At 71.5% G+C, this 57671-nt stretch carries 49 protein-coding genes, 1 tRNA gene and 1 pseudogene; 18 read left to right on the forward strand and 33 right to left on the reverse strand.

Annotation, left to right across the window (positions count from 1 at the left end):
* Positions 1-96: 96 nt before the first annotated feature.
* The 7 genes from AC07DA_RS24125 to AC07DA_RS24155 form a co-directional block, all read right to left on the reverse strand.
* A complete protein-coding gene (locus AC07DA_RS24125; protein WP_479130274.1) occupies positions 97-390 on the reverse strand; it encodes a hypothetical protein in 294 nt (97 codons plus the stop codon).
* Positions 391-474: 84 nt separating this feature from the next.
* Entirely contained in the window at positions 475-1653 is a 1179-nt protein-coding gene (locus AC07DA_RS24130) for a helix-turn-helix transcriptional regulator (RefSeq protein WP_479130275.1), read from the reverse strand.
* A gap of 14 nt (positions 1654-1667) precedes the next feature.
* Positions 1668-2645, reverse strand: a complete 978-nt coding sequence (locus AC07DA_RS24135) for a helix-turn-helix transcriptional regulator (protein ID WP_479130276.1) — start codon at positions 2643-2645, stop codon at positions 1668-1670.
* A gap of 127 nt (positions 2646-2772) precedes the next feature.
* A complete protein-coding gene (locus tag AC07DA_RS24140; protein WP_019754140.1) occupies positions 2773-3144 on the reverse strand; it encodes an FKBP-type peptidyl-prolyl cis-trans isomerase in 372 nt (123 codons plus the stop codon).
* 61 nt (positions 3145-3205) lie between these two features.
* Positions 3206-4207, reverse strand: a complete 1002-nt coding sequence (locus AC07DA_RS24145) for an FKBP-type peptidyl-prolyl cis-trans isomerase (RefSeq protein ID WP_479130277.1) — start codon at positions 4205-4207, stop codon at positions 3206-3208.
* A gap of 131 nt (positions 4208-4338) precedes the next feature.
* Complete coding sequence (gene pafA / locus AC07DA_RS24150) at positions 4339-5700, reverse strand: Pup--protein ligase (RefSeq protein ID WP_479130278.1); 1362 nt, start codon at positions 5698-5700, stop codon at positions 4339-4341.
* Positions 5701-5709: 9 nt separating this feature from the next.
* On the reverse strand, positions 5710-6969 hold the full coding sequence (locus AC07DA_RS24155; protein ID WP_479130279.1) for an MFS transporter: 1260 nt from the start codon (positions 6967-6969) through the stop codon (positions 5710-5712).
* Positions 6970-7056: 87 nt separating this feature from the next.
* Between AC07DA_RS24155 and AC07DA_RS24160 the strand changes: the two genes are divergently transcribed.
* Complete coding sequence (locus tag AC07DA_RS24160) at positions 7057-8067, forward strand: LacI family DNA-binding transcriptional regulator (protein WP_479130280.1); 1011 nt, start codon at positions 7057-7059, stop codon at positions 8065-8067.
* Positions 8068-8370: 303 nt separating this feature from the next.
* Here the strand turns inward: AC07DA_RS24160 and prcA are convergent, their stop codons facing one another.
* The 5 genes from prcA to arc form a co-directional block, all read right to left on the reverse strand.
* Complete coding sequence (gene prcA, locus AC07DA_RS24165) at positions 8371-9114, reverse strand: proteasome subunit alpha (protein WP_479130281.1); 744 nt, start codon at positions 9112-9114, stop codon at positions 8371-8373.
* 68 nt (positions 9115-9182) lie between these two features.
* A complete protein-coding gene (gene prcB, locus AC07DA_RS24170) occupies positions 9183-10028 on the reverse strand; it encodes a proteasome subunit beta (RefSeq protein ID WP_479130282.1) in 846 nt (281 codons plus the stop codon).
* A 337-nt stretch (positions 10029-10365) separates the two neighbouring features.
* The gene (locus tag AC07DA_RS24175) at positions 10366-10584 is read right to left on the reverse strand and encodes a ubiquitin-like protein Pup (protein ID WP_019757212.1); all 219 of its coding nucleotides are present in this window, start codon (positions 10582-10584) and stop codon (positions 10366-10368) included.
* 178 nt (positions 10585-10762) lie between these two features.
* Positions 10763-12274 (reverse strand): depupylase/deamidase Dop, encoded by a 1512-nt coding sequence (dop, locus tag AC07DA_RS24180; protein WP_479130283.1) that lies wholly within the window; start codon positions 12272-12274, stop codon positions 10763-10765.
* 234 nt (positions 12275-12508) lie between these two features.
* On the reverse strand, positions 12509-14275 hold the full coding sequence (arc, locus tag AC07DA_RS24185; protein ID WP_114251065.1) for a proteasome ATPase: 1767 nt from the start codon (positions 14273-14275) through the stop codon (positions 12509-12511).
* A 246-nt stretch (positions 14276-14521) separates the two neighbouring features.
* Between arc and AC07DA_RS24190 the strand changes: the two genes are divergently transcribed.
* Positions 14522-14827 carry a ferredoxin gene (locus AC07DA_RS24190; RefSeq protein WP_479130284.1) on the forward strand — a complete coding sequence of 102 codons (306 nt, stop codon included), beginning with the start codon at positions 14522-14524 and terminating at the stop codon, positions 14825-14827.
* A gap of 60 nt (positions 14828-14887) precedes the next feature.
* On the opposite strand, the gene AC07DA_RS24195 is transcribed toward AC07DA_RS24190, so the two are convergent.
* The 3 genes from AC07DA_RS24195 to AC07DA_RS24205 form a co-directional block, all read right to left on the reverse strand.
* Positions 14888-15466, reverse strand: a complete 579-nt coding sequence (locus AC07DA_RS24195) for a hypothetical protein (RefSeq protein WP_479130285.1) — start codon at positions 15464-15466, stop codon at positions 14888-14890.
* 321 nt (positions 15467-15787) lie between these two features.
* On the reverse strand, positions 15788-16690 hold the full coding sequence (locus AC07DA_RS24200; RefSeq protein WP_479130286.1) for a tRNA (adenine-N1)-methyltransferase: 903 nt from the start codon (positions 16688-16690) through the stop codon (positions 15788-15790).
* Between the two features lie 61 nt (positions 16691-16751).
* Entirely contained in the window at positions 16752-18467 is a 1716-nt protein-coding gene (locus AC07DA_RS24205) for a site-2 protease family protein (protein WP_479130287.1), read from the reverse strand.
* A gap of 724 nt (positions 18468-19191) precedes the next feature.
* On the opposite strand from AC07DA_RS24205, the gene AC07DA_RS24210 reads away from it, so the two are divergent.
* Together AC07DA_RS24210 and AC07DA_RS24215 are read left to right on the forward strand one after the other, a co-directional pair.
* Positions 19192-20202, forward strand: coding sequence for a RecB family exonuclease (locus AC07DA_RS24210; RefSeq protein WP_479130288.1), 1011 nt, complete (start codon positions 19192-19194; stop codon positions 20200-20202).
* A 54-nt stretch (positions 20203-20256) separates the two neighbouring features.
* Positions 20257-20928, forward strand: coding sequence for a response regulator (locus AC07DA_RS24215; RefSeq protein WP_030606450.1), 672 nt, complete (start codon positions 20257-20259; stop codon positions 20926-20928).
* An 80-nt stretch (positions 20929-21008) separates the two neighbouring features.
* Here the strand turns inward: AC07DA_RS24215 and AC07DA_RS24220 are convergent, their stop codons facing one another.
* The 4 genes from AC07DA_RS24220 to metH all read right to left on the reverse strand — a co-directional run bounded on the left by AC07DA_RS24220 (position 21009) and on the right by metH (position 29103).
* Entirely contained in the window at positions 21009-22592 is a 1584-nt protein-coding gene (locus AC07DA_RS24220) for an ABC transporter substrate-binding protein (protein ID WP_479130289.1), read from the reverse strand.
* A 108-nt stretch (positions 22593-22700) separates the two neighbouring features.
* The gene (locus tag AC07DA_RS24225) at positions 22701-24305 is read right to left on the reverse strand and encodes an ABC transporter substrate-binding protein (protein WP_479130290.1); all 1605 of its coding nucleotides are present in this window, start codon (positions 24303-24305) and stop codon (positions 22701-22703) included.
* 409 nt (positions 24306-24714) lie between these two features.
* Positions 24715-25416: an HAD family hydrolase gene (locus AC07DA_RS24230; protein ID WP_479130291.1), complete on the reverse strand. Its 702-nt coding sequence runs from the start codon at positions 25414-25416 to the stop codon at positions 24715-24717.
* A 171-nt stretch (positions 25417-25587) separates the two neighbouring features.
* Entirely contained in the window at positions 25588-29103 is a 3516-nt protein-coding gene (gene metH / locus AC07DA_RS24235; RefSeq protein WP_479130293.1) for a methionine synthase, read from the reverse strand.
* Between the two features lie 318 nt (positions 29104-29421).
* Here metH and AC07DA_RS24240 point away from each other — a divergent pair, with 318 nt between their 5' ends.
* The 5 genes from AC07DA_RS24240 (at position 29422) to AC07DA_RS24260 (ending at position 35788) form a co-directional block, all read left to right on the forward strand.
* Positions 29422-30186, forward strand: a complete 765-nt coding sequence (locus AC07DA_RS24240) for an IclR family transcriptional regulator (protein WP_479130294.1) — start codon at positions 29422-29424, stop codon at positions 30184-30186.
* A gap of 273 nt (positions 30187-30459) precedes the next feature.
* On the forward strand, positions 30460-31254 hold the full coding sequence (locus AC07DA_RS24245) for an MIP/aquaporin family protein (RefSeq protein WP_479130295.1): 795 nt from the start codon (positions 30460-30462) through the stop codon (positions 31252-31254).
* Positions 31255-31334: 80 nt separating this feature from the next.
* Entirely contained in the window at positions 31335-32873 is a 1539-nt protein-coding gene (glpK, locus tag AC07DA_RS24250) for a glycerol kinase GlpK (protein WP_479130296.1), read from the forward strand.
* Between the two features lie 7 nt (positions 32874-32880).
* Positions 32881-34497: a glycerol-3-phosphate dehydrogenase/oxidase gene (locus AC07DA_RS24255; RefSeq protein ID WP_479130297.1), complete on the forward strand. Its 1617-nt coding sequence runs from the start codon at positions 32881-32883 to the stop codon at positions 34495-34497.
* 307 nt (positions 34498-34804) lie between these two features.
* Positions 34805-35788, forward strand: coding sequence for a PAC2 family protein (locus tag AC07DA_RS24260; protein WP_479130298.1), 984 nt, complete (start codon positions 34805-34807; stop codon positions 35786-35788).
* Between the two features lie 67 nt (positions 35789-35855).
* Here AC07DA_RS24260 and mshC read toward each other — a convergent pair whose 3' ends face one another.
* The 4 genes from mshC to AC07DA_RS24280 all read right to left on the reverse strand — a co-directional run bounded on the left by mshC (position 35856) and on the right by AC07DA_RS24280 (position 39329).
* Positions 35856-37085, reverse strand: coding sequence for a cysteine--1-D-myo-inosityl 2-amino-2-deoxy-alpha-D-glucopyranoside ligase (gene mshC, locus AC07DA_RS24265; RefSeq protein WP_479130299.1), 1230 nt, complete (start codon positions 37083-37085; stop codon positions 35856-35858).
* 94 nt (positions 37086-37179) lie between these two features.
* Positions 37180-38010, reverse strand: a complete 831-nt coding sequence (locus AC07DA_RS24270; RefSeq protein WP_479130300.1) for an SCO1664 family protein — start codon at positions 38008-38010, stop codon at positions 37180-37182.
* Positions 37974-38564 carry a DUF3090 domain-containing protein gene (locus tag AC07DA_RS24275; RefSeq protein WP_311684082.1) on the reverse strand — a complete coding sequence of 197 codons (591 nt, stop codon included), beginning with the start codon at positions 38562-38564 and terminating at the stop codon, positions 37974-37976. Before AC07DA_RS24275 ends, AC07DA_RS24270 begins: the two co-directional genes overlap by 37 nt.
* 78 nt (positions 38565-38642) lie before the next feature.
* Positions 38643-39329, reverse strand: a complete 687-nt coding sequence (locus AC07DA_RS24280; RefSeq protein ID WP_479130301.1) for a histidine phosphatase family protein — start codon at positions 39327-39329, stop codon at positions 38643-38645.
* 61 nt (positions 39330-39390) lie between these two features.
* On the opposite strand from AC07DA_RS24280, the gene AC07DA_RS24285 reads away from it, so the two are divergent.
* Positions 39391-40386, forward strand: coding sequence for a magnesium and cobalt transport protein CorA (locus AC07DA_RS24285; protein ID WP_479130302.1), 996 nt, complete (start codon positions 39391-39393; stop codon positions 40384-40386).
* 12 nt (positions 40387-40398) lie between these two features.
* Here AC07DA_RS24285 and AC07DA_RS24290 read toward each other — a convergent pair whose 3' ends face one another.
* Together AC07DA_RS24290 and AC07DA_RS24295 are read right to left on the reverse strand one after the other, a co-directional pair.
* A complete protein-coding gene (locus AC07DA_RS24290; protein ID WP_479130303.1) occupies positions 40399-41187 on the reverse strand; it encodes a ferritin-like domain-containing protein in 789 nt (262 codons plus the stop codon).
* 257 nt (positions 41188-41444) lie between these two features.
* On the reverse strand, positions 41445-42500 hold the full coding sequence (locus tag AC07DA_RS24295) for an LLM class F420-dependent oxidoreductase (RefSeq protein ID WP_479130304.1): 1056 nt from the start codon (positions 42498-42500) through the stop codon (positions 41445-41447).
* Positions 42501-42709: 209 nt separating this feature from the next.
* Between AC07DA_RS24295 and AC07DA_RS24300 the strand changes: the two are divergent.
* The 3 genes and pseudogenes from AC07DA_RS24300 to AC07DA_RS24310 all read left to right on the forward strand — a co-directional run.
* Positions 42710-43810, forward strand: a pseudogene (locus AC07DA_RS24300) (pectate lyase family protein); the annotation flags it as partial.
* 112 nt (positions 43811-43922) lie between these two features.
* Positions 43923-44909, forward strand: coding sequence for an aldo/keto reductase (locus tag AC07DA_RS24305; RefSeq protein WP_479130305.1), 987 nt, complete (start codon positions 43923-43925; stop codon positions 44907-44909).
* Entirely contained in the window at positions 44906-47227 is a 2322-nt protein-coding gene (locus tag AC07DA_RS24310) for a helix-hairpin-helix domain-containing protein (RefSeq protein ID WP_479130306.1), read from the forward strand. The genes AC07DA_RS24305 and AC07DA_RS24310 overlap by 4 nt, the downstream gene beginning before the upstream one ends.
* Positions 47228-47287: 60 nt before the next feature.
* On the opposite strand, the gene AC07DA_RS24315 is transcribed toward AC07DA_RS24310, so the two are convergent.
* Positions 47288-47998, reverse strand: a complete 711-nt coding sequence (locus AC07DA_RS24315; protein ID WP_479130307.1) for a hypothetical protein — start codon at positions 47996-47998, stop codon at positions 47288-47290.
* Between the two features lie 47 nt (positions 47999-48045).
* Here AC07DA_RS24315 and AC07DA_RS24320 point away from each other — a divergent pair, with 47 nt between their 5' ends.
* A complete protein-coding gene (locus tag AC07DA_RS24320; RefSeq protein ID WP_094055315.1) occupies positions 48046-48234 on the forward strand; it encodes a DUF5703 family protein in 189 nt (62 codons plus the stop codon).
* Positions 48235-48326: 92 nt separating this feature from the next.
* Here AC07DA_RS24320 and AC07DA_RS24325 read toward each other — a convergent pair whose 3' ends face one another.
* The 3 genes from AC07DA_RS24325 to AC07DA_RS24335 form a co-directional block, all read right to left on the reverse strand.
* Positions 48327-49241 (reverse strand): chaplin, encoded by a 915-nt coding sequence (locus AC07DA_RS24325; protein WP_479130308.1) that lies wholly within the window; start codon positions 49239-49241, stop codon positions 48327-48329.
* Between the two features lie 130 nt (positions 49242-49371).
* Positions 49372-49605: a chaplin ChpH gene (chpH, locus tag AC07DA_RS24330; RefSeq protein ID WP_010988036.1), complete on the reverse strand. Its 234-nt coding sequence runs from the start codon at positions 49603-49605 to the stop codon at positions 49372-49374.
* A 147-nt stretch (positions 49606-49752) separates the two neighbouring features.
* A complete protein-coding gene (locus AC07DA_RS24335) occupies positions 49753-51078 on the reverse strand; it encodes a M20/M25/M40 family metallo-hydrolase (protein ID WP_479130309.1) in 1326 nt (441 codons plus the stop codon).
* A gap of 196 nt (positions 51079-51274) precedes the next feature.
* Between AC07DA_RS24335 and AC07DA_RS24340 the strand changes: the two genes are divergently transcribed.
* Positions 51275-51359, forward strand: a tRNA-Leu gene (locus tag AC07DA_RS24340).
* A gap of 62 nt (positions 51360-51421) precedes the next feature.
* Complete coding sequence (locus tag AC07DA_RS24345; RefSeq protein ID WP_479130310.1) at positions 51422-51796, forward strand: YchJ family protein; 375 nt, start codon at positions 51422-51424, stop codon at positions 51794-51796.
* A gap of 44 nt (positions 51797-51840) precedes the next feature.
* On the opposite strand, the gene AC07DA_RS24350 is transcribed toward AC07DA_RS24345, so the two are convergent.
* Entirely contained in the window at positions 51841-52542 is a 702-nt protein-coding gene (locus AC07DA_RS24350) for a FadR/GntR family transcriptional regulator (RefSeq protein ID WP_479130311.1), read from the reverse strand.
* Positions 52543-52679: 137 nt separating this feature from the next.
* Here AC07DA_RS24350 and AC07DA_RS24355 point away from each other — a divergent pair, with 137 nt between their 5' ends.
* Positions 52680-53198, forward strand: coding sequence for a gluconokinase (locus AC07DA_RS24355; protein WP_479130312.1), 519 nt, complete (start codon positions 52680-52682; stop codon positions 53196-53198).
* Positions 53199-53257: 59 nt separating this feature from the next.
* Positions 53258-54655 carry a GntT/GntP/DsdX family permease gene (locus AC07DA_RS24360; RefSeq protein ID WP_479130313.1) on the forward strand — a complete coding sequence of 466 codons (1398 nt, stop codon included), beginning with the start codon at positions 53258-53260 and terminating at the stop codon, positions 54653-54655.
* A gap of 24 nt (positions 54656-54679) precedes the next feature.
* Here AC07DA_RS24360 and AC07DA_RS24365 read toward each other — a convergent pair whose 3' ends face one another.
* The 3 genes from AC07DA_RS24365 to AC07DA_RS24375 form a co-directional block, all read right to left on the reverse strand.
* The gene (locus AC07DA_RS24365; protein WP_479130314.1) at positions 54680-55303 is read right to left on the reverse strand and encodes a cytochrome b/b6 domain-containing protein; all 624 of its coding nucleotides are present in this window, start codon (positions 55301-55303) and stop codon (positions 54680-54682) included.
* The gene (locus AC07DA_RS24370) at positions 55287-56036 is read right to left on the reverse strand and encodes a molybdopterin-dependent oxidoreductase (RefSeq protein ID WP_479130315.1); all 750 of its coding nucleotides are present in this window, start codon (positions 56034-56036) and stop codon (positions 55287-55289) included. The genes AC07DA_RS24365 and AC07DA_RS24370 overlap by 17 nt, the downstream gene beginning before the upstream one ends.
* 87 nt (positions 56037-56123) lie before the next feature.
* Positions 56124-57659, reverse strand: a complete 1536-nt coding sequence (locus AC07DA_RS24375; RefSeq protein WP_479130317.1) for an APC family permease — start codon at positions 57657-57659, stop codon at positions 56124-56126.
* Positions 57660-57671 lie beyond the last annotated feature (12 nt).

Here is a 57671-nt window from a genome sequence, read left to right on the forward strand (position 1 = left end):
CGACTGGCTGGACTGATACAACTACCACCGACCCCACACCGGCATCAGCGGCCACACCCCAGCCAGCCGCGTCACCAACCTGTCCGGACAGCACATCTAGGCGGTGGAGTGCAGCCGCAGCGTCCGCACACCGCCGCCGGTGAGCAGCTCCACGATCCGCTCCCCCGCGGGCTTGCGGACGGACGCGCCGCACTCCGGGCAGGTGAAGGAGTAGAACGTCGTACGGCTCGTGGCGCCGATGGCCAGGCGCAGGGCGCTCGCGGTGAGCTCGAAGCGCTCCCGGCAGTCCGGGCAGCCCGCGCGGAACACCACCGGGGACACGCTTCTCATCCCGGCGAACGCGGACTCCACCGTCATGCCCCGCGCACCGGACGTCGCCGACTCGGTCACAGCCCTCGCTCCTCTTCCTGGGGTCGTTCGCTCCGGAGCCGCGGAACAGCCTCGGCCGGCTGCCCGGGGGGTGGGCGCGTCGGCTCACCCGCGTCCGCCGCCCGGCCCGTCCGGGACCGCCCGCACGGCCCGCGCCGCCGACGGCCCGGACGGCTCGGGGACGCCCGCGGTCCCGGCGGGGACCGCCGCTGCGCCCGTCCCGCCCGCGTCGACCGCGCCGGCCGTCGCGGTGGCGTCCATCGCGTCGGCCGCTCCGGCGGGGCCCGCCGCGTCGACCGCCTCGATGCCGTCGTAAGCCGCCAGCGCCTCGCGCGCCGCCTGCCGGGCGCTGTCGGCCAGTTCCGGCGGGGAGACGATCCGGCCGTCCCGTCCGAGCCGCAGCGCCAGGCGGCGCAGCGACGCCGGGTCGGGCGTGCGCAGAGTGATACGCAGCCCGCCGTCCGGCAGCTCATCCGCACTGTCGTGCGGGTAGTACTCGGCGACCCACCGGCCGCCGGGCCCGACCTCGATGACGACCTCCGGGTCCTCGGCCGCGGGCTGCACCAGCGCCTCGGACAGGTCGCGCAGTTCGATCTCGGGCGGCGCCGAGGGCTCGTCCAGGATCCTGATCTCGGCGACGCGGTCCAGCCGGAACGTCCGGCGCGCCTCGGAGCGGCGGCACCAGGCCTCGACGTACGTGTGCCCGACGCTGACCAGGCGGATGGGGTCGATCTCCCGCTCGGTGACCTCGTCCCGCGCGGGCGAGTAGTAGCGGATCCACAGCCGGCGGCGCTCGGCGATGGCCCGGTCGACGTCGGCGAAGACGCCGCCCTCGGACTCGAAGGTCACCGACAGGCGCGAGCTGGCGCCCGCGGCCTCGCCGGCCGCGGTCTCCACCTTGGCCGTCGCCCGCAGCAGGGCCTGCCGGTCGCTCTCGCGCAGCCCCGGCAGGGTGGACACGGCCCGGGCGGCGACGAGCAGCGCGGTGGCCTCGTCGGCGGCGAGTCTGAGCGGCTCGGCGGCCTCCGCCGCGAGCGCGGCCGGGTTGTGCCACCAGATGCGCTCGCCGTCGGTGTCGATGTCGAGGAGGTCACCGCCGCGGAAGCTCGTGCCGCACATGGGCAGCACGTCGAGGTCGGAGACCAGCTCGTCCTCGGTGATCCCGAAGGCGCGCGCGACGTCCTCGACCCGGGCCCCGGGGCGCTCCCGGAGATACGTCACCAGCGAGAGCATCCGCCGGGTCTGGTCGATGGCGTTCACGGGCCTGACCGGTTTGCCTGCCACTGTCGTGCTCCCCCTCAGCCCTTGGCCACGGCCCGCAGCCGGTCCACCACGTCGGCCCGCAGCTCGGCGGGCTCCAGGACGATCACGTCCGGCCCGAACTCCACCAGCCAGGCGTCAAGGCCGTGGCCGTACGGAATCTCCAACTCGTCCCAGCCGTCGCCGAGTTCCCGCACGGAGGTGGCCTTCGCCCGAAGGGGGTACCCGGCGCCCGAGCGCAGCCGGATCCGGGCCGAGCGGTCGGCGATCTCCCCGGCCCAGCCCGCGACGGTCTCCCGGACCGTGACGACGTCCGGCACGGGGGCGGTGTACCGGCCGCCGCGGGAGCGGACCTTGCCGGTGATCCGGGACAGCCGGAAGACCCGCTCGGCACCGCGGTCGCGGTCCCAGCCCGCCAGGTACCAGTGGCCCCGCCAGCACTCCAGCGCCCACGGCTCGACGTGCCGCTGCTCGGGGTGGGCGGCCGTGGCCTTGCGGTAGTCGAAGACCACCGGCCGGCGGTCCCGGCAGGCCAGCATCAGCGGCTCGAACGCGGCCTCGTGGACGGGGATCCGGGGCTCCAGCGCGCCGTGCGACCCGTACGGGTCGACGTCCTCCGGGAGCCCGGCCGCGCGCAGTTTCTGCAGGGCGCCGCTGGCCGCGCCGGCGAGCCGGGCCTGCTGCCACACCTTGGCGGCCAGGCCCAGCGCGGCGGCTTCCTCGGCGTCCAGCGTGATGGGCGGCAGGCGGTTGCTGTCGCGGCGGGCCAGGTAGCCGATGTCGCCGTCGAGGCTCTCGACGGTCTCGATGACCAGTCCGAGTTCGCGCAGGTCGTCCTTGTCGCGCTCGAACATGCGGTTGAAGGAGTCGTCGTTGCCGCTCGGGCCGTTGCCCGGTCCGAAGGCCTCGACGTAGGCCTCGATGGAGTCACGCAGCTCGCGCTTGCTGAGCGGCCGCCGTGTCCCGAGCAGACACAGTGCCAGGTTCATCAGCCGCTCGGCCTTGGCAATGGCCATCGACGCGCTTCGCCTCCCTATGGTGCTTACGAGCGATGACCGTACCGCCACAGGGTGGTACGGCAAAAGCCGAGGGCCCATGCCGGACAGGCATGGGCCCCAGGTGATCGAGTCTGTCGGACCGTGATCAGACCCCGAGCAGGTCGACCACGAAGATCAGCGTCTCGCCGGGCTTGATCGCCGGGGTCGGGCTCTGGTTGCCGTAGGCGAGGTGGGCGGGGATGGTCAGCTGGCGGCGGCCGCCGACCTTCATGCCCTGCACGCCCTGGTCCCAGCCCTTGATGACCCGGCCGCCGCCCAGCGGGAAGCGGAACGGGGTGCCGCGGTTCCAGCTGGCGTCGAACTCCTCGCCCGTGCTGAAGGCGACACCGACGTAGTGCACGGTGACGGTCTGGCCGGCCTGCGCGACCGGGCCGTCACCCTCCCAGATGTCCTTGATCTCGAGGTCCGCCGGGGGCTCGCCGCCCGGGAAGTCGATCTCGGGCTTGTCGATGCTCACGTCTTTGGCTCCTGCTTGTCTGCGAAAAGGCGAACACGCACAGTCTTACATCCCGCGCGCCTCACAGCTTCGCGAGGATGTCCACCGAGAAGACCAGCGTGGAGTCCTTCTTGATGCCGCTGCCCTGCGGCGGGTTGTCGCCGTAGCCCAGCTCCGGCGGGATGACGATGAGGACCCGGCTGCCGACCTTCTTGCCGGTCAGGCCCTGCGCCCAGCCCTTGACGACCTGCTGCAACGAGAACGACACCAGCTGCTTGTTGGCGTAGGAGGAGTCGAACTCCTTGCCGCCGTCCCACAGCACGCCCTTGTACTGCACCAGCACGCTGTTCTCGGCGGCGACCTCCTCGCCGTCGCCCTCCAGGACGTACTCCGCGACGAGCTTCTTGGGGGCGGTCGCCTTGGGCACCTCGATGGAGGGGGCCTTGCCGTCGGTGTTGGTGCCGACCTTGGGCAGGTCCGCGTCGTCCTGCGGGACCTTCTCGCCCTTGGCGGAGCTGGTGGCGTTGAACGCGTCCTGGATGTCGACGACGAAGACCAGCGTGTCGGTGCCCTTGATGCCCGCCTGGGCGTTGCCCTGCGTGCCGTAGCCCCAGGTGGGCGGGACGGCCATCTCGACGCGGCTGCCGGCCTTCTTGCCGGCCAGCGCGTACCGCCAGCCGTCGATGATCTGACCCTGGGTGAGCTGGATGGCCAGGCGGGCCTTGCGGTCGTAGGAGTTGTCGAAGACCTTGGCGGAGTTCCAGATCTGTCCCAGGTAGTTCGCCACGACGAAGTCGTTCTCCGCGACGGTCTTGCCGCCGCCCGCGATGAGGGTCTTCACCGCGAGGTCCTTGGAGGGCTCGCCGCTGCCCTTCGCGACCGTGGGCTTCTCGTCGAACCTGGTCCCGGCCGTGACCGCGGGCAGCGGGCCGTCGACGATCTTCGGCGACGGCGCGGCGGACGGGCCGGACGCCGAGGGCGACGGGCTGTCGCTGGCCTTGCTCGAGTCGGACTTGTCGTCGCCGCACGCGGCGAGCGTGGCCAGACCTGCGGGCACGGTGAGAAGAAGTGAGCGTCGGCGCACTGTGGGGGCCTCGTAATCGGTTGATCTCGTGGATGGAGTGCGCGCAACTCTACGGCGTGAGCAGGGCGCCGCACTGGTAACGTACGGCGCCCGTGTGGCGTTCCGGCGATTTTCCGCGCCGGTGCGACGGCTCACATTCCGGCGATCAGCTTCTCCACGCGGTCGTCCACCGACCGGAACGGGTCCTTGCACAACACGGTGCGCTGCGCCTGGTCGTTGAGCTTCAGGTGCACCCAGTCGACCGTGAAGTCGCGGCGCTGTTCCTGGGCGCGCCGGATGAAGTCGCCGCGCAGCCGCGCGCGCGTGGTCTGCGGCGGGACGGACTTGCCCTCGAAGATCTTCAGGTCGTTGCAGACGCGGGCCGCCTGCCCCTTCTTCTCCAGCAGGTAGTACAGGCCACGACGGCGGTGGATGTCGTGGTAGGCGAGGTCTATCTGCGCGACCCGCGGGTGCGACATCGTCATGTTGTGCTTGGCCCGGTACCGCTCGATGAGCTGGTACTTCATGACCCAGTCGATCTCGGTGCCGATGCGGTCGAGGTCCTCGCTCTCGATCGCGTCCAGCGTGCGGCCCCACAGCTCCAGGACCCGCTCGACCGTGCCCGTGCGGATGCCGCGGCGCTCGCAGAAGTCCAGCGCCTTCTCGTAGTACTCGCGCTGCACCTCCAGGGCGGAGGCCTCGCGCCCGCTGGCCAGGCGGACCTTGCGGCGGCCGGTGATGTCGTGGCTGACCTCGCGGATGGCCCGGATGGGGTTCTCCAGGGTGAGGTCGCGCATCACCGTGCCGGCCTCGATCATGCGCAGCACCAGGTCGGTGGCGCCGACCTTGAGCAGGTTGGTGGTCTCGGACATGTTCGAGTCGCCCACGATGACGTGCAGGCGGCGGTAGCGCTCGGCGTCCGCGTGCGGCTCGTCGCGGGTGTTGATGATCGGCCGGGAACGGGTCGTCGCCGAGGAGACGCCCTCCCAGATGTGCTCGGCCCGCTGGCTGACGCAGTACACGGCTCCGCGCGGCGTCTGCAGCACCTTGCCGGCGCCGCACAGCAGCTGCCGTGTGACCAGGAACGGGATCAGAATGTCCGCGAGACGCGAGAACTCCCCGTGCCGCGCCACGAGATAGTTCTCGTGGCAGCCGTAGGAGTTGCCCGCCGAGTCGGTGTTGTTCTTGAAGAGGTAGACGTCGCCCGCGATTCCCTCCTCGTGCAGGCGTCGTTCGGCGTCCACCAGGAGTCCTTCGAGAATGCGCTCGCCGGCTTTGTCGTGGGTGACCAGTTCGATCACGTTGTCACATTCGGGTGTGGCGTATTCCGGATGCGATCCCACGTCGAGATAGAGGCGGGCGCCGTTTCGCAGAAAGACATTGCTGCTGCGGCCCCATGACACGACACGGCGGAAGAGGTACCGCGCCACCTCGTCAGGAGACAGGCGGCGCTGTCCCCTGAACGTGCACGTGACGCCGTACTCGTTCTCCAGCCCGAAAATGCGGCGGTCCATGAGGGAACATTACGCCCGATCCCCTGAACTGAAACGGGGTTCGACAGCACGGTTTGGATCATTTTCCGAACCGGCCGCAACGACCGCTCCCCGGCCGGGAGCTGCGACTACCCGTCCTGTGGCGGCCAAAACCAGCAGGGACACGCCACCCGCGACGGCCGGCACGGCGAAACCCCACTGCGCCCCGCCCGTCTCCACGACCGGCCCCGCGACGCCCGTTCCGACCGAGTGGCCCACGGTGAACGTGGTCACCAGCCAGGAGAACGCCTCGGTGACCGTGCCGCGCGGGGCGTGCCGGTCGACTAGGACGAACGCGCAGGCGATGGCGGGGGCGAGGAAGACCCCGGCGAGCGCGGTCAGCGCCACCATCGGCACCGCGTCCGGCATCAGCGTCAGCGGCAGGTAACACACCACCAGGAGCGCCACGAGCACCCGCAGTCGCCGTGCGGGCTCGCCGACCCACTGCCGGGCCCCGTACACGGCGCCGCCGACCAGCGCCCCGAACCCCAGGGCCGCCATCATCCAGCCGTACACGGCGTCACCGCCGTGCGCGTCGGCGTACGGCACCGAGGCGACCGTGATGGACCCCAGCGCCATCCCGATGAACAGGAACGCCGCCAGCAGGGCCAGCAGCCCGGCGGAGCGCAGCGCGCCGAGCCAGTGGGCCTCGCGCGGCGCCGACCGCCAGGCCCGCGAGGGCGCCGAGACGACGACGGACAGCGCTCCCAGCACGCCCACGACGTTCACTACGAGCAGGGCGGCCTGCGCCGACCACAGGGACACGCAGAGCGTCACCAGCAGCGGCCCGACGGTGAACATCACCTCCTGGGCCACGGCGTCCATGGCGTAGGCCGTGTGCACCTGGTCCTCCCGGCGCAGCACGGACGGCCACAGTGCCCGCAGACCGCCCTCCAGGGGCGGCGTGAAGAGCCCGGCGGCGGCGACCGCGAGGTACGCGAGCGGGAGCGACCCGATGCCGCAGAAGGCGAAGGCGGCCATCGCCAGCGCCGACAGCACGGCGGCGGGCAGCTGCACCCGCGGCTGCCCGCGCAGGTCCACGAGCCGGCCCAGCACGGGCTGCCCGACGGCGTTGGCGACGCCGTACACCGCCGCCAGGGCACCGGCCAGGCTGTACGTGCCGCCCTCCGCCCGGACGAACAGCACGATCGCGATGGCGCCCGTGGCGTTGGGCAGCCGGCCGACCAGCGTGCCGGCGAGCAGGCGGGCGGCGTGCCGCGCCCGAAGGATCTCCAGGTATCCCGTGGCCATGTCCCCGCCCTAGGTTTTACGTATAACGTCGGCTTCCATACGTACCATGTCCGCTGTTCACGAGTCCAGACGAAGGAGCGGCCCGCCGTGGCACGAGGCAGCACCCGCCCCACGAGCCGGGACGTCGCCCAGGCCGCCGGCGTCTCCCAGGCGGCCGTCTCCCTGGTCCTCGGCGACAAGTGGCGCGGCCGGGTCTCACAGGCCACGGCCGAACGCGTCCGCGAGGCCGCCCGGGACCTCGGCTACCGCCCGAACCTGGCCGCCCGCAACCTGCGCCTGGGCCGCACCCGCACGGTCCTGCTGGTCGTCCCGGCCCTCACCACGGAGTTCTTCGCGGGCGTCTACACGGGCGCGGCCCGGGTCGCCGCCGAACACGGCTTCGGCGTGGTCCTCTACCCCTCCCCCGAGGGCATCGGCCCCGCCCGCGACCCGTTCGCCTCCGCGCAGGCGGCCCTGGACGGCGTCCTAGCCTCCTCCATGGCCGCGGACGCGCTGACCGCGATCCGCGGCGAGGCACTCCCCCTGGTGATGCTGGACAGCGACCCGGCGGGCAGCCTGGGCGCGGCGACGGTCAACCTGGACATCGCCGACGGCGTCCGCCAGGTCGCCGAGCACCTGCTGTCCCTGGGCCACCGCCGCTTCCTCCACCTGGCGGCGGACGTACCGTCCTGGACCTTCGAGGTACGGGCCCGGGAACTGGCCTCCCGCCTGGCCGGCGTGCCGGGCACCTCGGTCGCCACGGCCCGCTCCCCGATCTCCATCGCGGGCGCGGTGCCGGCGGCGCAGGCCGCTCTGTCGGCTCCCGGACCTCGCCCCACGGCCGTGGTCTGCGACGACGACCTCTTGGCCGCGGGCGTCTACAAGGCCGCCCGCCGCCTGGACCTGCGCGTCCCCGACGACCTGTCGGTCACGGGCCTGGACGACCTGGCCCTGGCCACGGCGATCGACCCGGAGCTGACGACGGTCCGCCTGGACGCGGAGCTGTTCGGGGAACGGGGCATGCGGGCCCTGCTGGCCGTCCTGGAGGGCCGCGAGCCCGAGAGCGGGGACATCCCGGTACGGCTGGTCACCCGGGGCTCCACGGCCCCGCCGCGTTAGCCGTACCCGGCGTCGCGGCGGAGGCCCGCCACATCCGCTATCCGCTGGGCGAGCCACCACGCTCCCGCGGCCGCCGACGCACGGCAGGGGCCGTGCCGGGGGGTGTCCGCCCGCAGCGGTTGGCGCGTCAACGGACAGTCAGTCGGCGTCCAACCCCATCGCGCCGTTCCGAGGACGGACACCCCCCGGCGCGGCCCCGACCCACCCCCCACCGTCAGGCGCAAGCACGCGCGCCCCCACACGCCCGCGCCCCGGCCACAACGTGACCGGGGCGCCGATGCCGTGCGCAACTGTCGGGTACGACTACTCGGTGTCCTTCGACGCCGTCTCGGAGCCACCCGCCCCGGCCGCCTCCTCCAGCAACCGGGACAGCTGGCGCCCGCTGATCCGCTTGAACTTGCGCTTCTGCGGCCGCGTCCGGTCCAGCACCGCCACCTCCAGCCGCTCCGCGGGAATCTCCCGCTCGCTGCCGTTGGTGTCGCGCGACAGCGACTGCACCGCCAGCTTCAGCGCCTCCGCCAGCGTCATGCCGTCCCGGTGGCGCTGGTCCAGGTAGCTGCTGATCTGCTCCGCGTTGCCGCCCACCGCGACCGAGCCGTGCTCGTCCACGATGGACCCGTCGTGCGGCAGTCGGTAGATCTGGTCGCCGTCGGGCGTCTCCCCGACCTCGGCGACCACCAGCTCCACCTCGTACGGCTTCTCCGCCGCGCTGGAGAAGATCGTGCCCAGCGTCTGCGCGTACACGTTCGCCAGGCCCCGGGCCGTCACGTCGTCCCGGTCGTAGGTGTAACCCCGCAGGTCGGCGTAGCGCACACCGCCGATCCGCAGGTTCTCGTACTCGTTGTACTTGCCGGCGGCCGCGAAGCCGATCCGGTCGTAGATCTCGCTGAACTTGTGCAGCGCGCGGGACGGGTTCTCACCGACGAACACGATGCCGTCGGCGTACTGCAGCACGACCAGGCTGCGACCACGGGCGATGCCCTTGCGGGCGTATTCCGCCCGGTCGGCCATCGCCTGCTGGGGTGAGACATAGAACGGCGTCGACACCGGTTATCCGTCCCTCTCTTCAGGATTCCGTCGGTTCACTGGACCACCTCGTCACGACAGCCCGCCGCTCACAGCAGCGCGGCCCGCGGACCGTCCGGCTGCTCCAGCCGCCGCTCCAGGATCGAGCGCGCGATCCGCGACGCCTCGTCCTCGGAGAGCCGGCGGAAGCCGTCCTCGGTGATCACGGTGACGATGGGATAGATCCGGCGGGCGACGTCGGGACCGCCGGTCGCCGAGTCGTCGTCTGCCGCGTCGTAGAGCGCCTGGACGACGAGCGTGGTGGCCTCGTCCTCGCTCAGGTCCTCCCGGTAGAGCTTCTTCATCGCGCCGCGCGCGAAGATCGAGCCGGAACCGGTGGCCGCGTAGCCGTGTTCCTCGGAGCGCCCGCCCGTGACGTCGTAGGAGAAGATGCGGCCCTTCTCCCGGTCCACGTCGTACCCGGCGAACAGCGGGACGACGGCCAGTCCCTGCATGGCCATGCCCAGGTTGGAGCGGATCATCGTCGAGAGGCGGTTCGCCTTGCCCTCCAGGGACAGCTGCGCGCCCTCGACCTTCTCGAAGTGCTCCAGCTCCAGCTGGAACAGCTTCACCATCTCCACGGCCAGGCCCGCCGTCCCGGCGATGCCCACCGCCGAGTACTCGTCGGCGGGGAACACCTTCTCGATGTCCCGCTGCGCGATGACGTTGCCCATGGTGGCCCGCCGGTCACCGGCGAGCACGACGCCGCCGGGGAACGTCACGGCGACGATCGTCGTGCCGTGCGGCGCCTCGATCACACCCTGGGTCGGCGGCAGTTGCCGGTTGCCCGGCAGCATCTCCGGCTGGTGCTCGGACAGGAAGTCCATGAAGGAGGAAGAGCCTGGCGTCAGGAAGGCAGCTGGTAGACGCCCGGTGCTACGAGTGTTGGCTTCCACGCGATTCCTTCCACGTATGCGACAGCCCGCCCTGTGACGTCGGGCCGATCCTTGGAACAACCCCGGTCCGGTTGCGACCGGGGGCACGGTATGCCACGGACCCTACCCGTCCTGCGGCGGTGATCCACATGCCCGGCGACCCCAACTCCGCCGGAGCGATGCCGCACTTGCCCACCAGGCCCGGACGACGGGCCGGCGGGGTCCGGACGCCCTTGGACGCCCGGAGCGCCGCACACGGGGACAGCGCGTCACGCCCTGTCCCGCGCGCAGCGCTCCGCGCTCCGCCCGTCCGTCACCCGCGCACCCCGTTCACCTTCGGAATGAAGGCACAGGCGCCTTACTGGCCACCCTTTTGCACGAAGGACCGCACGAAGTCCTCGGCGTTCTCCTCGAGGACGTCGTCGATCTCGTCGAGGACCGAGTCCACGTCGTCGCTCAGCTTCTCCTGACGCTCCTTGAGGTCCTCGGAAGCCTGCGTCTCCGCCGCCTGCTCCTCGACCTCCTCGGTGGACCGGGTGGCCTTCTGCTGTCCGCCGCCGGTGTCCTTGGTCGCCATATCCCTCACCCCGCTCGGTTCGCCCGACACAGTTGCTCGGTCAAGATCAGACCCTACTCGCCGGGCCCGACCGTGGCCCCGCAGTTGCTCCAACGTACGGGGACCACCTCGATGATTCCCGGACCAGGGATTTTCCACCCTGTCCGGCGGGCCCCAACCGAGTACCCACTGATCGCGGTCATCCTCCCGAAAGCACCCTGACCAGGTCTTCCGCGGTGCGGCAGCGGTCCAGGAGCTCCTTGACGTGATTACGCGTTCCGCGAAGCGGTTCCAGGGTTGGGACGCGCTGCAGCGAGTCCCGCCCCGGCAGATCGAAGATCACCGAGTCCCAGGAGGCCGCCGCGACGTCGTCCGCGTACTGCTCCAGGCAGCGCCCGCGGAAGTACGCCCGGGTGTCCTCCGGCGGCGCCGTACGGGCCCGCTCGACGTCCTCCTCGGTCAGCAGCCGCTTCATGCGCCCCCGGGCCACCAGACGGTTGTACAGGCCCTTGTCGGGCCGTACGTCGGCGTACTGGAGGTCGACCAGGTGCAGCCGGGCCGCGTCCCAGTCGAGGCTGTCCCGGCGCCGGTAGCCCTCCATGAGCTCCCGCTTGGCGACCCAGTCCAGCTCGCCGGCCAGGCTCATCGGGTCGTGCTCCAGACGGGTGAGGGTGTCCTCCCAGCGGGACAGGACGTCCTTGGTCTGCTCGTCGGCGTCCGCCCCGAACCGCTCCTCCACGTACTTGCGCGCCAGCTCGTAGTACTCCATCTGCAGCTGGACCGCCGTGAGCGTACGGCCGCTGCGCAGCGTGACCAGGCGCTTCAGGGACGGGTCGTGCGAGACCTGGTGGAGGGTGCGCACGGGCTGGTCGACGGCCAGGTCGACGGCGATGAAGCCGTCCTCGATCATCGACAGCACCAGCGCGGTCGTGCCCAGCTTGAGGTAGGTCGAGATCTCCGACAGGTTCGCGTCGCCGATGATCACGTGCAGGCGCCGGTACTTCTCGGCGTCCGCGTGCGGCTCGTCGCGGGTGTTGATGATCGGGCGCTTGAGCGTCGTCTCCAGGCCGACCTCGACCTCGAAGTAGTCGGCCCGCTGGCTCAGCTGGAAACCGTGTTCGTGCCCGTCCTGGCCGATGCCGACGCGGCCCGCTCCGGCGAAGACCTGACGGGAGACGAAGAACGGCGTCAGGTGGCGCACGATGTCCGAGAAGGGGGTCTCCCGCTTCATCAGGTAGTTCTCGTGCGTGCCGTAGGACGCGCCCTTGTTGTCGGTGTTGTTCTTGTACAGGTGGATCGGCTGGGCACCGGGGAGCTGCGCGGCCCGTTCCGCGGCCTCGGCCATGATCCGCTCGCCGGCCTTGTCCCACAGCACGGCGTCCCGGGGATTGGTCACCTCGGGGGCGCTGTACTCGGGGTGCGCGTGGTCGACGTAGAGCCGCGCGCCGTTGGTGAGGATCACGTTGGCCAGGCCGATGTCCTCGTCCGTGAGCTGGCTGGAGTCGGCGGCCTCGCGGGCGAGGTCGAAGCCTCGCGCGTCCCGCAGCGGGTTCTCCTCCTCGAAGTCCCAGCGGGCCCGGCGGGCCCGGTGCATCGCCGCCGCGTAGGCGTTCACGATCTGGGACGAGGTGAGCATGGCATTGGCGTTGGGGTGGCCGGGGACGGAGATCCCGTACTCCGTCTCGATGCCCATTACTCGCCGTACGGTCATGCGGCCCTCCTTGCCCGGCGGCACCCTCGGTCGTGGGCGCCACTCAGATACCGCTGGCGCTCGGTTGCGTGTGCGGTGCCCGTCCCCGCACTGCGCGACTCGGCGGTACGCAAGAGCCTAGAACGCCTTTGCGCTGGTGGGGAGATCATTTGCGTCATTGCGTTGCTCCAGCCGTGGCCTGAAAAACAGTCGGCTGCGGGTACCCGCGACGGGCACCCGCAGCCGCCCTGCCTTTTACAGGTACTGACCGGTGTTCGCCACCGTGTCGATGGAGCGTCCGGTGTCCGCGCCCTGCTTTCCGGTGATGAGCGTACGGATGTACACGATCCGCTCGCCCTTCTTTCCGGAGATGCGGGCCCAGTCGTCGGGGTTGGTGGTGTTCGGCAGGTCCTCGTTCTCCTTGAACTCGTCCACGCAGGCCTGGAGGAGGTGGGAGACGCGGAGGCCCTTCTGGTTCTTCTCGAGGAAGTCCTTGATCGCCATCTTCTTGGCGCGGCCCACGATGTTCTCGATCATGGCGCCGGAATTGAAGTCCTTGAAGTACAGGACCTCCTTGTCGCCATTGGCGTAGGTGACCTCCAGGAAGCGGTTCTCCTCGGATTCGGCGTACATGTGCTCGACGGCCGTCTGGATCATGTTCTGGACCGTGGCGCCCTTGTCGCCGCCGTGCTCGCCGAGGTCGTCGGCGTGCAGCGGGAGGCGCTCGGTGAGGTACTTGCCGAAGATGTCCTTGGCCGCCTCGGCGTCCGGACGCTCGATCTTGATCTTCACGTCCAGCCGGCCGGGGCGCAGGATGGCGGGGTCGATCATGTCCTCGCGGTTGGAGGCGCCGATCACGACCACGTTCTGCAGGCCCTCCACACCGTCGATCTCGGCGAGCAGCTGCGGGACGATGGTGTTCTCCACGTCCGAGCTGACACCGGAGCCACGGGTGCGGAAGAGGGACTCCATCTCGTCGAAGAAGACGATGACGGGCGTGCCCTCGCTGGCCTTCTCACGGGCCCGCTGGAAGACGAGGCGGATCTGCCGCTCCGTCTCACCGACGTACTTGTTCAGCAGCTCGGGGCCCTTGATGTTCAGGAAGAAGCTCTTGCCGGCGGCCTGGCCGGTCACCTCGGCGACCTTCTTGGCCAGCGAGTTGGCCACGGCCTTGGCGATCAGGGTCTTACCGCATCCAGGGGGTCCGTACAGCAGCACACCCTTGGGCGGCCGCAGTTCGTGCTCCTTGAACAGGTCCGGGTAGAGGTAGGGGAGCTCGACGGCGTCCCGGATGGCCTCGATCTGGCCGCCGAGACCACCGATCTGCTCGTAGCCGATGTCGGGGACCTCTTCGAGGACGAGCTCCTCGACCTCGCTCTTGGGGACGACCTCGTAGACGTAGCCGGAGCGGGGCTCCAGGAGCAGGGCGTCGCCGGGGCGGATGGTGACGTCCAGCAGCGGCTCGGCGAGCCGCACCACCCGCTCCTCGTCGGTGTGCCCGAGCACCAGGGCCCGCTCACCGTCCTCGAGGATCTCCTTGAGGGTGACGATGTCACCCACGCGCTCGAACTCCATGGCCTCGACCACGTTGAGCGCTTCGTTGAGCATGACTTCCTGGCCGCGCCGGAGCTCCTCGAGCTCGACGCTGGGGCTGACGTTCACCCTGAGCTTGCGGCCGCCGGTGAAGATGTCGGCGGTGCCGTCCTCGTTCGCCGTCAGGAAGACGCCGAAGCCGGCCGGCGGCTGCGCGAGCCGGTCGACCTCCTCCTTGAGGGCCACGATCTGGTCCCGGGCCTCACGGAGCGTGTTCGCCAGTCGCTCGTTCTGCGCGGACACGCCGGCCAGATTGGTCTGCAGCTCGACGATCCGCTCTTCGAGAATCCTCGTGTGTCGCGGAGAGTCGGCGAGCTTGCGTCGCAGGACGGCGATCTCCTGCTCAAGGTAGGCGATCTGCCCGGCCGGGTCGTCGGACCCGCGTCCCGGGCGGATGCCGCGGTTCATGTCGTCGTCGTGGGCTGCCACGGTCCTCACCTCCTCCAAGGGGAGCTGGACGCTTCCAGACCCTACCTGGGCGGGTGTCGATTGAAACCCCTAGATCACAAAGACGGTCGGGGTGTGTCCGATCTTCACCCTTGCGCTCTCCCTCACGCCAGGGGAATACCCAGCGAACATGATTGGAACCCAGCCTCGGGTACCGTCGAAGCGTTCAACACCCGTCAGAGCTGGCCGGATTCCCGGCACGGCTCGACGCATGAAACGGCAGGAGACATGAGCGTGCAGCAGGAGGCCGGGGTCGAGGGCGAGGCGCTGGAGGTGTGGATCGACCAGGACCTGTGTACCGGCGACGGCATCTGCGCCCAGTACGCGCCGGAGGTGTTCGAGCTGGACATCGACGGTCTGGCCTATGTGAAGAGCGCCGACGACGAGTTGCTCCAGGACAAGGGGGCGACAACGCCCGTTCCCCTGCCGCTTCTCACCGACGTGATCGACTCGGCCAAGGAGTGTCCGGGCGAGTGCATCCACGTACGACGGGTTTCGGACAGGACCGAAGTCTACGGACCGGACGCGGAGTGACCAGTTCTCCACGTTCCGTCACTACTGTCTGATATCTCACACACCGGTGCCACACGGGCTTCACACGCTGCGCGCGCCGGCCGGTGTCGAGCGGACGAACGTGCCGTCCTGCCAACGCCATTTCACGTCGCTCTTCTCGTCGGGACAGCAACGCGGCACGTCCGGGGACGAGTAGCCGAGGAGGGTGGCCGTCACCGCGCCCGCGCGGACGGCGAAGTCGCCGACGGTGGTGCCGTCCTCGGGGTCGAGCAGGGTGGCCACCACGCGCGGCTTGCCGTCGGCGCCGCCCCGGGTGAGGACGTACACGCCGTCGGGCGGGGTGCCCATCGGGGAGTCGCAGTGGACCACGGCCACCGTCTCGGGGTTGCCGTCGCCGTCGAGGTCTCCGGACGCCTTCTTCTCCGCCACGGCCTGCACGGGGCCGCAGTCGAGGGGGAACTCCACCGAGGCCGGGTCGGGCGCGGCCAGGGGCGCCGGGGTGCGCGGGGCCTCGGAGGCGCCGGACTGGGCGGCCGTCGCCGCGCCGGGCTGGAGGACCGAGGAGAGGGCCACCACTGCGGCGAGCGCCGTGGCGGTGGCGAGCCAGTGGATGGGGCGGGTGTGGGTGTGGGCGAGCTCCGGGACGGCGGAAGGCTGCACTAGGAGTGTCTCCTGAGGGCTGTACCGGTGGGGTGGCCAAGATGGTGCCACACGTCACACCGCGACGGAACGGCGGGGTGTAGGTCGGTCGCAGGCGGGAAGTCAGAAGGGTTGCGCCACTGGGCGCCCGGTCACCGAGCCGGTGCCTGCGCGGGCCGCTGCGGCCGCGTGAGGCGGCCGCCGGGTGCGGCGCGGCAGGTCAACGGCGTCACGCCCGGGTTCACCCCGGGCGGCAACGGAAAGGCGCCGGGGCGCAGTTCCCGGTGCGGGGTCCGGAACTGCGCCCCGGCGCCCGTGCGTTGGACGCGGTGACGGGCCGTCTCAGCGGGCGGTGCCGCCGTCGGCGTTGGGTCCCGCGTAGTCCTCGCCGTAGGCGCCCTTGGCGGGGCGGCGGCGGCGCATGGGCGGCTCGACACCGTCGGCGAGGCGGCGGGCGGTGAGCAGGAAGCCGGTGTGGCCGATCATCCGGTGGTCCGGGCGGACGGCCAGGCCCTCGATGTGCCAGTTGCGGATCATCGTCTCCCAGGAGGTCGGCTCGTTGAAGCAGCCGAGCTCGCGGATGGACTCCACGGTCCGCGCGAGCTGGGTGGTGGTCGCGACGTAGCAGCAGAGGATGCCACCGGGCACGAGCGCCTTGGAGACGGCCTCCAGGCACTCCCAGGGGGCGAGCATGTCGAGGATGACGCGGTCGACGTCGGCGTCGGACAGGTTGTCCTGGAGGTCGCCGACGGTGAGCTGCCAGGCGGGGTGCGGGCCGCCGAAGTAGCGCTCGACGTTCGCCTGGGCGATCTCGGCGAAGTCGGCGCGGCGCTCGTAGCTGTGCAGCATGCCCTGGTCGCCGATGGCGCGCAGCAGGAAGCTGCTGAGCGAGCCCGAGCCGACGCCGGCCTCGACGACGCGCGCGCCGGGGAAGATGTCGGCGAAGGCGAGGATCTGCCCCGCGTCCTTCGGGTAGACGACGGCTGCCCCGCGGGGCATGGACAGGACGTAGTCGGGGAGCAGGGGGCGCAGCGCGAGGTAGGCGACGTTCCCCGTGGTGCGGACAACGCTGCCCTCGGGAGCGCCGATCAGTTCGTCGTGCGGGAAGGAACCCTTGTGGGTGTGGAAGTTCTTCCCGGCCTCGAGCGTGAACGTGTAGTGGCGGCCCTTGGGGTCGGTCAGCTGAACCTGGTCCCCGACCTTGAAGGGCCCGCGCCTGCGGGCGGCACCGGTCGGTTCGGACATGTGACCAGCCTACCGGCCCCGGGGAGGGCCTCCGACCACCCCGGCGGTCACCGGGCGGCCGCTAGGAGGGCCTGGCCATCGCCTTGACGAAGGCGCGCTCCACGTCGGCCGCCGACAGCACGCCGTAGATCTCGCCGGTCTCCTCCACCACCAGGTACTCGGTGGCGGGGGTGGCGCGCAGGGCGTCGAGGAGTTCCTCGCCGGACAGCTCGGCCGAGACGCGCATGCCGTCCGTGAGTTCCTGGGCGAGGCCGCTGACGGCGACCCAGGGGCGGCGGTGTTCCGGTACGCCGACGATGGCGGCCTCGCGGACGAGGGAGAGGGGCCGGCCGTCGGCGTCGACGACGACCAGGGCGCGGGCTCCCGCGGCGTTGGCGCGGCGCAGCGCCTCGGAGAGCGGGGTGTCGCCCTCGACGGGGACCGCGCGGCGGGTGAGCGTGCGGGCGCGCAGCTCGGGCAGGTGCTCGCGCAGGCGGGCCATGCGCAGGCTGTTGCCGGCGCCGGTCCAGATGATCGCGGCGAGGATGGCGGCGAGCAGCGCGTCCAGGACGGTGTCCATGCCGACGTTGTCCACGGCGTCGGAGCCGAGGGCGCCGGACTGGGTGAGCAGCGGCAGGCCGATGAGGACGGAGACGGCGAGGGCCCGGCCGACCCAGGCGGCGGCGACGGTGCCGCTCATGGGTTTGCCGGTGAGCTTCCAGACGACCGCGCGGAGCATGCGGCCGCCGTCCAGGGGCAGGCCGGGCAGCAGGTTGAACGCGGCGACGATCAGGTTGGAGATCATCAGGCCGGCCAGCAGCACGCCGGGGACGGTGCCCGGGTCCACGGTCTGCAGGGCGGCGTAGAAGAGGCCGGCCAGGACGAGGGAGAGCAGCGGGCCGACGAAGGCCAGCACGAACTCGCGGCCGGGGGTCTCGGCCTCCTTCTCGATCTCGGAGACGCCGCCGAAGAACTGGAGCTGGATGCGGCGGACCGGGAGCTTGAAGCGGAGGGCGGCGACCGTGTGGGCCAGTTCGTGGACCAGCACGGAGGCGTAGAAGGCCACGGCGAAGAAGAGTGAGACCAGGTAGCGGGCGGCACCGAGCTCGGGCAGCACGCGCTCCAGCTGGCCGCCGAACACCCAGGTGATGAGGGCGGCGACCAGGAACCAGCTGGGCGCGACGTACACGGGCACCCCGAAGGGCCGCCCCATGAGCAGCCCGCCCCTAGGCTCCGGTCGCTGGGGGGCGGGGCCCTTGCCGTCGGCGGAGTGCGCGAGGGGGCGAGGGCCGGGGGTGGGAGGGGTGTCGGGTGCGGCCGGGGTTCCGGGGCCGCGGTCCGACGGCGGCCCTGGGGCTGTGGCGGGTGGCTCCGGGCGGTGGCCGGACGGGGCCGGGGCCTGCTGACGAGGATCCGCCCCGGGCCGCTCGGCGGCGGACGCGGCGTGCGGACGCTCGGCCTCCGGCCGGGTGTTGGTGGCACCGGCCTGACGCGGGTCGGCCTCCGGCCCGGTGGTCGCGGAGCCGGTGCGGGGGTCGCCGGCGTAGGCGCGGTCCGGGTGGGCGTCCCCGTCGGGCTGACCGCCACCGTCTGCGGTGCGCCTTCCGCCGGGAGAGCGGCTGCCGTCGCGCTGCGCTTCGGCCTCGCCGTAGGCAGGAGTGGAGGAGGAGGAGCCGTGGGCTGCGGCGCCGGTGGGCTCCGGAGAACCCGCCGTCGCGGCATCCGTCCCAGTCGGGCCGGAGTCCGGGGAGTCCGGAGCGTCCGCCGCGGCCGAGCCCGCGTCCGAAGCGCTCGACATCGAGGCATCCGCCACAGCCCGGCCGGGCTCCGCACCCACCGCCGTCGAGTCATTCGCCCCGGACGAGCCGGGCTGCGAAACGCCCGCGACCGGGGCACCCGCCGCCGCGGAACCCGCATCCGTAGCACTCGACATCGAAGCATCCGCCACAGCCCGGCCGGGCTCCGCACCCGCCACCGCCGGGCCATCCGCCTCATGCGAGCCGGCGTCGGCAGCACTCGCCGTCCGGGCATCCTTCACGAGCGAGCCCGCATCCGGAGCGCTCGCCGTCGGGGCATCCCCCACGGGCGAGCCCGCGTCCTGTGCGCTCGTCGTTGAGGCATCCGGCTCGGCCGTACCGGGTTCCGGGGTGGCCGGTTCGGGGGGCGGGGTGGTCGTCGGGACCGAGGCCCCGGGGTCGGGGCGCAGGTGACGTTCCTCGGTGGGGCGTGCGTCGGCGGAGGCCGGACCGGTGGGCCGGGCCGGGGGCCCGGCGTGGTGCTCGGCCGACTCGTCGTTACCGGACCGCGGCTGCCCGCGCCCGCCGCTCTCCTCCACCGGTGTCCCCTCGTTCGAAGCGTCTCCCGTGCCTGACGGACGGGAGGGTCTCGAGTTGATGGTATGCGTCCGCCGAGGCGCGTTCCGCCCCGGCACCCCTGTGTTCTCCGTACATCGACGTCCCCTCCCGGCTTCCCCCACGAACGCGCTTGGGTCACTGTCAGTGCTGGGCCGTATGGTCTGGTGCATGGAGACGAGCAGCGAGGGCGCGGTACGGCCCGGCAGCGGGCCTGCCCCGGCGGCGGAGGACACGGCCGTCCAGGCGGTGGCGGAGGCGGCGGCGGAGACGGCCGCCGTGAGCGACCTCGTGACGGGGCCCGCCGCCATAGCGCCCGCCTCGCTGTCCCCCTCGCGCGCGAGTGACTTCATGCAGTGCCCGCTGCTGTACCGCTTCCGGGTCATCGACCGGCTCCCGGAGAAGCCCAGCGAGGCGGCCACCCGCGGCACGCTGGTGCACGCGGTTCTGGAGCGTCTCTTCGACGCCCCGGCGGCGGAGCGTACGGCGCCCCGGGCGAAGTCGCTGATCCCCGGCCAGTGGGACCGGCTGCGGGAGACCCGGCCGGAGGTCGGGGAGCTGTTCGCCGACGACCCCGAGGGCGAGCGGCTGGCACGCTGGCTGGGCGAGGCGGAGCGGCTCGTCGAGCGCTGGTTCACCCTGGAGGACCCCAGCCGGCTGGAGCCGGCCGAGCGGGAGCTCTTCGTCGAAGCGGAGCTGGACTCGGGGCTGCGCCTGCGCGGCATCATCGACCGGGTCGACGTGGCTCCCACCGGCGAGGTCCGGATCGTCGACTACAAGACGGGCAAGGCCCCCCGGCCCGAGTACGCCGAGGGCGCCCTGTTCCAGATGAAGTTCTACGCCCTGGTCGTCTGGCGGCTGAAGAACGTGGTGCCGCGCCGGCTGCAGCTGGTGTACCTCGGCAGCGGCGAGGTGCTGACGTACGACCCGGTCCTCTCCGATCTGGAGCGGGTCGAGCGCAAGCTGCTTGCGCTGTGGGAGGCGATCCGGCTGGCGACGGAGACGGGTGACTGGCGGCCCCGCCCGACGAAGCTGTGCGGCTGGTGCGACCACCAGGCCCACTGCCCGGAGTTCGGCGGCACTCCCCCGCCGTACCCGCTGCCGGTGCGGGCGGCGGACAGCGGCGGTCATCCGGGGCCCGCCCCCCGGTCGGGCGTGGTCGCCGCCGGTGAGGGCGGCTGAGTCCGGCGGGCCCGCGCAGGGCAGAATGGGGCCGGACTAGCGAAGGAGACTCACGTGGCCATCCGCGTCCTATTGGTCGACGACCAGCCGCTGCTGCGTACGGGCTTCCGGATGATCCTGGAGGCCGAGCAGGACCTCGCGGTCGTCGGCGAGGCCGGGGACGGCCTCCAGGCGCTCGACCAGGTCCGGGCCCTGCAGCCCGACGTGGTGCTGATGGACATCCGCATGCCGCGCATGGACGGTGTGGAGGCGACCCGGCAGATCACCGGCCCCGGGCGCGACGGTCCGGCGAAGGTCCTGGTGCTGACCACCTTCGACCTGGACGAGTACGTGGTGGAGGCGCTGCGCGCGGGGGCCAGCGGCTTCCTGCTGAAGGACGCCCCGGCCAACGAGCTGGTGCAGGCGATCCGGGTGGTGGCCGCGGGCGAGGCGATGCTCGCGCCGAGCATCACGCGCCGGCTGCTCGACAAGTACGCCACGCACCTGCCGTCGGGCGACGAGCCGGTGCCGGACACGCTGCACACGCTCACCGACCGCGAGGTCGAGGTGCTGAAGCTGGTGGCGCGCGGGCTGTCCAACGCGGAGATCGCCGCCGACCTGTTCGTCAGCGAGACGACCGTCAAGACGCACGTGGGGCATGTGCTCACCAAGCTCGGGCTGCGGGACCGCGTGCAGGCGGCGGTGTACGCGTACGAGAGCGGACTGGTGCGCCCGGGAGCGCAGTAGGCCGCACTGCACGCGTGCTCGCGCGCACACGAAGAGGGCGCCCCCTGCTCGGCAGGGGGCGCCCTCTTCACGCCCGTGCGTCAGGCGTCCTTGCTCAGCTCCCAGAAGCGGAACACGGTCGACGCGTCGAGGCAGTACTCCAGGCCGTAGACGCCGTCACGGACGACCGCGTACTGCTTGGCCTGCCACACCGGCAGGACGGGCAGCTCGTCGGCGACGATGTCCTGCAGCTCGCCGAACTCCTTGTCCGTGGCCGCCCGGTTGGTGAGGGAGGCGGTGCGCGGGATGAGGGAGCCGGTGATGGTGCTGTTGTCGTAGTTGTTGTTCAGCACGTTGCCCTTGCCGAAGAAGGGGGCCGTGAAGTTGTCGGCGTCCGGGTAGTCGGGCACCCAGCCCTTGACGTACACGCCGTACTTGCCGGCCGCGATGTCCTTCTCGTACTGGCCGAAGGGCACCGACTTGACGTCGGCGTCGAACAGGCCGCTGGCGTTGAGCTGGCCGGCGATGGCGTTCAGCTCCTGGTCGGTGGCGGGGCCGTAGCGGGACGGGGTCGACCAGAGGGTCAGCTTCACCTTGCCGGTGATGCCGTCCTCGCGCAGCGCGTCGGCCGCCTTGGCCTTGGAGGGCCGGGCGCCGTACGTGTCGAAGAAGGCCGTGTTGTGCCCCGCGATGCCGGCCGGGATGATCGAGTAGAGCGGGGTCGCGGTGCCCTGGTAGACGTCCCGGATGAGGGCTTCGCGGTCGAGCAGGTGGGCGATGGCCTTGCGGACGCCGAGCTTTCCGGTGACCGGGTGGTCCATGTTGAACACCAGGTGCTGGACCTCGGCGCTGCTGCCCTCGACGACCTCGGCGCCAGTGCCGTCGTCGGCCTTCTCCATGTCGGCGATGTCGCTCGCGGTCAGACCGCGGTAGGCGATGTCGACTTCCTCGTTCTGGATGGCCTGCTTCAGGGCGGTCTGGTCGCCGTCGAAGAACTTCAGGGTCACGCCGGTGTTCTTGACCTTGGCGGTGCCCTTGTAGTTCTCGTTGACGGAGAAGACGGCCTGGTCCTTGCCGAACGAGTCGAGCTTGTAGGGGCCGGAGCCGACCGCCTGGCCGTCCTCGCGCAGCCCGTCCGCGTCGTACGAGCGGTGGTCGACGATGGACCCGGCACCCGAGGCGATCTTGCTGGGGAAGGTGGCGTCGGCCGTGTTGAGCCGGAAGACCACCGTCTTCTCGTCCGGCGTCTCGACCTTGTCCAGCGTGGGGAACATGATCGCGGGCCCGTCGGGGTCGTTGATCTTCAGCATGCGGTCGAAGGAGAACTTGACGTCCTTCGAGGTGAGTTCGTCACCGTTGCTGAACTTCAGCCCGTCCTTCAGCGTGCACTTGTAGACCGTGGTCTGCGGGTCGGTGAAGGCGCAGGTCTCGGCGGCCTCGGGCTGGGGTTCCGTGGCGCCCTTGGGGAAGCTGAGCAGCGACTGGAAGACGTTGTTGAACAACAGCCAGGATCCGGGGTCGTAGCCGGAGGCCGGGTCGGTGGCCAGGACGTCGTCGGACATCCCCACCACCACGTTGGAGCCGTCCCCCGCGGAGTCTCCGCTCTCCGTGCCACAGCCGGTCAGCAGTCCGGAAGCGAGTCCGGCCACGATGGGCAGGACCGGCCACTGGTTGCGTATGTTCACGTGTGTGCCTTGTCGTCGGTTCTCGAGAACGCCCGGAGCCTGTCCCCGGCTCCGGGGCACGGTTCCCCGGGGGCCGCGGTCACAGGCCCCGGGGATCCATCGGGTACGTCAGCCGCTCACGCCTCGCCCGAGCTCCCACAGCTGGAGCGTCGAGGAGGAGTTGAGGGCGTAGGCGGTGCCCGTGATGTCGTCGCGCGCGGCGACGTACTGCTTGCCCTGCCACAGCGGCAGCACCGGCACGTCACTGGCGACGATGTCCTGAATGTCCGTCAGGCTGGTGGAGGCGGACAGGCGGTCCGCCTCACGGCGGGACTCGGGGATCAGGGTGTTGCGGATACGGCTGTTGTCGTAGGGCGAGCCGAGGGTGTTGTCCTTGTCGAGGAACGGCGCGAGGAAGTTGTCGGCGTCCGGGAAGTCGGGGAACCAGCCCATGCCGTAGACGTCGTACTCGCCCTTCTTCTCGGCCGGGCGGAAGGTGTCCCACGGGGTGCCCTTGATGTCGACCTCGAACAGCCCGCTGGAGTTCAGCTGGTCGCGCAGGACCTCGAACTCCTTCTTGGTGGCGGGGCCGTAGTGGTCGGTCGTGTAGTGCAGGGTCAGCTTCACCGGGGTGGTGACGTTCGCCTGGTTGAGCAGCGAGCGGGCCTTGGTGACGCTCGGGTCGCCGTACTTGTTGAAGAACGAGTTGGAGTGGCCGGTGACGCTGGCCGGGACCAGCGAGTACAGCGGCTCGGCCTGGGAGCCGTAGACCTTGGAGATCAGCTCGCTGCGGTTGACGATCTGGGCCATCGCCTGGCGCACGGCCTTGGACTTGACGGTCGGGGCGTCGGTGTTGAAGCCCAGGTAGCGGATCTCCAGGCCGGGCATCTCGACGAGGTCGACGTCGGTGTCCGCGTCGCCGGAGAGCTCGCGGATCTGGTCCGGCGACATGGCGCGGGTCATCAGGTCGATGTCGCCCTTCTCCAGCGCCTCGCCCATGGCGCCGGCGTCCTTGAAGGAGACCATGTCGACCTTGTCGTTGTTCACCTTGAGCGTCCCCTTGTAGTCGGGGTTCTTGGTGAACTCGGCGCGGACCATCTCGTCGTTCTCGACGACGGCCTTGAGGGTGTACGGACCCGATCCCTCGAGCTCGAAGCCGTCGCGCAGCTTGTTCTTCGGGTAGTCGTCGGGGTCGACGATGCCCGCGACCGGGGTCGACAGCTTGTACGGGAAGGTCGCGTCGGCCGTCTTGAGGTGGAAGATGACTTCGCGGTCGCCCTGCGTCTCGACGGTGTCGATGGTGGACAGCAGGGCGAAGACACCGCTGTCGGCCTTGAGGGAGAGGGCGCGGTCGATGGAGTACTTCACGTCGGCCGCGGTGACCGGGTCGCCGTTGGCGAACTTCAGGCCGTCGCGCAGGGTGCAGGCGTAGCGCTCGTTGCCGGTGTCCGTGAAGCCGCAGCGCTCGGCGGCCTCGGGCACCGGCTCGCCCTCGCCGCGCGGCTGGATCATCAGCGTCTGCACCGTCTGGCGCAGGACGTTCCAGGTGCCGACGTCGTAGGCGTACGCCGGGTCGAGGGGCGCGGGCGCCTCCTTCGAGGCGGTGAACCGGTCCGTGGTGCCGACGACGATCGCGTCGCTGTCGCCGCTCCCACTGCCGGAACCGCCGCAGGCGGCGAGCACCGGAGCGAGCAGGCCGACCACGGCCGGCAGCACCAAAGTCTTGCGGTTCATGCTCGAGTTTCTCCAGAGCTGTCGACTCCGTGTACCCGGCATGCAGGGGTGGCGCAGCGGATCACGGGGGTGGGGCGATGTTCTCGCGACGAGATTAGTCCGGCCCGGCAGGAAGCTTCGCAGCCACCGGAGTTGAGCACCCATCACGCTGCGGAACCGGGCGTGGACGCACCGAAAACCCGACAGCGGAAGCTTTGGTACAGCGTTCCATCAATCGGGACACAAGGGCACGCCGACGGCCCCCCGGAGGGGGTTCGCAGCACACGCCGGATCCGGTGTCGACCCCGCACCACGTGGGGAACGTCACACGCGTAAACGGGTTCGAGCGTACGGGAATTCGGTCATCCGGAGGAGTTCGAATTCACCTGCGGAATTACCGCCCTATCCCCGCTGCACGCTGGGTGAACGGCTAGCGCATTTCCGTCATCAGACCGTGCAGAAATGTCAGGTCGACCTCTTCGAGCGAGCCGACGACCGTGCGCCGCAGGGCCGGCTGGATCGGGGCGACGGAGGGCACGGCCACGACCCGGCAGCCGGCGGCCTCGGCGGCGGCGACGCCGGTGGAGGTGTCCTCGATGACGACGCAGCGGGCCGGGTCCGCACCGAGTCCGGCCGCGGCGGCCAGGTACGGCTCGGGATGCGGCTTGGTGCGCGGCACCTCGTCACCGGCGACCGTGAGGCGGAAGTGGTGCGCGCCGAGGGAGTCGAGCACCCGGTCGATGATGCGCCGGTGCGAGGCGGAGACGAGGGCCGTGGGGATCTCGTACTCGTACAGCTCGGCCAGCAGCCGGCCGGCGCCCGGCATCAGCGGCAAGGCGCGGCCGATGCGCTCCTCGAAGCCGTCGTTGAGCAGGACCGTGAGTTCGTCGAGGCTGATGTCGGCGCCGGTCGCCTCGATCAGGAAGCCCGCGCTGCGGGTCATGGGGCCGCCGACCACGACATGGCGCCAGGACTCGTCGAGCGTGTGGCCGAGGGAGGCGAAGACCTCGACCTCGACGTCCCACCAGAAGCCCTCCGTGTCCACCAGGGTGCCGTCCATGTCGAGCAGCACGGCCTGGAGGGCCGACCCTTCGGCCGTCCGGGTACCGAGCGCGGGGACCGTACTGGTCATCCACCTACCTCCTTGAGGGACGATCAGGCCGGCTCCCGGGAGGGGAACCGGCCTGCAGTGGACCGACCAGTCTACGTCGTGTCCGACGGAAGCGCCTCGTTTGACCGCTGTGCCCCCGGGCACACGGTGCGTACGCCGGGGGCGGTGACCGCGTGTGCCCGGCGGGCCGGGTCAGCGGGCGTTGAAGTACTTCGCCTCGGGGTGGTGGATCACGATGGCGTCCGTGGACTGCTCCGGGTGCAGCTGGAACTCCTCGGACAGGTGGACGCCGATGCGCTCCGGCTGGAGCAGGTCGGCGATCTTGGCGCGGTCCTCCAGGTTGGGGCAGGCGCCGTAGCCGAGGGAGAAGCGGGCGCCGCGGTACTTGAGCTCGAACATGCCCTGCATCTCCTCCGGGTCCTCCCCGGCGAAGCCGAGCTCGGAGCGCACCCGGGCGTGCCAGTACTCGGCGAGCGCCTCGGCCAGCTGCACGGACAGGCCGTGCAGTTCGAGGTAGTCGCGGTAGGCGTTGGCCTCGAACAGCCGCGCGGTCTCCTCGCCGATGCGCGAGCCGACGGTGACGACCTGCAGGCCGACGACGTCGGTCTCGCCGGACTCCTCCGGGCGGAAGAAGTCGGCCAGGCACAGCCGCCGGCCGCGGCGCTGGCGCGGGAAGGTGAAGCGGGTCCGCTCGTTGCCCTGCTCGTCCAGGATGATCAGGTCGTCGTCCTTGGAGACGCACGGGAAGTAGCCGTAGACCACGGCCGCCTCCAGCAGGTTCTCCGTCTGGACCCTGTCCAGCAGACCGCGCAGCCGGGGCCTGCCCTCGCTCTCGACGAGCTCCTCGTAGGTCGGGCCCTCACCGGTGCGGGCCTGCTTCAGACCCCACTGGCCCTTGAACAGGGCGCCCTCGTCGAGCCAGCTCGCGTACTCCTTGAGCTGGATGCCCTTGATGACCCGGGTGCCGGTGAAGGGGGGCTTCGGGACGGGGTTGTCGGTGGCGACGTCGGAGCGGACGTGCCCCTCCTCGGGGCGCTCCTCCACGGCGGCCGGGGCGGTGGCCCGGACCCGGCGCTGCTTCAGCTCGGGCAGCTTCGCGCCGGGCACCCCGCGCTTGACGCCGATGAGGGCGTCCATCAGGCGCAGTCCCTCGAAGGCGTCGCGGGCGTAGCGGACCTCGCCCTCGTAGAGCTCGTGCAGGTCCTGCTCGACGTAGGCGCGGGTGAGGGCGGCGCCGCCGAGGATGACCGGGAAGCGGGCGGCCAGGCCGCGGCTGTTCAGCTCCTCCAGGTTCTCCTTCATGATCACGGTGGACTTCACCAGGAGACCGGACATGCCGATGACGTCGGCCTTGTGCTCCTCGGCGGCGTCCAGGATCGCGGAGACGGGCTGCTTGATGCCCAGGTTGACGACGTTGTAGCCGTTGTTGGTCAGGATGATGTCGACGAGGTTCTTGCCGATGTCGTGCACGTCGCCGCGCACGGTGGCGAGCACGATGGTGCCCTTGCCGGCCTCGTCGGTCTTCTCCATGTGCGGTTCGAGGTGGGCGACGGCCGCCTTCATCACCTCGGCGGACTGCAGGACGAACGGCAGCTGCATCTGGCCGGAGCCGAACAGCTCGCCGACGACCTTCATGCCCTCCAGCAGGGTCTGGTTGACGATGTCGAGCGCGGGCCGCTCCCGGAGGGCCTCGTCGAGGTCGGCTTCGAGGCCGTTGCGCTCGCCGTCGATGATGCGGCGCTGCAGGCGCTCGTCCAGCGGCAGGGCGGCCAGCTCCTCGGCCTTGCCGGCCTTGAGGGACTTGGCGGTGGCTCCCTCGAAGAGCTGCATCAGCTTCTGCAGCGGGTCGTAGCCCTCGGCGCGGCGGTCGTAGATGAGGTCCAGGGCGGTGCGGACCTCCTCCTCGCTGAACCGGGCGATCGGCAGGATCTTCGAGGCGTGCACGATCGCCGAGTCCAGGCCCGCCTTGACGCACTCGTCGAGGAAGACCGAGTTCAGCAGGATGCGGGCGGCCGGGTTGAGGCCGAAGGAGATGTTGGACAGGCCGAGCGTGGTCTGCACCTTCGGGTGGCGCCGCTTCAGCTCGCGGATGCCCTCGATGGTGGCGATGCCGTCCTTGCGGGACTCCTCCTGACCGGTGCAGATGGTGAAGGTCAGGCAGTCGACGAGGATGTCCTCCTCGTGGATGCCCCAGTTGCCGGTGAGGTCGTCGATGAGCCGTTCGGCGATCTCGACCTTCTTCTCGGCGGTGCGGGCCTGGCCCTCCTCGTCGATGGTGAGCGCGATGAGGGCGGCGCCGTGCTCCTTGGCGAGCTGGGTGACCTTGGCGAAGCGGGAGTCGGGGCCGTCGCCGTCCTCGTAGTTCACCGAGTTGATCACCGCGCGGCCGCCGAGCTTCTCCAGGCCGGCCCGGATGACGTCGACCTCGGTGGAGTCCAGCACGATCGGCAGCGTGGAGGCGGTGGCGAAGCGGCCGGCCAGTTCCTCCATGTCGGCGACGCCGTCGCGGCCCACGTAGTCGACGCACAGGTCGAGCATGTGCGCGCCTTCGCGGATCTGCTCGCGGGCCATCTCCACGCAGTCGTCCCAGCGGCCCTCCAGCATGGCCTCGCGGAACTTCTTCGAGCCGTTGGCGTTGGTCCGCTCGCCGATGGCCAGGTAGGAGGTGTCCTGCCGGAAGGGCACCGACTGGTAGAGGGAGGCGGCGCCCGGCTCGGGCTGCGGGTCGCGCTCGGCCGGGGTGACGTCCCGGACCCGCTCGACCAGTTGGCGCAGGTGCTCGGGGGTGGTGCCGCAGCAGCCGCCGACGAGGGAGAGGCCGTAGTCCTGGACGAAGTTCTGCTGGGCGTCGGCCAGGCCCTCGGGGTCGAGCGGGAAGTGGGCGCCGTCCTTGGTGAGGATCGGCAGGCCCGCGTTGGGCATGCACAGCAGCGGGATGCGCGAGTGGCGCGTGAGGTAGCGCAGGTGCTCGGTCATCTCGGCGGGGCCGGTGGAGCAGTTCAGGCCGATCATGTCGATGCCGAGGGGCTCCAGCGCGGTCAGGGCCGCGCCGATCTCGGAGCCGAGCAGCATGGTGCCGGTGGTCTCGAAGGCCATCGAACACAGCAGGGGCACCTCGACGCCGGTGGCCTCCATGGCCCGGCGGGCGCCGAGGACGGAGGCCTTGGTCTGCAGGAGGTCCTGCGTGGTCTCCACGATCAGCGCGTCCGCGCCGCCGGCGAGCAGGCCCTCGGCGTTGGCCTGGTAGCCGTCGCGGATCGTGCCGTAGGTGATGTGGCCCAGCGTGGGCAGCTTGGTGCCGGGGCCGATGGAGCCCAGGACCCAGCGGGGACGGCCGTCCCGGGCGGCGTACTCGTCGGCCGCCTCGCGGGCGATGCGGGCGCCGGCCTCGGACAGCTCGTGGATCCGCTCGGAGATCTCGTACTCGGCCATGGCCGAGTGGTTGGCGCCGAAGGTGTTGGTCTCGACGCAGTCGACGCCGACGGCGAAGTACGCGTCGTGGACGGAGCGGACGATGTCGGGGCGGGTCAGGTTGAGGATCTCGTTGCAGCCCTCGAGATTCTCGAAGTCCTCCAGCGTGGGGTCCTGCGCCTGGAGCATGGTGCCCATGGCGCCGTCGGCCACGACCACACGGCTGGCCAGGGCCTCTCGGAGGGCGGACACGCGGGTCCGGCTGTCAGTGGAAGGGGTCGGCGGCAACGAGGCCATGTAAAGGGCTCCCTCGGGTGCGACGGCTGTCGGCTATGCGGCTTCCCGGACGTCCGGCAGGGCATCCGGGGACGGGCGCACGGCGCCAGCGTAACCGGGAGTGGGCTTGGATGGGCAGCGCGTCCACGGGGCGGACTCCGCCGGCTTCGTCACGGCCGCCCGGGCGGCGGACCGGTGACGCCTCGGGCGGGAACGGCGCAACAAATGGTGACCCGCCATTAGCGAGAGGTCGGCAAGGACCGGTAGTGTTCGACATTGCCGAACGAGGGCTGTGGGCCCCGCTTGTCGGCGGTCGAAGGGGACGGAGGCAGTACGGCGATGGCACGGAACATCCAGTCGCTCGAGCGAGCGGCCGCGATGCTGCGGCTGCTGGCGGGTGGCGAGCGGCGGCTCGGCCTGTCGGACATCGCCTCGTCGCTGGGCCTGGCCAAGGGCACCGCCCACGGCATCCTGCGCACCCTGCAGCAGGAGGGCTTCGTCGAGCAGGACGACGCCTCCGGGCGCTACCAGCTGGGCGCGGAGCTGCTGCGCCTGGGCACCACCTACCTCGACGTCCACGAGCTGCGGGCGCGCGCCCTGGTGTGGACCGACGACCTGGCCCGCTCCAGCGGCGAGAGCGTCTACCTGGGCGTCCTGCACCAGCAGGGCGTGCTGATCGTGCACCACGTGTTCCGGCCCGACGACAGCCGGCAGGTCCTGGAGATCGGGGCCATGCAGCCGCTGCACTCCACGGCCCTGGGCAAGGTGCTGTCCGCCTACGACCCGGTGGCGCACAGCGAGGCCCTGGAGGCCGACCGCAAGGCGTTCACGGACCGGACGGTGTGCGAGCCGGAGGAGTTCGAGCACATCCTCGACGTCACGCGCGCGCGGGGGTACGCGGCGGACGTGGAGGAGACCTGGGAAGGCGTCGCCTCGCTCGCCGCCCCCATCCACGACCGGCGGCGGATGCCGGTCGGCTCGGTCGGCATCACCGGCGCCGTGGAGCGGCTGTGCCGCGACGGGGAGCTGCGTCCCGAGCTCATCGCGGCCGTCCGGGACTGCGCCCGCGCGGTCTCGCGGGACCTGGGCGCGGGGCGGTTCTGACACCACACCACGGGACCGGGGCGCCGCGCGGCGTCCCGGCCCCCGGCATGCCCCGGCGCACGCCCCGCCCCACCTGCACGAAGATCCACGGACACTCGGCGATCAATAACGATCGTGTTTTCGACTACACAGCTCTTGACGTGCTCGTAACGCCGAAGCAAGACTCCCGTCCATCGGTCGACATTGTCGAACAGCTACCGGCAATACGCGCTAGAGTGTGACAACGCCAGGCCGGTATCGAACTTCCCTGGACGTAGGACAAAGGAGTCGCGGGTGTCCAGCTCCGACATCTTCATCGGCGAGACCATCGGTACCGCCATACTCATCCTCCTCGGCGGCGGCGTCTGCGCCGCCGTCACGCTGAAGGCTTCCAAGGCACGTAACGCCGGCTGGCTCGCCATCACCTTCGGGTGGGGCTTCGCGGTGCTCACGGCGGTCTACACCACGGCGCCCCTCTCCGGCGCCCATCTGAACCCGGCCGTCACCCTCGCCATCGCCCTCAAGGACGGCGACTGGAAGAACGTCCCGGTCTACTGGGCCGGACAGCTCCTCGGCGCCATGATCGGCGCGGCCCTGGTCTGGATCGCCTACTACGGGCAGTTCCACGCCCACCTCACCGACCGCGAGATCGTCGGCGGTCCGGGTGCGCAGGACACGGCGGTCAAGGCCGTCGAGGCCCAGGAACAGGGCGCCGGCCCGGTGCTGGGCGTCTTCTCCACCGGCCCCGAGGTCCGGGTCGCCTGGCAGAACGTCGCCACGGAGATCATCGGCACGATCGTGCTGGTGCTCGCGGTGCTCACCCAGGGCCTGAACGACAAGGGCAACGGCCTGGGCACCCTCGGGGCCCTGATCACCGCGCTCGTGGTGGTCTCCATCGGCCTCTCCCTCGGCGGCCCGACGGGGTACGCGATCAACCCGGCCCGTGACCTCGGACCGCGCATCGTGCACGCCCTGCTGCCGCTGCCCAACAAGGGCGGCTCCGACTGGGGCTACGCCTGGGTCCCCGTGGTGGGTCCGCTGATCGGCGGCGCCATCGCGGCAGGCATCTACAACGTCGCGTTCGCGTAAGGGACCGTCTTCCTCACGCGAAACTTCCAGCAAGCGCCGTACGTAAAGCCCCTAGAACCCGGAATGACCAGGAGCACACAGTGACCGACGCGCACACCGCCGGCCCCTTCATCGCCGCCATCGACCAGGGCACCACCTCGTCCCGCTGCATCGTCTTCGACCGGGACGGCCGCATCGTCGCCGTGGACCAGAAGGAGCACGAGCAGATCTTCCCGAAGCCGGGCTGGGTCGAGCACAACGCCACCGAGATCTGGACGAACGTCCAGGAGGTCGTCGCCGGCGCCGTCGAGAAGGCCGGCATCACCCGCGACGACATCAAGGCCATCGGCATCACCAACCAGCGCGAGACGACCGTGCTGTGGGACAGGAACACCGGCGAGCCCGTCCACAACGCCATCGTCTGGCAGGACACCCGCACCGACGCCCTCTGCCGCGAGCTCGGCCGCAACGTCGGCCAGGACCGCTTCCGCCGCGAGACGGGCCTGCCGCTGGCCTCCTACTTCGCCGGCCCCAAGGCCCGCTGGCTGCTCGACAACGTCGACGGCCTGAAGGAGCGCGCCGAAGCGGGCGACATCCTCTTCGGCACGATGGACACTTGGGTCATCTGGAACCTGACCGGTGGCGTCGACGGCGGCAAGCACGTCACGGACGTCACCAACGCCTCGCGCACCATGCTGATGAACCTGCACACCATGCAGTGGGACGACAGGATCTGCGAGTCGATCGGCGTCCCGAAGCAGATCCTGCCCGAGATCCGCTCCTCCGCCGAGGTCTACGGCGAGATCACCGGCGGCAAGCTGGGTGAGCTGCTCGGCGGCATCCCGGTCGCCTCGGCGCTCGGCGACCAGCAGGCGGCCCTGTTCGGCCAGACCTGCTTCGCCGAGGGCGAGACCAAGTCGACCTACGGCACCGGCACGTTCATGGTGATGAACACCGGCGAGAAGATCATCAACTCCTACAGCGGCCTGCTGACCACCGTCGGTTACAAGATCGGCGACCAGGACACGGTCTACGCCCTGGAGGGCTCGATCGCCGTCACCGGCTCGCTGGTGCAGTGGATGCGCGACCAGATGGGCCTGATCTCCACCGCCGCCGAGATCGAGACCCTCGCCCTGTCCGTCGAGGACAACGGCGGCGCCTACTTCGTGCCGGCCTTCTCCGGCCTGTTCGCCCCGTACTGGCGCTCCGACGCCCGCGGTGTGATCGCCGGCCTGACCCGGTACGTCACCAAGGCGCACCTCGCGCGTGCCGTCCTGGAGGCCACCGCCTGGCAGACGCGGGAGATCGCCGACGCCATGACGAAGGACTCCGGCGTCGAGCTGACCGCCCTGAAGGTCGACGGCGGCATGACCTCCAACAACTTGCTGATGCAGACCCTGGCCGACTTCGTGGACGCCCCCGTCGTGCGCCCGATGGTCGCCGAGACCACCTGCCTCGGCGCCGCCTACGCCGCCGGTCTCGCCGTCGGCTTCTGGAACAGCACCGACGACCTGCGCGCCAACTGGCGGCGGGCCGCCGAGTGGACCCCCCGCATGGACGCGGAGACCCGCGCCCGTGAGTACAAGAACTGGCTCAAGGCCGTCGAGCGGACCATGGGCTGGCTCGAGGACGAGGAGTAAGAACAGCATGACCACCAAGTCCACCCTGCAGTCCGTGCCTGCCCTGGGGACGCACCCGGCCTCCGGCTCGAACCCGAGCCGGGCCGAGACCAGGGAGCAGCTTTCCAAGGCGTCGTACGACCTTCTCGTGATCGGCGGCGGCATCCTGGGCATCTCCACCGCCTGGCACGCCGCGCAGTCCGGCCTCAGGGTGGCTCTGGTGGACGCCGGCGACTTCGCCGGCGCCACGTCCTCCGCCTCCTCCAAGCTGCTCCACGGCGGCCTGCGGTACCTGCAGACCGGCGCGGTGAAGCTGGTGGCGGAGAACCACTTCGAGCGCCGTGCGGTCTCCCGCCAGGTGGCGCCCCACCTCGCGAACCCGCTCACGTTCTACCTCCCCGTGTACAAGGGCGGGCCGCACGGCGCGGCGAAGCTCGGCGCGGGCGTCTTCGCGTACTCCGCGCTGTCCGCGTTCGGCGACGGCGTCGGGCACCTGCTCTCCCCCGCCAAGGCCGCGCAGGACGTGCCGGAGCTGCGCACCGAGAACCTGAAGGCCGTGGCCGTGTACGGCGACGACCAGATGAACGACGCCCGCATGGCCCTGATGACGGTCCGCGCCGCCGTCGAGGCGGGCGCGGTCGTCCTCAACCACGCCGAGGTCACCGGCCTGCGCTTCACCCAGGGCCGGGTCACCGGCGCCGAGCTGAAGGACCGCCTGTCCGGCGACGAGTTCGGCGTCGACGCCCGGCTGGTGCTGAACGCGACCGGCCCGTGGGTCGACCACCTGCGCCGGATGGAGAACCCGAACGCGGCGCCGTCCATCCGCCTGTCGAAGGGCGCGCACCTGGTCCTGAAGCGCACCTCCCCCTGGAAGGCCGCGCTCGCCACCCCGATCGACAAGTACCGCATCACCTTCGCCCTCCCCTGGGAGGACATGCTGCTGCTCGGCACCACCGACGAGGTGTACGAGGGCGACCCGGCGGACGTCGCGGTCACCGAGCAGGACATAACCCAGATCCTCGACGAGGCCGCCTTCTCGGTCCGCGACCAGCAGCTCAGCCGCGACCTCATCACGTACTCCTTCGCCGGCCTGCGGGTGCTGCCGGGCGGCCCCGGCGACACCGCCAAGGCCAAGCGCGAGACGGTCGTCACCGAGGGCCGGGGCGGCATGCTGTCCGTCGCGGGCGGCAAGTGGACCACCTTCCGCCACATCGGCCGGACGATCATGAAGAAGCTGGAGACGCTGCCGGGCCACCCGCTCGGCGACGACTTCGAGCCGATCAGCTCGCTGCCGAAGAAGCTGCCGCTGCCGGGCATCGCCAACCCGCGGGCGGTCGCCCACCGGCTGCTGACCGACCGCCCGGCGCCCGGCCCGCGCATGGCGGCGGACACCGCCCGGCACCTGGCCACGCACTACGGTTCGCTGGCCTTCGACATCGCCCGGCTGGCCAACGAGAACCCGGAGCTCGCCGAGCGCGTCCACCCCGACGCCCCGGAGATCTGGGCCCAGGTCGTCTGGGCCCGGGACCACGAGTGGGCCGAGACGCAGGACGACGTGCTGCGCCGCCGGACCACGCTGACCATCCGCGGCCTGGCCACGGACGAGGTGCGTGCCAAGGTGCAGGACCTGCTCGACAAGAAGTAGGACCACCCGGGGAAAACCCGTTCCGGCAAGGGGCGGCTCCGCGCCGACGGAGCCGCCCCTTCCGTGTTCCCGGGCGGGCTGCCGGGTCAAGCGGACCGGGCGCGGACCCGGCATGGTCGCGCCGCGCCGCGACCGCGCTCCCCGCCGTACCAGGGCCTCACGCACCGCTCGGAGGAATCCGGTGTGTTCCCCGGTGGATCACGGGGCAGTGATGGGGGCACTCCCCCTGCGAGGGGGCTGCGGGCGCCCCCTTGGCACGCCGTAAAGTTGGGGGGTCAGGCGAGGGCACGTCGGAAGGAGGCACTGGGTGATCGAGCTCGAGGGGGTTCCCGAGCTGATCGACCCGGTCATGGTGGCCGCGTTCGAGGGCTGGAACGATGCCGGCGACGCCGCCTCCACCGCGGTCGCGCACCTGGACAGGGAGTGGAAGGGCGAGGTCTTCGCGGCGCTGGACGCCGAGGACTACTACGACTTCCAGGTCAACCGCCCCACGGTCTTCATGGAGGCGGGCGTCCGCAAGATCACGTGGCCGACGACAAGGTTGTCCGTGGTCCGGGTCGGCGGTGAGAAGCCCCGCGACCTCGTGCTGGTCCGGGGGATCGAGCCGTCCATGCGGTGGCGTTCGTTCTGCAACGAACTGCTCGGCTTCGCACACGAACTCGGCGTGGAGCTGGTCGTCGTCCTGGGCGCCCTGCTCGGCGACACCCCGCACACCCGTCCGGTGCCGATCAGCGGGACGACGTCCGACCCGGACCTGGCCCGGCGCATGGACCTGGAGGAGACCAAGTACGAGGGCCCCACGGGCATCGTCGGTGTCCTGCAGGAGGCGTGCACCCACGCGGGCGTGCCGGCGGTGTCGCTGTGGGCGGCGGTGCCGCACTACGTGTCGCAGCCGCCCAACCCGAAGGCCACGCTGGCCCTGCTGAACCGTCTGGAGGACCTGATCGACGTGCGCATCCCGCTGGGCGAGCTGCCCGAGGACGCGCGCGCCTGGCAGGTCGGCGTGGACCAGCTGGCCGCGGAGGACAGCGAGGTCGCCGAGTACGTCCAGTCGCTGGAGGAGGCCCGGGACACCGCGGAGCTGCCGGAGGCGTCGGGCGAGGCGATCGCCCGCGAGTTCGAGCGCTACCTGCGGCGCCGGGACGGCGGCGGACCGCCCGCCGCCGGCGGGCACGCGACGGCGGACGGCAGCGACGGCACGTCGTACCTGCGGGACAACCCCAGCGGCCGCACGCGCCCGCCGAAGCCGCCCAAGCCGGGCACGGACGACGAGGACTCGTCGGAGGACTGAGCATCAGCGCGAAGGGGCGTCTCCCGGCCGGGAGACGCCCCTTCGCGTCAGGGCCACCAGGGCGCGGCTACAGCGCCACGCCCAGCAGCGCGTCCACCGCGCGGGAGACCACGCCCGGCGCGCCGGTGTCCGTGCCGCCGTCCTGTTCCTGCCGGGCGACCCAGCGGTCGACCGCGGCGAGCGCGGCGGGGGCGTCCAGGTCGTTCGCCAGGGCCTCGCGCATCTCCTCCACGAGCGCCTCCGCCGGGGGCCCGTCGGGCCGGGAGACGGCGGCCCGCCAGCGGCCGAGCCGTGCCACGGCGTCCTGGAGGACCTGGTCGTTCCATTCCCAGTCGGCGCGGTAGTGGTGGGCGAGCAGCGCGAGCCGGATGGCGGCCGGGTCGACGCCGTCGCGCCGGAGGCTGGAGACGAAGACCAGGTTGCCCTTGGACTTGGACATCTTCTCGCCGTCCAGGGCGACCATGCCGGCGTGCACGTACGCCTTGGCCATGGGGAACTCGCCGGTGAGGGTCTGGGCGTGCGAGGCGCCCATCTCGTGGTGCGGGAAGGCGAGGTCCGAGCCGCCGCCCTGGATGTCGAAGCCCATGCCGAGGTGGTCCAGGGCGATGGCCACGCACTCGATGTGCCAGCCGGGCCGGCCGCGGCCCAGCGATCCGCCGTCCCAGCTGGGCTCGCCCTCGCGGGCGGCCATCCACAGCATGGGGTCGAGCGGGTTCTTCTTGCCCGGCCGGTCCGGGTCGCCGCCGCGCTCGGCGGACAGCAGCCGCATCGCCGCGGCGTCCAGGTTCGAGACCTTGCCGAAGTGCGGGTCGGACTCGACGGAGAAGTACACGTCGCCGTCGAGCTCGTAGGCGGCGCCCATGTCCCGGAGCCGCTCGACGAGCGGGACGATCCCGGGTATGGCCTCGACGGCGCCTATGTACTGCCGCGGCGGCAGCATCCGCAGGGCCGTCATGTCCTCGCGGAAGAGGGCCGTCTCCTGCTCGGCGAGGGCGGCCCAGTCGAGGCCGTCGCGCTGCGCCCGCTCCAGGAGCGGGTCGTCGACGTCGGTGACGTTCTGGACGTAGTGGACCTGCCGCTTGGTGTCGAGCCACACGCGCTGCACGAGGTCGAACGCGTTGTAGGTCGCCGCGTGTCCCAGGTGCGTGGCGTCGTACGGGGTGATGCCGCAGACGTAGATACGGGCGACGGGACCGGGGTCGAGGGTGACGAGGCCGCCGGTCGCGGTGTCGTGGATCCTCAGGTCGCGGCCCTGACCAGGCAGGGCGGGGACCTCGGAAGCGGGCCAGGCATGCATGCCCTGAGCCTAACCGGACTGAAGTTCCATATACGAATGGGAGCGGGCCGGACGGCCGAGAAGGCGCTCTTGCGGCGACCGGCCCGTTGTGCTGCTACACGGGTGGCCAGGGAATGGCGGGCCATTCCCCGCTCGGCTCGGGGTGGGTCCCGGCGGTGAGCAGCGCGCCGACCCGGGCGCGGGTGGCGTCGAGCTCGGCGCCGGTGATCAGCGGTGCGAGCCGGGCGGCGAGCGCCCCGCCCTCCGCCAGGTCCTCGCGGAGCCCTTCGAGGACGTCGACGGCCTCCTGGGTGAGGGGCTCGCCCGCCCAGCCCCACAGCAGGGTGCGCAGCTTGTTCTCGACGTTGAAGGTGACGCCGTGGTCGATGCCGTACAGCCGCCCGTCGCCGGTGGGCAGCAGGTGGCCGCCCTTGCGGTCGGCGTTGTTCAGGACGGCGTCCAGCACCGCCAGGCGCCGCAGCCGCGCGTCGTCGGCGTGCACGAGCAGGGCGGTGCGCCCCTCGCCGACCTCGGCGAAGCCGATCGCCTTCCAGCCCGGCTCCGGCTCCTCGGCGTCGACCAGGGCGAGCAGCTCGGCGTCGGCGGTGGCCTCGATCCACAGCTGGCACATGCCCTCGCCGTAGGGGCCCTCGCGCAGCACGGTGGGCGGCACCAGGCCCCAGCCGGTCGCCTCGGAGACCGCGTAGGCCGCGACCTCGCGCTGGGCGAGCGTGCCGTCGGGGAAGTCCCACAGGGGGCGCTCCCCGGCGACCGGCTTGTAGACGCAGGCCGCCTCCCGGCCGTCGTACGACACCGTGCAGTACAGGGCGGCGTTGGAGGCCTCACGGATGCGTCCGCGGACGGTGAGTTCGCCGCGGGCGAGCAGCTCGGCCGCCTCCCCGGGAGGTGTCACGCTCCGCGGCGGTATCCGTTCTGGCGCGGACATACGTGTCCTTCCGGGTCGAGCGGGAGGCTGCACAGCGGGCACGGCGGCCGCCCGGCGTTGACGACGTCGAGGGCGCGCTTGGCGAAGGCCCTGGCCTGCGCGCCGGTGAGCCGGACCCGCAGCATCGGGGGCCCGTTCTCCTCGTCCTGGAGCAGCCGCTCCTCGGCCTCGGCGAGGTCCTCCTCGGACTCGGCGTCGAGTTCGACGAGCGCCTGCGCCTCGACGATCATGAGCTGCTCCTCGCCGTCCCAGGCGAGCGCCATCGTGCCGACCCGGAACTCCTCCTCGATGGGGGTGTCCAGGGGGGCGGTGTCGGTGATCTCCGAGGGGGCGACGGCCGGGACGGAGGCGCTGCCGCCGCTACGGCGTACGACCTCGTCGAGCAGTTCGTCCATGCGTTCGGCGAGCGCGGCGACCTGGGTCTTCTCCAGGGCCACGCTGGTCACCCGGGAGCCGGCGACGGCCTGGAGGAAGAACGAACGGCGCCCGGGCAGTCCGACCGTACCGGCCACGAAGCGCTCCGGATGGTCGTAGAGGAACACCTGACGGGACACGTCCTGTCTCCATTGGAATCGTGGGAACCGTGGGAGCACGGCACTGCTGCGACCGCTTCACCCTACTGCGGCCGACGATCACGGTGCGCCCGCACCACCCCCGACGGGAGCCTCGTCGCCCGGGGGCTCCTCGCGCGGCACCAGGGACGTGAAGTCGCCGGTGTCGCCGAGGCGGACGAGGAACGGTCGCAGGCGTGTGTAGCGGATCGCGGTGATCGAACAGGGTTCGACGGAGATCCGCTGGAAGAGGTCCAGGTGAAGTCCGAGTGCGTCCGCGACGAGGGACTTGATGATGTCGCCGTGCGAGCACATCAGGTAGACGGCGTCGGCGCCGTGGTCGCGCTCCACGCGCGCGTTCCACTCGCGCACGGCCTCGGCGGCGCGCGTCTGCATGGCGCGCATCGACTCCCCGCCGGGGAACGCCGCCGCGGACGGGTGCGCCTGCACCACCTCCATCAGCGGCTCGTCCTTGAGCTCGGCGAGCTTGCGGCCGGACCAGTCGCCGTAGTGGCACTCGCCGATGCGCTCGTCGGTGTGGGGACTGAGCTCCGGGCGGGCCAGAAGCAGCGGCCGGATGGTCTCCTGGCAGCGTTGGAGGGGACTGGTGACGACTTCGGCGAGGGGCAGTTCGGCCAGCCGCCCGGGCAGCGCGGCGGCCTGCGCGGCCCCGCGCTCGTCGAGAGTGACGCCGGGCGTCCAGCCGGCGAGCAGTCCCTCGGTGTTGGCGGTGGAGCGTCCGTGCCTGACCAGGATCAGCGTGGGCATGCGCTCCAGCGTAGGCGCACGCGCGTGTGCGGTGTCGTTCGAGTGACGGGAGACTCGCTTCGTGATCGTCGACTGTGCCATCTACCGCGACGGACATCGGACGGACGGGCCGGAGGACTTCTCCGACGCCCTGGGGGAGGCGCGTGCGGCGGGCGGTTTCGTGTGGATCGGGCTGCACGAGCCGACGGAGCGCGAGTTCGAGCACGTCACCGAGGAGTTCGGCCTGCACCCGCTGGCCGTGGAGGACGCCCTGAAGGCGCACCAGCGGCCCAAGCTGGAGATCTACGACGACTCCCTGTTCGTGGTCCTCAAGCCGGTGGTCTACGAGCCGCGGAGCGACAAGGTCTCCGCGGGCGAGATCATGATCTTCCTGGGCGAGGGCTTCGTGGTGACTGTCCGGCACGGTGAGGGTGCCCCGCTCAAGGCGGTCCGGCACCGGCTGGAGCACGAGCCGGAACTGCTGGGCACCGGTCCCACGGCGGTGCTCTACGCGGTCGCCGACGCCGCCGTCGACCACTACCTGGACGTGGCGACGGAACTGCAGGCGGACCTGGAGGGCCTGGAGGCGGAGGTCTTCTCCCCCGACGGCGGCGGCTCGCGGCACACCGCCTCACGGATCTACGACTTCAAGCGCCAGGTCCTGGAGTTCCGCCGGGCCACCGGGCCGCTGGCGCTGCCGATGACCCGTCTGGCGGGCACGGCGCCGTACGGCGTGGCGGTGCCGTTCGTGGACGACCGGGCACGGCCGTTCTTCCGGGACGTCAGCGACCACCTCACGCGCGTGAACGAGTCGGTGGAGAACCTCGACCGGCTGGTGTCGGACATCCTCTCGGCGCATCTGGCGCAGATGAGCGTCCGGCAGAACGACGACATGCGGAAGATCTCCGCCTGGGCGGCCATGGCCGCGATCCCCACGATGGTCGCGGGGATCTACGGCATGAACTTCGATCACATGCCCGAACTGCGCTGGGTCTGGTCCTACCCGGCGCTGATCGCGCTGATGGCCCTCCTGGAGTTCCTGGTGTTCCGGCTGTTCAAGCGCCGGGGGTGGCTGTAGGGCGGGCCCGGTTCAGGCGAACTCGGGTTCCGGGGAGGCCGGGCCGCCGAGGGCGTCGCGGCGCTCGGGCTGCCGCAGCGAGACCATCCGGCGCCAGCCGCCGAGCCGTTCGTAGGCGTACACCGCGTGGATGCCCGCCCGCAGCACCGCCGACTTGGCGCGGGACCAGCCCAGGATGCGGCCCATGTGCGCCATGACGGCGAGGCTGACGTCCCGGTGGATGCGGATCTCGGCGTGCGCGCACTTCCGCAGGGTCCGCTGGACGGCCCGGCCGTGGCCCGCGCGGGCGAAGCGCAGCAGTTCCTCGTGGCAGTAGGCGAGGTGGTTGGCCTCGTCGTCGGAGATCTGCCTGACCGCGCGGCCGATGTCGGGGTGGTCGGCGAAGTGCTTGCGCAGCAGGTCCATCTGCTCGGAGGCGCGCTGCTCGGTGACCCGGCTGTGGGAGAGGTAGGTGACGACGTCCTGGACGGTGAGCCGCTCGTCGCGCCTGAGCCGCTCGTGCGCGAGGCCGATGCCGTTCTTCTCCAGGAGCATCGTGTAGTCGGTCTCCGGCGGGACCGGGACGGGATCGAGGCCGCGCTTCCTCATCAGGGCGTTGAAGATCCGGCCGTGCTTGTCCTCGTCGGCGCCGTGCCGGGAGATCTTGGGCGCGAGTTCGCGCTCGCCGTCGGGGACGAGTGCGGCGATGCGGGCGTTCTCCCAGCCGCCCTGGGACTCCCCGCCGGCGGCGATGGAGCAGAAGAGGGCGAAGGAGTCGTCGTGGTCGAGGATCTCCTGGAACAGGCTCTTGGCCGAAAGCATCGTGGGCACCTCTCCCGCGCGCGTGCGCGTGCTGCAGGATCCGCAGGTTTCCGCGAAGAACGAGTCAAGTGCGGGGTGCGGGGCGCTGCAACAGGTGTGCCGGACATCTCCGCCGAACGGGGTAGGCACGGGGAGGCGTTCCGGCCCGCCCGACGGCGCTGTGGCGTAACCGGCGGCCCTCCGCCGCGTTGTTCCGCGTGACGGCCGTGGCGGGGAAGACCCCCGAGCCCCCACCACGGCCGCGGAAAGCGTGAGGTTCAGGCGAGGCCGGCGCGCTCCAGGGCCTCGGTGCCGGCCCGGAGGGACGCCAGCCGCTCGTCGAGCGTGAAGCCCGCCGGGGCGAGGGACAGGGTGGTGACCCCGGCGGCGGCGTAGGCCGTCATCCGGTCCGCGATCCGGTCCACGGAACCGAGCAGGGCGGTCTTGTCGATCAGGTCGTGCGGTACGGCGGTCGCGGCGCCCTGCTTGTCGCCGGAGAGGTACTTCGCCTGGATCTCGGCGGCTTCCTTCTCGTACCCCATGCGCTGGGCGAGCTGGTTGTAGAAGTTCTGCTTGGGGCTGCCCATGCCGCCGACGTAGAGCGCGGTGTAGGGGCGGAAGGTGTCGGCGAGCGCCGCGACGTCCTTGTCGTCGCCCACGGCGAGCGGCAGCGTCGGGCAGACGTCGAAGCCGTCGAGGGTCTTGCCGGCCTTCTCGCGCCCGGCCCGCAGGTACTTGATCGTCGTTTCCTCCAGGTGCTCAGCGGAGGGGAAGATCAGCAGGGCGCCGTCGGCGATCTCACCGGTCTGCTCGAGGTTCTTGGGTCCGATGGCCGCGATGTACAGCGGGATGTGCTCGCGCTGCGGGTGCACGGTCAGCTTGATGGGCTTGCCCGGGCCGCCGGGCAGGGGCAGCGTCCAGTGCTCGCCCTCGTACGACAGGCGCTCGCGGGTCATGGCCTTGCGGACGATCTCGACGTACTCGCGGGTACGGGCCAGTGGCTTGTCGAACTTGACGCCGTACCAGCCCTCGGAGACCTGCGGCCCGGAGACGCCGAGGCCGAGGCGGAAGCGGCCGCCCGACAGGGAGTCGAGGGTGGCGGCGGTCATCGCGGTCATGGCCGGCTGGCGGGCCGGGATCTGGAAGATGGCGGACCCGACGTCGATGCGCTCGGTCTGGGCGGCGACCCAGCTCAGCACGGTGGCCGCGTCGGAACCGTAGGCCTCCGCGGCCCAGCAGACGGCGTAGCCGAGCCGGTCGGCCTCCTGGGCGACGGCCAGGTTGTCCGCGTCCATTCCGGCACCCCAGTAGCCGAGGTTGATACCGAGCTGCATGCCACATCCCCTTACTGATCAGTAACGTGCCTTGTGCGCAGACCTTAGCGCGGGGCCGCCGCACGGGACAGCGGTACGGCCACGACCCTTCAGATGAGTGAACAAGAATCAAGTACGCGACCATTGACGCGTGCACAGCAAGTCCCTACGGTCTCGGGAAAGCGCTTTCTAACCCACCCGCACTCCGCACACGGAACGGAGAGGTACGGATGAAGCGAGCAGTCTCAGTGCGACTCGGCGCGGCCGTGGCCACCCTGGCCCTGGCCGGCGCCACCGGAACGCTGGTCTCGGTACCCGAGGCCTCGGCGGCGACGGGACCCGCCACCGGCTACGCGTCGCAGAACGGCGGGACCACCGGCGGCGCCGGCGGGCAGACGGTCCGGGCGACGACCGGCACCGCCATCCACGCCGCCCTGTGCAGCAGGGCCAGCAGCAGCACCCCCCTCGTCATCGAGGTGACGGGCACCATCACCCACGCCGGGACCAAGAAGGTCTCCGGCAGCAGCTGCGACACCGCGGACGGCGTGATCGAGCTCAAGAAGATCAGCAACGTGACCATCGTCGGGGTCGGCGGCGGTGCCGTCTTCGACCAAGTGGGCATCCACATCCGCGAATCGAAGAACATCATCATCCAGAACGTCACCGTGCGGAACGTCAAGAAGTCCGGCTCCCCCACGTCCAACGGCGGCGACGCCATCGGCATGGAGAGCAACGTCCGCAACGTCTGGGTCGACCACACCACCCTGGAGGCCTCGGGCGGCGAGTCCGAGGGCTACGACGGCCTGTTCGACATGAAGAACAACACCCAGTACGTGACGCTGTCCTACAGCGTCCTGCGCAACTCGGGCCGCGGCGGGCTGGTCGGCAGCAGCGAGAGCGACCGGTCGAACGGGTTCGTCACCTACCACCACAACCGCTACGAGAACATCGACTCCCGCGCCCCACTGCTGCGCGGCGGCATCGCGCACATGTACAACAACCACTACGTGCGCCTCAACGAGTCCGGCATCAACTCCCGGGCCGGCGCCCGCGCCAGGGTGGACAACAACTACTTCGAGGACTCCAAGGACGTCCTCGGCACCTTCTACACCGACGAGGCCGGCTACTGGCAGGTCGGCGGCAACGTCTTCGACAACGTGACGTGGTCCCGGCCGGGCAGCGAGAACCATCCGGCCGGTCCCAACCCGACCTCGAACACCACGGTCTCCATCCCCTACTCCCACCGCCTCGACGCGGCCGGCTGCGTACCGGCCGTCGTGAACCGCACGGCGGGGGCGAACAAGGGGCTGCAGGTGTCGGACGGCAGCTGCTGACCTGGTGGCCACCGGGCTGTGGCGACCACGGGGAACCATGCTCCGTCCCCGGAAATCGGTCGTCCACAGCCACCCACGCGACAGGTTCTGGCCAGTAATCTCGGCGTTCATGGAGCAGAGGCATCTCGGCCGCACCGGCCTGCGTGTGTCACGGATCGGGCTCGGCACCCTGACCTGGGGACGGGACACCGACGAACACGACGCGGCGGACCTGCTGAAGACGTTCTGGGAAGCGGGCGGGACCCTCGTCGACACCGCGGACGTGTACGGCGACGGAGAGGCCGAGTACCTGCTCGGCAGGCTGATGGACGGCCTCGTGCCCCGGCGGGACCTGGTCATCTCGACCAAGGCCGGAAGCGTGCCCGACCCCGACCGCCGGGTCGACGGCTCGCGCGGCCATCTGCTCGCCGCCCTGGACGCCTCGCTCGCCCGGCTCGGCACCGACCACGTCGACGTGTGGCACGTGCACGCCTACGACCCGCACACGCCCTTGGAGGAGACCCTCCAGGCCCTCGACCTCGCGGTCGCGAGCGGCCGTGCCCGCTACGCCGGCGTCTCCAACTTCTGCGGCTGGCAACTGGCCAAGGCCGCCACCTGGCAGCTCGCGGCCCCGGGCACCCGCACCCGGCTGGCGGCCACGCAGCTGGAGTACTCGCTCCTGCAGCGCGGCGTCGAACGCGAGGTGCTGCCGGCCGCGCTGGACCTGGGCATAGGACTGCTCCCGTCCTCGCCGCTCGGGCGCGGGGTGCTGACGGGCAAGTACCGGGGCGACACCACACCACCGGACTCCCGCGGCGCCTCCGACCACCTCGCGCCCTTCGTCGCGCCGTACCTCGACGACACCGCGAGCCGCATCGTCGACGCCGTGGCCACTGCGGCCGACGGACTGGCGGTGACACCGCTCCAGGTGGCCCTGGCGTGGATCCGCGACCGGCCCGGGGTGACCGCCCCCGTCGTCGGCGCGCGCAACGCGCAGCAGCTCACGGCGGCGTTGTCAGTGGAGACCCTTAGTCTTCCTGACGAGATCTGCCGGGCGCTCGACGACGTGTCGGCGCCCGTGCACCGCTATCCCGATCACGACTGGAGCACGCTGTGAGCACGGAGCCCGACACCACGGAGGACGCCGAGCCGGGGACGCCGGGCGCCGCGGGGAACACCCCGGCGGAGGGTGCCGGGGACTCGGTGACGGAGGAGAATCCTGCCGGTCAGCCTTCCGGGGACCCGGCGACGGAGGAGGGCCCGGCCGATCGGCCGGCCGAGGACGCGGCGACAGAAGAGGGCCCGACTGGCCGGTCCTCCGAGGACCCGGCGACAGAAGAGGGCCCGGCCGGCCGGCCCTCCGAGGACCCGGCGACGGAGGAGGGCGAGGGTGCACGGCTTTCCGAGGCCGAGGCCGAGTTGCTGGCGCAGCGGGCCGAGCGGGAGCGCATCGAGCAGCGCAAGGCCGAGAAGAAGGCGCCCATCGAGGCCGGCGCCAAGCTGAGCGGCAGGGCCGCCGATCTGCTCGCGGCCGTGCGGGCCGTGGAGAGCGGCGAGAAGCCGGCGGCCACGGTGTTCGAGGAGCCAGCGCCCGCCCCGCGCCGCTCCGCCCCCGAGCCGGCGCGGCGGCCGCAGCCGGTGGCGGCCGAGGCCGTCACGGCTCCGGCGGCTCCCGCGCCCGAGGCGGTGCAGGGCGTACGGCGGGTGCTCGCCGAGGGCGGCGCCCCGGAGACGCTCGCACCGCAGGTGGCCGCGGTGCTCGGCGAGGGCGCGGACGAGCTGCTGTGGGCCGACCCCTGGCAGTTGCTGCGGGTCGCGGGCGTGCGGCCCGAGCAGGCCGACGGCTTCGCGCGGGCGCTGCTGGGCGCCGAGTGCGCCCCGGACGACGAGCGGCGCGGCAGGGCCGTCACGGTCTGGCTCCTGGAGCAGGCGGCGCTGGCGGGCCACACCGCCCTGGAGATGCCGGCGCTCCTCGCCGCCCTGGCCCAGCGGGGCGTGCCGGAGCCGGAGAGCGCCGTGCAGGACGCGATCGCGGAGGGGGAGGCGCTGGTCTTCCAGGACGCCCTGGAGGAGACCGGCGCCCCGGCCCCAGCTGCGGCGGAACCGGAGGACCAGGAGGAGGAGCGGGAACGTCCGGTCCGCGTCCTGGTCGGGCTGGAGCGGTACGCGCTGGCGGAGGAGAGCCTGGCCGACGGCCTGGCCCGGCTGGTCAACTCCACACCCAAGCAGGACGGTCCCGCCGAGGAGTGGGAGCGGCTCGCCACCGCGGCAGCGGGGTCCACGGGGGACCTGATCCGTGCCGCCGCCGGTCACGGCCTGGTCCTGCACACCGGCGGGGAGGCGTCCCTGGCCGAGCCGGCGGCCCTGCTGCACGCCGCGCGCTCCCTCGGACTGCGCGCCTGGGCCGCCACCCACGGGCCCGTCGGCCGTGACCGCTTCGCCGCCCTGCTGCGCCGTACCGGGGAGGAGAGCGGCACCGGTTCCCCCGTCGCCACCGTCCCGGCGTTGCTCTCCGGTCTCGAAGGGCCCGGGCGGGACGCGGACGGGGCCCTGGACCTGGACCTGCTCGTCGTGCTCGACGCGCCTCAGCTGGACGTCGAGACGGCGGCACTGCTGACGGAGTCGCTGCCGGACGGGGCGCGGCTGGTGCTGGCCGGGGATCCGTCGGTGCTGTGGTCCGTGGGTCCCGGGCGGGTGTTCGCGGACCTCCTCGCGGCGCGGATCTGCCCGCAGGTCGCCTCACGGCTGCCGGATCCGGGGCCACTGGGCGAGCTGGTCTCCGGTATCGGCGTCGGCGAGCTGAACCAGGTCGAGGCGCCCGGCAAGGAGGTCGTGATCGTGCCGGTGCGCGACGCCGGTGAGGCCGTGCACCGCACGGTGCAGCTCGTCGTGGACTCGGTGCCGCGGGCCATCGGTGTCCCGGCGGAGGAGACCCAGGTGATCACCCCGGGACACGGCGGCGCGGTCGGCACACGCGTGCTCAACGCGGCTCTGAAGGAGCGGCTCAATCCCGGCCCCGGCCGCTTCGGCGGCTTCGACCCCGGGGACCGGATCGTGCACTCCCCCGCGCCGGGCAGGGCGGTGCCGGGCCGGGTGGTGAAGGCGGACGCCGAGGGGCTGCACCTGTCGTGCGCGGGCGAGTCCGTCGTCGTGCCGAAGGAGCGGGTGGAGCAGTCCGTGCGGCACGGGTGGGCGATGACCGCGCACCAGGCCGCGGGGAGCCGCTGGCCCGCGGTGGTGGTGGTGCTGCCCGGCGACGCGGCGCAGGCGCTGAGCCGGCCGTGGGTGTACACGGCGTTCGGCCGGGCGGACCGGCACCTGTCCGTGGTGCACGGCGTGGAGCAGGCGCTGCCCAGGGCCGTGGCCGAGGTTCCGGCGAAGCCCCGGACGACCCGGCTGCCCGTGCTGCTCGCTCCGCAGGTCGCCGGCGGATGAACGACGGCGGTGGTCACGGGCCGGACCCGTGACCACCGCCGTCGGATGGCCGGAACGCGCTCAGCGGCGGTCGGCGTCCAGCGGCTCCAGGTCCTCGTCCTCGTCCAAGTCGGTGTCGAGTTCCTCCAGGTCGTCCGCCTCCTCGTCGTCCTCGTCGTCGAGGGCGCCGATCTCGTCGTCGAAGACGGCGCTGACGTCGAAGCGGCACACCACCCGTTGCGTGTCGACCTGCTCGAACGGCGCCTCCAGCCACTCCCCGGGCTCGGCCGGTTCGTCCGCCGCCGTCACCCAGAGCGTGGAGTCGCCCTCCTCGAGCCCGAACTCCTTGTGCCGGGAGGCGATCTCGTCGGGCTCGAACTCGCCGAACAGCAGGCCCAGCGCCCCGTGGACCGTCCCGGAGGCCGGGGAGCCCTCGTCACCGTCGGCCGCCTCGATCCGCTGTGCCTGCGCCAGCAGCCGCTGCGGTTCGGCGACGGCATAGTCGCGGCGGATCAGTACGCTCAGCGCGTTCGGTTCCTCGGGGCCGGTGTACGGCGGCAGCGCGTCCTCCGCACCGGGGATCTCGAAGGGTGTGACCTCGTCATAGCGGTCGTAGAGCAGTTCGTCGTACACCTCTGCGGCCGCGGCCAGCTGGTTGAACGCCTCGTAGACGGCCGGGTCGTCCTCCCCCGACCTGCGTTCGACCGCGGCCAGGTGGCGGTCGAGCGCGGTCTTGACCGCCTCGGCGGCGGCGCGTACCTCGGCAGCGGTGGGCTGCGCAGCATCAGACATAGTGCAGACGCTATCCGTACGAGGCCCCAGCCCGCACAATAGATGCGATGCCGGAATACGAATTTGTCGACGTGTACGTACCGCGCGGGGTCTCCCGCAAGGAGACGGCACGTCTGCTGACGGACCATGCGGAGTACGGACACTGGGAGTTGCACCGTCTGAGCCTGCTGCGCGACGGCAGCCGCAGGGTGCGGTTGCGCCGGCGGATCATCCGCCAGGTGCGGGCCACGTGGTGAGCTGAGACGGTGCCGGGAGAAGGCACATGACGGAGCGGGCCCCGCCGGCGGCGGGGCCCGCTCCGTCGGCGGGGGTCGCCGGGCCGGCTGTCTCAGGCGGAGGCGCGTGCCTTGCGGTAGAGGATCGCGCCCGCCAGCAGGGCCCCGGCGCCGGCGGGGAGGGCGAGCCCGAGCGGCAGTTCGCTGCCCGTGTCGGCGAGCTGGGCGTCGCCACTGGTCTGGGTGACGAACCGGCCTCCCGGCTGGTTGCCGTGCGAGGAGCCGCCCTGCGTCTCGACGCTGGTGGTGGGCGGCGTACCCGGGTGGCCGGGGGTGCCCGGGTCTCCGGGGCCACCCGGGCTGCCGGGGGTGCCCGGGTCTCCGGGGCCATCCGGGTTGCCGGGCTTGCCGGGATCACCCGGCTTCCCGGGGGTGCCCGGACCGCCCGGGTTCCCGGGGCTGCCGGGGTCGCCCGGGTTACCGGGGGTGCCCGGACCGCCGGGGTTACCCGGCCCCCCGGGACCGCCCGGCTGTCCCGGGGACTCGTGGCCGCCGCCGGGTGGGTTGCCGTGGTGGCCGTGGCCGCCGTTCGAGCAGTCGTTGCCCGTGCTGGGGTTGCCGACGCCGATCACGTCGACGCTGTTGCCGCAGACGTTCACCGGCGCGTACACCGGCGCCTGGACGTGGTTGCCCGAGCCGACGCCCGGCGAGCCGGTGGCGTGCCCGCCCGCGTGGGAGCCGCCGTGGCCACCGTGATCGCCGTATCCCCCCGACGACGGTCCACCGCCCTGGTTGGCGCACGAGTTGCCCACCGACGGGTTGAGCACGCCGACGACGTTGACCGTGTTGCCGCAGACGTTCACCGGCGCGTGCACCGGCGCCTGCACCGTGTTCCCGGACAGCACGCCGGGCGAGCCCGACGCGGAGCCCTGCGCGCCCGAGGCGGCGTGCGCGTGGCCGCCCGCGGCGGCGATCACGCCGGTCGCGGCCGCCACGGTCATCAAACCCTTGCGGGTGACCTGTCGCATTGCTGAGTACCTGCCTTCGACCCTTTATCGAATTCTTCTCGAATTCCCGTGAAGAAGCGTTCGGTCCCGAAGCGCATGGCTCGCGCTCCGGGACCGGTGGCTTGGAACTCCCCTCAGAGAGGGGGAAGCATCACTTGTTGATGCAGGTGTTGCCGAAGGCGGGGTTCAGCAGCCCGATCACGGAGACCGTGTTGCCGCAGACGTTCACCGGGACGTGAACGGGCACCTGGATGACGTTGCCGGACACGACACCCGGGGAGTGCACCGCGGCACCCTGGGCACCCGAGTCGGCGACGGCCAGGCCCGCGCCCGCGAGAACCAGGCCACCGGTGGCGGCCGCAGCAGCGACGACCTTCTTGATCATTATTCCTCCTAGTTGGCAAAGCGACCCATCTTGCGGTCGCATTACCTGTAACGAGGCTGGAGTAATGAGGCTACGAGCTTATGGTCGCATTCACTCTTCCCAGTCGATCTCGCACGCACGGCCGAATAGCGGTCCGCGGGCGCCTTTTCAGGACGCGTCGATGAACCGGTCGAGCACCCGCACGCCGAACTTCAGGCCGTCGACCGGAACCCGCTCGTCCACGCCGTGGAACATGCCGGCGAAGTCCAGCTCCGGCGGCAGCTTCAGCGGCGCGAAGCCGAAGCCCCGGATGCCCAGGTCGTCGAAGGACTTCGCGTCCGTGCCGCCGGAGAGCATGTAGGGGATGGCCTTGGCGGTCGGGTCCTCGGCGAGCAGCGAGGACTGCATGGCCTCCACGAGCGCCCCGTCGAAGGTGGTCTCGACGGCCTTGTCGGCGTGGACGTCCTCGCGCCGCACCTTCGGGCCGAGGATGCGGTCCAGGTCGTCGAGGAACTCGTCCTCGAACCCGGGCAGGAACCGGCCGTCGACGTGGGCGGTCGCCTCGCCGGGGATGACGTTGACCTTGTAACCGGCGCCGAGCTGCGTGGGGTTGGCCGTGTTGCTCAGCGTGGCGCCGATCAGCTTGGCGATGCCGCCGAGCCTGGCCAGCGTCGACTCCATGTCCTCCGGGTCGAGTTCGGTGCCGAGCGCGTCGCCGAGTTCGTCGAGGAAGGCGCGGGTGGTCTTGGTCACCCGCACCGGGAACGTGTGCCGGCCCAGCCGCGCCACGGCCTCCGACAGTTCGGTGATCGCGTTGTCGCGGTGGATCATCGACCCGTGCCCCGCCGTGCCGGCCACGGTCAGCTTCATCCAGTGCATGCCCTTCTCGGCCGTCTGGATCAGGTAGAGCCGCCGCTGCTCGCTCACCGTGAACGAGAAGCCGCCGACCTCGCTGATCGCCTCGGTGACGCCCTCGAAGAGGTCGCGGTGGTGGTCGACGAGGTAGCGGGCCCCGTAGGTGCCGCCGGCCTCCTCGTCCGCGAGGAACGCCAGGACGATGTCGCGCGGGGGCTTGCGCCCGCTGCGCAGCCGGTCGCGGACGACCGCCAGGGTCATGGCGTCCATGTCCTTCATGTCCACGGCCCCGCGGCCCCAGACGCAGCCGTCGGCGATCTCGCCGGAGAAGGGGTGGTGGGTCCAGTCGTCCGCGTTGGCCGGAACGACGTCGGTGTGGCCGTGGATGAGCAGGGCGGGCCGGGAAGGGTCCTCGCCCTCGATGCGGGCCACCGTGGAGGCGCGGCCCGGGTGGGACTCGAAGATCCGCGGTTCGAGTCCGACCTCGGCGAGCTTCTCGGCGACATACTCGGCCGCCTTGCGCTCGCCCGGTCCCGAGTGGTCGCCGTAGTTGCTGGTGTCGATCTGGATCAGCTCGCGGCAGAGGTCCACGACCTCGTCCTCGCCGGTGACGTTCCTGGCCGTGTCCGTCTCGCTCACGTGCTTCCTCCCGGTGTCACTGCTGGTGGGTCCCCTTCATCCTCCCTCTCGCCCGCCCGCTCCCCAAGAGCCCGCCTCGCCCGTCACACGTCGTTCACGCCGGGCCGGGGCGGGAACAGGGGGTGATCGGTCACCCTCGAAAGCCTGGTAATGTTTACGTCGTCGCCGCGGGGAGAACCCGCGCGACAGACACCTTGTCCGGGTGGCGGAATGGCAGACGCGCTAGCTTGAGGTGCTAGTGCCCTTTATCGGGCGTGGGGGTTCAAGTCCCCCCTCGGACACATGAGGCTGAGGGCCGTGACCGCGAGGTCGCGGCCCTCGGGCGTTTCGGCGAAGAGGTGACATGACCAGGCGTTCCTGCCCGTGCGGACTCCCCGAGGCCTACGAGGCGTGCTGCGGCCGCTACCACTCCGGCACCGCCGCCGCGCCGACCGCCGAGGCGCTGATGCGGTCGCGGTACTGCGCCTTCGTGCGGGGGGACGCCGGGTACCTGCTGCGGACCTGGCACCCGAGGACCCGGCCCGGAACGCTGGAGCCGGACCCGGGGACGCGGTGGACCGGGCTGGAGATCCTGGGCACGAGCGGCGGGTCGGCGTTCCACTCCGCCGGGACCGTGGAGTTCCGGGCGTCCTACCGGGGCGGATCGCTGCACGAGCTGAGCCGGTTCGAGCGGGTCGACGGGGCGTGGGCGTACGTCGACGGTGAGTTCCTGCCGTAGCCTGCGGCAGGCCTGCCGTGGCTGGGCCGCGTCCCCCGCCGCGGCTAGGGCGCCAGGATGTCGAGTTCCTGGAGGGCGCCGACGGTGATCTCGCGGGTCAGTTCCTCCGCCCGGGCCGCGTCGCCCGCGCGGACCGCCTCGGCGACCCGGACGTGGAGGGTGACGGCGGCGGGGTCGGGGTCCTCGAACATCACGTCGTGCTGCGTGCGGCCGGTGAGGACCTCGGCGACGACGTCGCCGAGGCGGGCGAACATCTCGTTGCCGGAGGCCGAGAGGATGACGCGGTGGAAGGCGACGTCGTGGACGAGGTAGCCCTCCAGCTTGTGACCGCGTGAGTGGGCGACCATGCCGAGGGCGCACTCGGTGAGCTCGGCGCACTGCTCGGACGTGGCGTGCCGGGCGGCGAGGCCGGCCGCGACGGGCTCGATCGCCGAGCGCAGCACCGTCAGGGAGCGCAGCTGCCGCGGGCGGTCGGCGCCGGCCAGGCGCCAGCGGATGACCTGCGGGTCGTAGACGTTCCACGCGGACTCGGGGCGGACCGTGACGCCGACGCGGCGGCGGGACTCGACCAGGTGCATGGACTCCAGGACCCGGACCGCCTCGCGCATGACGGAGCGTGACACGTCGAAGCGCTGGGCGAGCTCGTCCGTGCGCAGGACACTGCCCGGCGGGTACTCACCCGCGGTGATCGCGGGGCCGAGCGTGTCCAGTACGCGGCCGTGCAGCCCCCGGCCCGGTGTGCTCATGCACTCAGCGTACGGGGTAGATCACGGAGACAAAAAGTCAGACTTATTCATCACGAGCTCTTGAATTCGTCGTACCTAATGAGTTTCAGTTGCGTCGACATCACGTGTCGACGAAGACAGCGGACAGTGAGGCAGCGATGAACACCCCCCATGTCGTCGTGGTCATGGGCGTCGCGGGCACGGGCAAGACCACCATCGGTCCCCTGCTCGCCGCCCGGCTCGGCGTTCCCTACGCCGAGGGCGACGACTTCCACCCGCCCGCCAACATCGCCAAGATGTCGGCCGGTACACCGCTCACCGACGAGGACCGCGGGCCCTGGCTCGACGCCATCGGCGACTGGGCGCAGGGGCGGGCCGGACTCGGCGGGGTGGTCAGCTGCTCGGCGCTGAAGCGGTCGTACCGCGACCGGCTGCGGTCCGCCGCGCCCGGCGTGGTCTTCGTGCACCTCACGGGCGACCGCACGCTGATCGAGGACCGGATGTCGCACCGGCAGGGGCACTTCATGCCCACGGCGCTGCTCGACTCCCAGTTCGCCACGCTCCAGCCGCTCCAGGCGGACGAGGCGGGGGTCGCCGTGGACGTCGCGGGCAGCCCGGCGGAGATCACCGAGCGGGCGGTGCACGCCCTGAGCTCGCGCCCCGAGCCGGTCCTCTAGCCCCCCGCGGCTCTCCCCTCTCCCTCTCCCCCGACTCCCCAACGCAAGGGAACACCCCCGTGACCAGACTCAGCGTCGAGATGCTGGCAGCGGACGCACCCGAGCCGATCACCTCGGCCGGCCACGCTCAGCTGGGCATCGCCGTCCTGGCGGGCATCGCCGTCATCGTCCTGCTCATCACCAAGTCGAAGCTGCACGCCTTCCTGGCGCTGACCATCGGGTCGCTGGCGCTCGGCGCGATCGCCGGGGCGCCGCTGGACAAGGTCCTCACCAGCTTCAGCGCCGGCCTCGGCTCCACGGTCGCCGGTGTCGGCGTGCTGATCGCCCTCGGCGCGATCCTCGGCAAGATGCTCGCCGACTCCGGCGGCGCCGACCAGATCGTCGACACCATCCTGGCCAGGGCCGGCGGGCGGTCGATGCCGTGGGCGATGGTGCTCATCGCCTCCGTGATCGGGCTGCCGCTGTTCTTCGAGGTCGGCATCGTGCTGCTGATCCCGGTGGTGCTGATGGTCGCCAAGCGCGGCAACTACTCGCTGATGCGCATCGGCATCCCGGCGCTGGCGGGCCTGTCCGTGATGCACGGCCTGGTGCCGCCGCACCCCGGCCCGCTGGTCGCGATCGACGCCGTCGGCGCCGACCTCGGCGTGACGCTGGCGCTCGGCGTCCTCGTCGCCATCCCGACGGTGATCATCGCCGGTCCGGTGTTCTCCAAGTACGCGGCCCGCTGGGTCGACGTCCCGGCCCCCGAGAAGATGATCCCGCAGCGCGCCTCCGACGACCTGGAGAAGCGTCCCGGCTTCGGCGCCACGCTCTTCACCGTGCTGCTGCCGGTGATCCTCATGCTCGCCAAGGCGCTGGTGGACATCGTCGTGGACGACCCCGGGAACGCGGTGCAGCGGGTCTTCGACGTCATCGGCGCGCCGATGATCGCCCTGCTCGCCTCGGTGCTGGTCGGCATCTTCACGCTGCTGCGGCCCGCCGGGTTCTCCAAGGAGCGGATCTCGCCGCTCGTCGAGAAGAGCCTCATGCCGATCGCGGGCATCCTGCTGATCGTCGGCGCGGGCGGCGGCTTCAAGCAGACGCTCATCGACACGGGCGTGGGGCAGATGGTCCTGGACATCTCCGAGGACTGGGTCATCCCCGCGCTGCTGCTGGCCTGGCTGATCGCGGTGGTCATCCGGCTCGCGACCGGATCGGCGACGGTGGCCACGGTCTCCGCGGCCGGTCTGGTCGCCCCGCTCGCGGCCGACATGTCGACCACGCACGCCGCCCTCCTCGTCCTGGCCATCGGCGCCGGCTCGCTGTTCTTCAGCCACGTCAACGACGCCGGGTTCTGGATGGTGAAGGAGTACTTCGGGCTGAGCGTGGGCCAGAACATCAAGACCTGGTCCGTCATGGAGACGATCATCTCGGTGGTCGCCGGGGGTCTGGTCCTGCTGCTGTCCCTGGTGATCTAGGCCCCGCGCCCTGGGAGGCGTTGCCTAGGGGCGCCACAAGGGGTGCTCCCGGTCCGCCCACTCCCTGCTCACCCTGCCCGTGCGCATGCCCCTGCGGGCCTCCGGGTCCGCCAGGGCCATGCCGACGTGGCCCGCCAGGACGATGCCGAGGGTCAGGGCCAGCCAGTCGTGGACGAAGGTCGCGCTGGTGCGCCAGAACAGGGGCGTGAGGTGCGTGAGCCACATCATCAGGCCGGTGCCGAGCATGACCACCCCGGCGCCGGCGGTCCAGGCCGCGTAGATCTTCTGGCCGGCGTTGAACTTGCCCGCGGGTCGGGACCCCTGGCGTCTGTCGCGGTGCAGGGCGGCGCGCAGCCAGGTGCGGTCGTGCGGGCCGAAGCGGTTGAGGCGGCCCAGGTCGGCCCGGAAGGCGCGGGAGGCCAGGCCCGCCAGCGCAGGCAGGGGCAGGGCGAGCCCGGACCAGACGTGCAGCGTGACCACGAGGGCGCGGCGGCCGACGAGTTCGGCGAGCTGCGGGACGTAGAGGCAGGCCGCCGTCACCACGCACACGCCCGTCAAGGCGGCCGTGGCGCGGTGGATCCGGCGTTGGGCCGGGGTGAAGCGGCGTACCTCGACCGCTGCCGGGCGCGTGTCAGCTCGTGGGCTCATCGTCGCGTCCGTTCGAGCGGCCCACCCAGGCGTCGACGTCGTAGCCCCGCTCCTCCCAGTAGCCCGGCCGGACCTCGTCGGTGACGGTGATGCCGGAGAGCCACTTGGCGGACTTGTAGAAGTACATGGGCGCCACGTAGAGGCGGGCCGGGCCGCCGTGGGAGTGGCCGAGGTCCTCGTTGCGCATGCGCAGGGCGACCAGGACGTCGGCGCGGCGGGCCTGGGCGAGGGTGAGGCTCTCGGTGTACGTGCCGTCGAAGCAGGTGAAGCGCAGGGCCTTGGCGGTGGGGCGGACCCCGGCGGCGTCGAGGAGGCGGGACAGGCGTACGCCGTCGAAGGGGGTGTCGGGGACGCGCCAGCCGGTGACGCACTGGACGTCGCGGACCACGCGGGTCTGCGGGAGGGCTCTGAGGTCGGCCAGGGTGTAGCGGGCGGGACGGTCGACCAGGCCGTCGACCGTGAGGCGGTAGGTGCCGGCGTCCTCGCGCGGGACCGACGGGGCGACCGAGTAGTAGCGGAAGCCGCCGCCGTTCGGGAGCAGGCCGGTCAGGCCCGTGGGATCCTTGCCCGCGGCGCTGCCGAGGAAGCCCTCCAGGCCGCGCTGGAGCGGGGGCGCGGTGACCACGCCGAGGGCGCCCAGGGCGAGGGTGCCGAGAAAGACGCGGCGGCCGACCGGGGTGCCCCGCTGCCCGGGGTCGTCTTCGTCCACGCCCTGATGTACGTCGGGATTCACGTGCTCATTCGAACACCCGCGGCCCCTCCGGGACAGGGGCCGCGGGTGCTCGTCAGACTTCCGTCACCACTTCTCACGCGGGCGGGGTCAGGACGAGGCCGCCTTGTCCAGCTGGAACGCCTCGTTGCCCAGTCCGATCCGGGCGTGCTTCTCGGGGGCCCGGGCGCGCAGCACCAGGCCGAGGACCAGGCCGGCGGCGAGGGCGAGGCCGATGACGCCGGGCAGCATCCAGCTCAGCGAGGAGTCGGGCCCGGCACCGACGAGGACGTCGAAGTCCTTGACGGTGTAGCCGGCGATGACGAGCAGGGCGATCCCGGCCAGCGCGGAGGTGACCAGCCGCCAGGCCTGGGCGCCGGCGGCGCCGCGGCGGACGAAGAAGACGACGACCGACAGGGAGGCCGCCGCCATCAGGACGATCACGCCGAGGGCGCCGATGTTGCCGAGCCAGGTGAACAGGTGCAGGACGGGCGCGGTCGGATCGCCCACCGGCTTGTCGTCGGCGATCGCGAAGCCGGTCACGACCACCACGGCCACCACGGTCTGGAGCAGCGAACCGGTGCCCGGGGCGCCGCTGCTGCCGCTGGTGCGACCGAAGGCGGCGGGCAGCAGGCCCTCGCGGCCCATGGCGAAGGCGTACCGGGCGACGACGTTGTGGAAGCTGAGCAGCGCGGCGAACATGCCGGTGACGAACAGGACGTGCAGGACGTCCGTGAAGGTGCCGCCGAGGCGGGACTCGGTGAGGAAGAACAGCAGCCCGGCGCTCTGCTTCTGCGCCGTGCCGACGATCGCGGCGGGGCCGGTGGCGACGGTGAGGGCCCAGCTGCTCAGCGCGAAGAAGACCGCGACCCCGCCGACGGCGAGGAACATCACGCGCGGCACCAGCACGTGCGGGCGGCTGGTCTCCTCGGCGTAGACCGGGGCCTGCTCGAAGCCCAGGAAGGCGGCGATGCAGAAGCACAGCGCGGTGCCGACGCCCGCGCCGGTGAGGGTGTCGGGGTTGAAGGCGTGCAGCGACAGGCCCTCCGTGCCGGGGTCGGCGAGGGCCGCGATGTCGAAGACCACCACGAGGAGCACCTCGATGACCAGCAGGACGCCGAGCACGCGGGCGTTGACGTCGATCTTCAGCCAGCCCAGCAGCCCGACGGCGAGCGCGGCCACCAGGGCCGGTATCCACCAGGCGACCTCGATCTCGGCGTAGGTGGCGAGGAGTCCGGAGACCTCGAAGCCGAGGATGCCGTAGATGCCGATCTGGAGCGCGTTGTAGGCGACGAGGGCGACCAGGGCGGCGCCGGCGCCGGCGGTACCGCCGAGGCCGCGGGAGATGTAGGCGTAGAAGGCGCCCGCGTTGTGGACGTGGCGGCTCATCTCGGCGTAGCCGAGGCTGAACAGGATCAGGACGACGCCCAGGACCACGAAGAGCAGCGGCTGTCCGACGATGCCCATCACCGCGAATGTGGTGGGCATGACACCCGCGACGACCATGAGGGGTGCGGTCGCGGCGAGCACGGAGAGCAGCAGGCCCCCGGTGCCGAGCCGGTCGGCGCGCAGGGCGCGCTCCTGCCCCTTGAACGTACTGATGCCGCCGGGGGCGGGTGTGCTCGTTCTCGAACTGTCCGTGGTCATCGGGAGGGCGTC

Source organism: Streptomyces sp. NPDC044921, from assembly GCF_056432865.1.

What these genes read in the sequence shown, in the direction of transcription:
- AC07DA_RS24295 (WP_479130304.1), bottom strand. Translation starts at nt 42,500, where the DNA reads ATGCAGCTCGGTATCAACCTCGGCTACTGGGGTGCCGGAATGGACGCG.
- pafA (WP_479130278.1), bottom strand. Translation starts at nt 5,700, where the DNA reads ATGGACCGCCGCATTTTCGGGCTGGAGAACGAGTACGGCGTCACGTGC.
- AC07DA_RS24325 (WP_479130308.1), bottom strand. Translation starts at nt 49,241, where the DNA reads ATGCGACAGGTCACCCGCAAGGGTTTGATGACCGTGGCGGCCGCGACC.
- AC07DA_RS24350 (WP_479130311.1), bottom strand. Translation starts at nt 52,542, where the DNA reads ATGAGCACACCGGGCCGGGGGCTGCACGGCCGCGTACTGGACACGCTC.
- AC07DA_RS24365 (WP_479130314.1), bottom strand. Translation starts at nt 55,303, where the DNA reads ATGAGCCCACGAGCTGACACGCGCCCGGCAGCGGTCGAGGTACGCCGC.
- AC07DA_RS24255 (WP_479130297.1), top strand. Translation starts at nt 32,881, where the DNA reads ATGACCACCAAGTCCACCCTGCAGTCCGTGCCTGCCCTGGGGACGCAC.
- AC07DA_RS24200 (WP_479130286.1), bottom strand. Translation starts at nt 16,690, where the DNA reads ATGTCCGAACCGACCGGTGCCGCCCGCAGGCGCGGGCCCTTCAAGGTC.
- AC07DA_RS24375 (WP_479130317.1), bottom strand. Translation starts at nt 57,659, where the DNA reads ATGACCACGGACAGTTCGAGAACGAGCACACCCGCCCCCGGCGGCATC.
- AC07DA_RS24190 (WP_479130284.1), top strand. Translation starts at nt 14,522, where the DNA reads ATGAGCGTGCAGCAGGAGGCCGGGGTCGAGGGCGAGGCGCTGGAGGTG.
- AC07DA_RS24315 (WP_479130307.1), bottom strand. Translation starts at nt 47,998, where the DNA reads ATGTCTGATGCTGCGCAGCCCACCGCTGCCGAGGTACGCGCCGCCGCC.
- AC07DA_RS24355 (WP_479130312.1), top strand. Translation starts at nt 52,680, where the DNA reads ATGAACACCCCCCATGTCGTCGTGGTCATGGGCGTCGCGGGCACGGGC.
- AC07DA_RS24210 (WP_479130288.1), top strand. Translation starts at nt 19,192, where the DNA reads ATGGAGACGAGCAGCGAGGGCGCGGTACGGCCCGGCAGCGGGCCTGCC.
- AC07DA_RS24290 (WP_479130303.1), bottom strand. Translation starts at nt 41,187, where the DNA reads ATGCTTTCGGCCAAGAGCCTGTTCCAGGAGATCCTCGACCACGACGAC.
- mshC (WP_479130299.1), bottom strand. Translation starts at nt 37,085, where the DNA reads ATGCATGCCTGGCCCGCTTCCGAGGTCCCCGCCCTGCCTGGTCAGGGC.
- AC07DA_RS24345 (WP_479130310.1), top strand. Translation starts at nt 51,422, where the DNA reads ATGACCAGGCGTTCCTGCCCGTGCGGACTCCCCGAGGCCTACGAGGCG.
- metH (WP_479130293.1), bottom strand. Translation starts at nt 29,103, where the DNA reads ATGGCCTCGTTGCCGCCGACCCCTTCCACTGACAGCCGGACCCGCGTG.
- AC07DA_RS24240 (WP_479130294.1), top strand. Translation starts at nt 29,422, where the DNA reads ATGGCACGGAACATCCAGTCGCTCGAGCGAGCGGCCGCGATGCTGCGG.
- AC07DA_RS24305 (WP_479130305.1), top strand. Translation starts at nt 43,923, where the DNA reads ATGGAGCAGAGGCATCTCGGCCGCACCGGCCTGCGTGTGTCACGGATC.
- AC07DA_RS24230 (WP_479130291.1), bottom strand. Translation starts at nt 25,416, where the DNA reads ATGACCAGTACGGTCCCCGCGCTCGGTACCCGGACGGCCGAAGGGTCG.
- AC07DA_RS24135 (WP_479130276.1), bottom strand. Translation starts at nt 2,645, where the DNA reads ATGGCCATTGCCAAGGCCGAGCGGCTGATGAACCTGGCACTGTGTCTG.
- AC07DA_RS24205 (WP_479130287.1), bottom strand. Translation starts at nt 18,467, where the DNA reads ATGTCGAGCGCTTCGGACGCGGGCTCGGCCGCGGCGGACGCTCCGGAC.
- AC07DA_RS24155 (WP_479130279.1), bottom strand. Translation starts at nt 6,969, where the DNA reads ATGGCCACGGGATACCTGGAGATCCTTCGGGCGCGGCACGCCGCCCGC.
- dop (WP_479130283.1), bottom strand. Translation starts at nt 12,274, where the DNA reads ATGACCGTACGGCGAGTAATGGGCATCGAGACGGAGTACGGGATCTCC.
- chpH (WP_010988036.1), bottom strand. Translation starts at nt 49,605, where the DNA reads ATGATCAAGAAGGTCGTCGCTGCTGCGGCCGCCACCGGTGGCCTGGTT.
- AC07DA_RS24320 (WP_094055315.1), top strand. Translation starts at nt 48,046, where the DNA reads ATGCCGGAATACGAATTTGTCGACGTGTACGTACCGCGCGGGGTCTCC.
- AC07DA_RS24270 (WP_479130300.1), bottom strand. Translation starts at nt 38,010, where the DNA reads ATGTCCGCGCCAGAACGGATACCGCCGCGGAGCGTGACACCTCCCGGG.
- AC07DA_RS24280 (WP_479130301.1), bottom strand. Translation starts at nt 39,329, where the DNA reads ATGCCCACGCTGATCCTGGTCAGGCACGGACGCTCCACCGCCAACACC.
- AC07DA_RS24225 (WP_479130290.1), bottom strand. Translation starts at nt 24,305, where the DNA reads ATGAACCGCAAGACTTTGGTGCTGCCGGCCGTGGTCGGCCTGCTCGCT.
- AC07DA_RS24175 (WP_019757212.1), bottom strand. Translation starts at nt 10,584, where the DNA reads ATGGCGACCAAGGACACCGGCGGCGGACAGCAGAAGGCCACCCGGTCC.